Origin of the sequence: Brevundimonas sp. Leaf168, from assembly GCF_001423685.1 — a bacterium.
GTDB classification, from domain to species: Bacteria; Pseudomonadota; Alphaproteobacteria; order Caulobacterales; family Caulobacteraceae; genus Brevundimonas; species Brevundimonas vesicularis_C.
Genome location: NZ_LMOY01000007.1, coordinates 275,408 through 330,606, shown reverse-complemented (window position 1 = coordinate 330,606; position 55,199 = coordinate 275,408). Strand labels below are relative to the sequence as shown.

The window sequence follows — 55,199 nt, the reverse complement described above, 5'->3', positions numbered from 1 at the left end:
CTAGCCAAATGCGCGGCCCAGGCGGCCTGCGCGGCGCAGCATCCGGACCTTCAGGCGCGGTTCGAGGCCGAGGCGCGCAAATGGCTGGCCGGTCCGGTGACGGGCAAGGACGGGCGCACCTTCACCGTCGATGACCTGTCGGCGTTCTTGATGGACACGACCTATAGCGCGACGGGGGTGCGCAGCCTGCCGGTCGATCTGGACAAGATCATCGCCGGCGACCTGACGCCGGTCGCCGAGATCGCCGAGGACCGCACCTATTATTTCGAGGGTCAGCACATGGCCCATCTGTGCAAGGAAGAACTGCCGTTCGAGTCCAAGGCGCGGCTGGCGGCGGGGGCGGCGGGCGATCCGGTGGCCGAGGTGCTGGTCCCGTCGCTGTCGCGGCTGTTCGACGTCTGCGCGGCGGTGGGCGAGCGGCCCGCGCTGCCGATCGAGAACCTGCCGGTCCGGACCGACATCCCGACCCTGTTCGTCGCCGCCGAGATCGATCCCGGGTGCCCGCCGCCGCTGACCGAGGCCGCCGCCAAGGGCTATGCGAACAGCCAGGTGGTGATCGTCACCAACGCGACCCACGGCGTCATCAACGCCAGCCCCTGCACGCGCAAGATGGCGCGCGATTTCCTGCGTGATCCGTCAGAGCCGGTGGATCGGACCTGCCTGCCCGCCGCCGACACGCCGCTGGACTTCACCCTGGAAGCGCCCGCCGCATGAGGGTGATGCGCCATCGCAGCCCGCTTCAGCAGCGCCTGATAATCGCGGCGGCGCTGGTTCTGGCCCTGTGCGCGGTCGGCGTCTGGATGCTGATGCAGCCGTCGAATACCCCGTCGCCCGAGGCGGCCGATGCGCGGGTGATGCGCCAGATCCGCACCCAGGCGGGTCGCGGCGCCGAGCTGCGCTACGCCGAGAACGGCGAAAGGCGGTCGGTGTGCGGCTATGTCGGGCGCGTCGCCGGCGGGCCAGCGGTGGGCTTCGTCTCCATCCCCAACCGCATCCTTTTCAGCGACGACCCCCTGCCGACCGAGTTCCGCGAAATGCGCCAAAGCTACTGCCCTGGTTTCATGGCTGCGCCGAACCGCCGGCAGTGATCCGTCGTCGGTTGAATGGGCCAGCACTCGCCCTGATCGCACAGATCACGGCGACAGCGGCGATCAGCCTGCTGGCGATCCGGGCGGCCGGGGCAGGGACGGCGTCGGTCGCGGTCCAGGGCGTGGCGTTCCTGATCGGGGCTGTGGCGCTTTGGGCTGTGTCGCGGATGGCGCGGCCGGGCCGGGGCCCGAGGTTGATCTCGGCGGCGGCGATCCTGGTCGTCGCCGTCCTGATGCTGACGATGGGCGTGGAGATGCAGGGCGCGCATCGCTGGCTGGCGCTGGGGCCGGTTCTGATCCACCCCGCTTCGCTGCTGGGCGCCCCGCTGCTCTGGCTCGTGGCGCAGGATGCAGACGATATGTGGACGGCAGGCGTCGCGGCCCTGACGATCCTGACGTTCGGCCTCGGCTTCGACGGAGCCGTCAGTCTGGCCTTCGCGGTGGGAACGACCGGGCTGCTGACGGCGGCGAGAGGGTCGTGGAAGACGCTGGCGCCGCTGGCGGCCCTGTCCTGGATTTTGGGGCTCTGGAGCCTGACGCGTTCGCAGGCCCTGCCGCGCGTTCACTATGTCGAGGATGTCGTACCGACGGTCTGGGTTGTTTCGCCGATCCTCGGTGTGGCGGCGGGCCTGGCGTTGGTCGTGCTGTCGGCTCCGTTGTTTTGGATGGGATGGCGAGCGCGGGGCGTCGGAGCCGCCGCCGGTTTGGCCATGGCAGGGTTCTGGGTCGGTCTGTCGGCGGCCAATCTGCTGGGCGCCTATCCGGCGCCAGTAATGGGATATGGCGCTTCGCCCGTGATCGGATGGCTTGTCGCGATCGGACTGGCTATGGCGTCTGCACGACGCACGAGGTTTCAGTGACCGCAATCTCCGACCAACCCACCGCCGGCCGTTTCGAGGGGCGCGATCACCTGTTGCCGGTACGCGTCTATTATGAGGACACCGATTTCACCGGCCTTGTCTATCACGCCAACTATGTGCGCTATTTCGAGCGAGGGCGGTCCGATTTCCTGCGCGCCATCGGGGTGGGGCACGCCGATCTGCTGGAAGAGGCCGAGCCGCTGGCCTTCGTGGTGTCGGAGCTGAACATCAAATATCTCAAGCCCGCGCGGATCGACGACGCCCTGGTGGTGCGCACCGTCTACGAGCAGGTGAAGGGCGTGCGGCTGATCATCCGCCAGAGCGTGGAGCGAGCCGGCGAGGTGTTGTGCCGGGCCGAGGTGACGGCGGTGTGCATCCATCTGGACGGGCGGCCGCGACGGCCGTCGAAGGGTCTGGTCGAGAAGGTCACGCCGTGGCTGGCGGCCAGCGGGGCCGCCGACTAGGATCGCGCCAACGAGGGGGAAAACGTCATGGCCGCAGAAACCTACAAGATGTCCGCCAGCGCGGTGATCGTCACGATCCTGCTGTTCGTGCTGCTGATCGGCGGCGGGCTGGTGGGCTGTCCCTATTACAAGGTCTGGGAACGCAAGATGGCGGGCCAGGCCGAGCTGCAATACCAGCAGGGCGCGCGCCAGGCCCTGATCGCGCAGGCCGCTGCAGAAGACGAGGCGGCGATCAAGCGGGCCGAGGCGGCGACGCGCCGCGTCCTGGGCTGGACCGACGCGGCCAAGCGCGGCTGCGCCGAACTGGGCCGGGCGGGCGATCGCCAGTGCGAGGAGCAACTGCTGAAGGACGCCGCCACCTATTCCATCGCCAAGGAAGGCCACGAGGGCGTCATCATCAGCGTCGGCGCCCCGGTCTCTGTCGCGGTCGATCCGAACGCGCGGCGGACGGCGTCCGAGTAACCTGCTGTTAACCCTTATGACGCGCCTGTCAGATGACGGGCGGACGGGTCGGGGCTAAACGGGCCGGACGCCACACAATGGTCACGTCCGCTCGGTCGAAGAGAGGCGTGACGATCTCGATTCCGCCCGGAGCGCCTGAATGACCACGCCTGTCGACGCCGCGATGATGAACCCGGTCGAGCTGTTCATGACCGCCGACTGGGTGGTCAAGAGCGTGATGATCGGGCTGGCGGCGGCCTCGATCTGGTCGTGGACCATCATCATCGACAAGGCGGTTCGGTTCACGGCGCTGAACAAGCGCGCCGACGAGTTCGAAAAGTCGGTTCAGTCCGGCCGGTCGCTGGAAGAGGTGGCGTCCCAGGCCGGACCCGAGCCGGACCACGCCCTGCCGCGCATGCTGGTGATCGCCCTGTCGGACTGGCGCGAGGCGCGTCAGCGCGGGGCTTTGAACGAGCATCAGGGCGACCTGCTGCTGGTGCGGATCGACAAGGCGATGAACAGCCTGATCTCGCGCGAGGGCCAGCGGATCGAGAATGGCCTGGGCGTGCTGTCGGTGGTGGCCACGGCCTCGCCCTTCATCGGCCTGTTCGGCACCGTGTGGGGCATCATGAATGCGTTCGGGCGGATCGCGGCGGCGGGCAACACCAATCTGACGACGGTGGCGCCGGCTATTGCCGAAGCCTTGTTCGCCACGGCCATCGGCCTGGCGGCGGCCATCCCGGCCTATATCGCCTACAACAAATTCTCGATCGACGCGGGCAAGTTCGTCGGCCGGCTGGAGGCCTTCGCCGACGATCTGCAGGCCGCCGTGGCGCGCCGCCTGGGCAGCCCGTCGGCCCCGCCGCCTCCGCCCCCGCCGTCCAGCGACCTCAGCCTGAAGCGGGGCGTCTGAGCCATGGCCTTGGGCGGTGGTGCGAGCGGCGGCGGGCGTCGAGGGCGCAGGGGGCGTAAAGGGCCTCTGACCGAGATCAACGTCACGCCCCTGGTGGACGTGATGCTGGTGCTGCTGATCATCTTCATGATCTCGGCGCCCCTGCTGACGGTGGGCGTGCCGGTCGAACTGCCCAAGACCGAGGCCAGCGCGGTTGAGATCAAGTCCGAACCCCTGTCGGTCAGCATCGACCAGCAGGGCGCGATCTTCGTCGGCGACAGCGAGACGGCGTTCGACGCCCTGTCCACGCGCCTGTTGACGGAGGCTGGCGGCGCCGACAGGGCGGCCGAGCGGCCGGTGTTCGTGCGGGCCGACGGGCGCGCGCCCTATCAGGCGGTGGCGCGGGTGATGGCGCGGTTGAGCGCCTCGGGCTTCACCAAGCTGAACCTGATCACCGACACGGCGCCGGAGGCCTGAAGCCGTTGCGTCGGCCGAGCCCCGCCATTCTGGGATCTCTCGCCCTGCACGCCGGGGTGGTCGCGCTCGCCTTCGTGATGGTGTCGCACAAGACGGAGGAGGACGAGACGCCGCTGGTGGCCTCGGTGCCGGTGACCATCGTGTCGGAAGAGGTGATTCAGGCGGCGCCGGCGGACAATCCGCAGCCCGAACCCTCGCCCGACGACGCCGCGACCGCCCCGGTGCAGCAGCCCGACCCCGTGCCGCCGACGCCGGAACCGACGCCGCCGCAACCCCAGCCGCGCCCGACCCCGACGCCGCCGCGGCCCACGCCGCCGCGCCCGGCGCCGACGCCCACGCCCTCGCCGAAACCCACGCCGACCCCGACGCCGCCGCGTCCGACGCCTCGACCCCAGCCGCCGACGCCTGCGCCGCCGACCAAGGCCCAGCCGACCCCGCGCCCGGCGACGCCTGCGCCCGCCCGTCCGGCGCCCCAGCGCACAGAGCCGAGCCTGGATCTGGACGCCCTGGCCGGCCCGACGCGCCCGACCAACAATCGCGGCCGCCCAGCGACGGGGCAGCAGGGGGCGGGCGCGGCGTCCCAGGCCACAGGCCCGCAGATCACGGCCATCTTCAATCAGGTCTATCCGAACTGGATCCTGCCCTGCGACATCCCCGGCGCGGACCAGCTGCGCATTCAAATCGAACTGACCCTGTCTTCCGATGGACGGATCACGCGCGGGCCCAGCCTGATCAACGCCCAGTCGTCGAACGTCTATCGCGCCGCCGCCGACGGCGCCCTGCGCGCCCTGCGCCAGACCGCGCCCTTCGACGTGCCGCAGGGCTTCCCCGGCGGGGTCTATCGCCCGACCTTCAACACCGAACGGGCGTGCCGCAATCGCTAGGCGTCAGATGCTCGTTTGGAGACGGACGACGGCCAGTCCAATTCCTCACGAAGCGCGTTGACGTGTTCAGTCGTAATCGCCGGGCCGCCGCGATCAGGCAGCAGGGCCACGCCGTTGCGATAACTGATTTTTCGCGGTGTCTTTTCCAATGCGCTTCGCGCCAAATGGGAGACGACCTGACCCATCGTTTGACCCGTGCTGGCGGCGATGATCCTGACGGCGTCCAGCACGTCATCGTCCAGCGTGAGGGTGGTGCGCATGACGTCAGAATAACTCATCCGAAACAAACGCCAAGATGGTTCCCCGTCCCGAATGTCGCCCCATTCCCCGTGAAGCTGGCGAAAGTCGAACGACCCGGCGATAAGGGGCGGCGATCCTTCGAGACTTATGGGAGCATCTGATGCGTCTGAACCTTCTTCTGGCCACCGTGGCGGCTGTCGCGATGGCGGCTCCTCTGACGACGGCGGCGCAGACGCCTCAGCAGAACCAGCCGGTCGAGGTCGAGATCGATCAGGGCGTGCTGCGTCCCCTTCAGATCGCGGTCGTGCCGTTCGCCGGGACGCACGGGTCGGACATCTCCAATGTGGTCAGCGCCAATCTGAAGCGGTCGGGCTTCTTCGAGCCGCTGAACCCCTCCAGCTTCATCGAGACCGGCCTGACCCTGGCCAATGCGCCGAACTTTCCCCAATGGACCCAGATCGGCGCGCAGGCGGTGCTGTACGGCGGTGTGACGACGCGAGGCGACGGGCGGCTGGACGTGGGTTTCCGCCTGTATGACCCCTACCGCCAGTGCCAGCTGGTCAGCTATCAGTTCACCGCGACCCAGGAGCAGTGGCGCCGGATCGCGCACAAGATTTCCGACGTCATCTATCAGCGCATGACCGGCGAAGCCGGCTTCTTCGATTCCCGCGTGATCTTCGTGTCCGAGGAGGGCACGCAGCTTAACCGGATCAACCGCCTGACCATCGCCGATCAGGACGGGTTCAACCCGACCTATCTGACGCAGGGCGACGAGGTGATCATGTCGCCGCGCTTCTCGCTGTCGCAGCCGGACGAGATCACCTATGTGGCGCTGGGCAAGGATTACAGCCGCATCTACCTCTATAATCTGACGACCGGCCGGCGCGAGAGCCTGGGCGAGTTCGACGGCCAGGTGCTGGCGCCGCGCTTCTCCAATGACGGCAACAAGATCGCGTTTTCGATCATCCGGGGCGGCAACACCGACGTCTATGTGATGGACCTGCGCAGCCGCCAGATCACGCGCCTGACCAGCGACCCGGGCATCGACACCTCGCCGTCGTTCAGCCCGGACGGCAGCCAGATCGTATTCACCTCGGACCGTTCGGGTTCGGCGCGCCTGTATGTCATGCGGTCGGACGGATCGGGCCAGCGGCCGATCTCGCGCGGCGGCGGCATCTATACGGCCCCGTCGTGGAGCCCGACCGGCAATCTGATCGCCTTCACCAAACAGGGCGGCGGCCGGTTCTCGACCGGGGTGATGAACGCCGACGGTTCCGGCGAGCGTATCCTGTCCTCCAGCTATTTCGAGGAGGGGCCGAACTGGGCGCCGAACGGCCGATACGTGATGTTCGCGCGCCAGACGCCGGGCGGGGACACGCGGCTGTGGACCGTGGACCTGTCGGGGCGGGTGGTGTCGCAGGCGGGATACAACGGTCGCGGCACCGACCCGGCCTGGTCGCCGCTGCTGGACCGAGGCCCGAGCAATCTGGGCGTGAACCAGGGCGCCGACAGCTGCCCCGCCTAAACGCCGCACCGACACCGTCGGAGCCTTAAAGCTCAACTGTGCGTTATCGCCTCTAGCGTCGAAAAATCGGCCGAGGCAGACAGTAAAGCCAAGCTTGAGGCCCGCCCCTTGCCAGAAACGATACGTCAGGAGACGACCCCATGAAGACTTCCCGCATTTTCAAACTGGCGATGGTCGGCTGCGCCGTCGCCGCCATGGCCGCCTGCACTCGAAAGCCCCCGGTCGAGACCGGCGTGCCCGGTCCGAACGACGGCACGACGCAACCGACGGGACCGGCCTATCCGACCGCGCCCACCGGCCCGGTGACCGGCGGAAACATGGGTTCGGCCGCGCCGGGCACCGAACAGGACTTCGTCGTCAACGTGGGCGACCGCATCTATTTCGACCTGGATTCCTATGAGGTCCGTCCCGAGGCCATGCCACGCCTGGACGCCCAGGCCCAGTGGCTGCAGCGCTATCCGTCCGTGACGGTCCGCATCGAGGGCAACGCCGACGAACGCGGCACGCGTGAGTACAATCTGGCGCTGGGCGCCCGCCGTGCGGAATCGGTGCGCACCTATCTGATCAACCGGGGCATTCCGGCGGGCCGGATCGACACCATCAGCTTCGGCAAGGAGCGGCCGATTGCGGAAGGCTCGAACGAAGACGCCTTCGCCCGCAACCGCAACGCCCACACCGCCATCGTCTCGGGTGCGCCGCGCTAAAGTCCGGCTGATCGGCTGATCTGAAGGAGGCGCCGGCCGCAGGGTCGGCGCCTCTTTTCGTTTCGGCGCTTGTCCTGAGGCTGGGCTGGCGGCAGAACCGTCGTCACAGGGATCGGGGGATCAGCGAATGGATATCGAAGGGGCGGGCGCCGTCGTCACGGGCGGACTGGTCGCGGGCGCGATCGAAAAGCCGACGGGCAAGGCCGGCGAGGCCCACCCCCACGGTGTCTGTTCCGACTGCGGGGCCGAAACGAGCGGCAACTTCTGCGCAAATTGCGGCCAGCCCACCCATGTCCACCGCACCCTGCTGCACCTGGGTGAAGAGCTGCTGCACGGGGTCATGCATTTCGACGCCCGGATCTGGCGCACCCTGCCGCTGCTGGGGCTGAACCCCGGAAAGCTGACGCGCGAGTGGATCGAGGGCAAACGCACGCGCTACGTCTCGCCGCTGGCGATCTTCCTGTTCACCCTGTTCGTGATGTTCTTCGCGCTAAGCTTTGCGCCGCACCCGGAATCCAAGGCCGAGGGCGCCGAGATGGCCGAACGGATCGCGTCCCAGCGTGTCGGTCTGGCCGAGGCGGAAAAGGCCCTGGTCCAGATGCGGGCCGAAAGCGGCGCCCGGCCGGACCCGACGATGCAGATGGCGATCAACGCCGGACAAAAGCTGGTCGACGACCGCCGCGCGGCCCTGGTCCGGCTGGAGACCGAGCAGCGCGACGGTCGCGCCGACGGGCTGAAGCCCGGCAGCTGGCAGGCCGGGATCAAGGACATGGCGACCGAAGAGGCCGGCGAGACCAAGCTGAAGGTCATGGGCAAGGACGCCGAGAAGGAGGGGCACGGCATCGGCGCCACGGTGTTGAAGAAGCTGCAGAACCCGGACCTGGCGGTTTATAAGTTCCAGCAGACGGTGTACAAGTTCGCCTTCCTGCTGGTGCCCTTGTCGATCCCGTTCGTGGCCCTGCTGTTCCTGTGGAAGCGCAGCTTCACCCTGTACGACCACGGGGTGTTCGTTCTGTATTCGCTGACCTTCATGGCCATGCTGCTGATGCTGATGGTCATCGCCGGAACCTTCTGGGGGACATTCGGCCTGGTGGTGATCAATCTGGCGGCGCTATCGATCCCGGTGCACATGTTCGCCCAGATGAAGGGCGCCTATTCGCTGTCCTGGTTCTCAGCCCTGTGGCGGACGATCGCGCTGTTGGTGTTCTGCAACATCGTGGTCGGCCTGTTCATCGCGGCCATGGTCTATCTGGGGCTGGGCCATTAGCTCGGCCTTGCGGCGGCCCCAAATCGGTGAAAGCTAGACGCATGACCAAGCTCTCGATCACTCGCGTTCACCTGCTCGCCGCCGCCGCCCTTGGGGTCGTCCTGATAGGGGGCGGCGCCGTCGCCCAGCAGGCCCAGCCCAACATCATGGAGCGGACCGAGTGGGACAATCGCCGCCTGGACCAGCTGGACCGCAATGTGCGGCGGCTCGAGCGCGCCCTGACCCAGAGAAACGCCGCCGGCCAGCCGGTGCTGGTCGAGCCGGACCCCGAGGTGGTGACGCTGCAGGGGCAGTTCGCCCTGATGGACCGACGCCTGGGCGACCTGGAGGCGACGGTGCGCCGGATCAACGGCGACAACGAGCGTCTGACCTTCCAGCTGGACGAGGCCACCCGCGAGAACGAGACGCTGAAGACGCGTCTGGCGGACGCCGAGGGCCGGTTGCAGAAGCTGGAGACCCAGGCCGAGCTCAATGCGCCGATCGAGGCGACCTCGCCGACCGGCGATGCGACGCGGGATCTGGCGACGGCGGTGGCCCTTTTGGCGACCGACAAGCCGCGCGGCGAGCGGGCGCTGGAAACGGTGATCGCGGCCTGGCCCGATACGCCGCAGTCACGCGAGGCCAACTCGCGCCTGGGCGACCTGCGGGTCGCGGCGAACGACAAGGCGGGGGCGGTGCCCTATTACGCCGCCGCGCTGAAGGACTGGCCGCGCATCGGCTGGGCGGCGGACACGACGCTGAAACTGGCCGACGCCCTGTTCGCGACGCAGAGGAAGCCGCAAGGGTGCGCGGCCCTGGCTGAGTTCACGCGCCGTTATGCGCCCGCCGCCTCGGACCCGCAAAAGGCGCGGGCGGCACAGTTGAAGACCACGGGGTCCTGCGCCTGACGCCCAGCCCAGCGATTGGGGACGATCTGACGGCGCGAGCATTCGCGCGGCTGGATGCGCGACTGACGCGGGACACGGGCCGGCCGCTGGCGCTGGCCCTGTCGGGGGGCGGAGATTCCATCGCCCTGTTGCGGCTGACGACAGACTGGGCGCGGACGCGCGGGCGTTCGGTGCTGGCTCTGACCGTCGATCATCGGCTGAATGCGGACAGCGGCCGCTGGACCGACTTTGCGGCCGGGGCGGCGCGGGACGCCGGAGCCGACTGGCGCGGGTTGAGTTGGGGCGGAGACAAGCCCGCGACCGGGCTGACGGCGGCGGCGCGGGCGGCGCGGCATGCACTGATTGCGGATGCGGCGCGCGAGGCGGGGGCGTCGGTCGTCCTGTTCGCCCACACCGCCGACGACATCGCCGAGGCCGATCTGATGCGGGCCGGGGGTTCGACCCTGGGGCGGGTGCGCGAATGGTCGCCCTCGCCGGCCTGGCCCGAGGGTCGAGGCCTGATGCTGTTGCGGCCGCTGCTGGGCGAGCGGCGGGCGGGCTTGCGCGACTGGCTGGCGGGCGAGGGGGCCGACTGGATCGAGGACCCCGCCAACGCCGATCCCCGCTTCGGTCGCAGCCGGGCGCGGCAGGCGTTGGCGGGCGCGGCGCCTCGGTTGATCGATCAGGCGTCGGCGCAAACCGGGGTGCGGCCGACGATGGACGGCGAGGCCATGGCGCGTGTGGACCGCGACGTGAGCGCGCGGGCGCTGGCGGCGGCCCTGGTCTGCGTCGGCGGCGGATCGACGCCGCCTCGCGGCGCGCGGTTGGAAGCCCTGATAGCGCGGCTGAAGGCGGGTGAGGATTTTGCGGCGACCCTGTGCGGGACGCGCATCGAGGCTGTCGGCGCGAGGGTGCGGTTGATGCGCGAGGCCGGCGAGCTGCGCAGACGAGACATTTCGCCGCTGGCGCTGACGCCCGGCGTCGAGGCGGTGTGGGACGGGCGGTTCGTCTTCTGCGCCGATCGTCCCGGCTGGTCTGTGGTTCCGGCGAGGGGGCGGTTGGCCAGCCTGTCGGACGCCGACAGGGCCGAGATCAATCGGCTGCCGGCGGCGACGCGCGGGGCTTGGCCTGTGTTGATCAGGGACGACGCGGTGGCCCCGGTTCTTGCAGGCGAAGGGGTCGAACGGCGCGGCCTTGTCGTGGAACGGCTCAGGCTGGCGCTGGACGAAACGACGCACGAAGACGACCTGATTTCCGCCACCCGATAGCGTAACGCTGATTAAGCCCCTATTTTCCCAGACAGACACATCCAGACCGTCGATCCCACCGGGGTCGCGGACGACCGAGGACCTCAATGAACCTGCGTAATCTGGCGATCACCGGCGTGATCATTCTGGCGTTGCTGGCGGGCTATGCGGCGCTGTCGCAGGGCGGCGCCATGAACGGCGTGACGGGCCAGCCGGCCGGCAAGCCCGAGGCCATCAGCTATTCCCAGCTGGTGCAGCGCGTGAACGCGGGCGAGGTCAAACAGGTGACCATTCGCCTGGACAAGGTGAACGGCGAGCTGAAGAACGGCGAACGCTTCACCTCCACCACCGTCTATCCGAACGAACAGCTGGTGGCCCAGATGCTGCAGGCGGGCGTCGAGATCGACGCCAAGTCGGGCGGCCAGTCGATCTGGATGAGCCTGCTGCTGGGCATCCTGCCGATCGCGCTGCTGATCGGGGTGTGGATCTTCTTCATGCGTCAGATGCAGGGCGGGGCGAAGGGCGCCATGGGCTTCGGCAAGTCCAAGGCCAAGCTGCTGACCGAGCACAAGGGACGCAAGACCTTCGACGACGTCGCCGGCGTGGACGAGGCCAAGGACGAACTGCAGGAGGTGGTCGACTTCCTGAAGGATCCGGGCAAGTTCCAGCGTCTGGGCGGCAAGATTCCCAAGGGGGCCCTACTGGTCGGCCCTCCCGGCACCGGCAAGACGCTGCTGGCGCGCGCGGTCGCGGGCGAGGCGGGCGTGCCCTTCTTCTCGATCTCGGGTTCGGACTTCGTCGAGATGTTCGTCGGCGTCGGCGCCAGCCGCGTGCGCGACATGTTCGAACAGGCCAAGAAGAATGCGCCCTGCATCATCTTCATCGACGAAATCGACGCCGTCGGTCGCCACCGCGGCGCGGGTCTCGGCGGCGGCAATGACGAGCGCGAACAGACGCTGAACCAGCTGCTGGTCGAGATGGACGGCTTCGAGGCGTCCGAGAACATCATCCTGATCGCCGCGACCAACCGTCCCGACGTGCTGGACCCGGCCCTGCTGCGTCCCGGCCGGTTCGACCGTCAGGTGGTGGTGCCGAACCCCGACGTCTCGGGCCGCGAACGCATCCTGCGCGTCCACATGAAGGACGTGCCCCTGGCCGCCGACGTCAACGTCAAGACGATCGCGCGCGGCACGCCCGGCTTCTCGGGCGCCGACCTGGCCAACCTGGTCAACGAGGCGGCCCTGACGGCGGCGCGCAAGGACCGTCGCATGGTCACCCACCGCGACTTCGAAGACGCCAAGGACAAGGTGCTGATGGGCTCGGAACGTCGCTCCATGGCGATGAACGAGGAAGAAAAGCGTCTGACCGCCTATCACGAGGCCGGTCACGCCATCGTCGCCATGAACGCCAAGATGGCCGACCCGGTGCACAAGGCGACCATCGTCCCGCGCGGCCGGGCGCTGGGCATGGTGATGCAGTTGCCGGAAGGCGACCGCTATTCGATGAAATATCAGCAGATGATCGACCGGATCGCCATCATGGCGGGCGGCCGCGTCGCCGAGGAGCTGATCTTCGGGCCGGAGAACATCACCTCGGGCGCCAGCTCGGACATCGAACAGGCGACCAAGCTGGCCCGCGCCATGGTCACCCGCTGGGGCTTCTCGGACAAGCTGGGCACGGTGGCCTACGGCGAGAACCAGGAAGAGGTCTTCCTTGGCCACTCGGTCGCCCGCAGCCAGAACATCTCCGAAGAGACGGCGCGCACCATCGATGAGGAAGTCCGTCGCCTGGTGACCTCGGGCTGGGACGAGGCGCGCACCATCCTGACCACAAAGGCCGATGACCACGAGAAGCTGTCCCAGGCCCTGCTGGAATACGAGACCCTGTCGGGCGAGGAGATCAAGGACCTGCTGGAGAAGGGCGTCGCGCCGAACCGCGACGAGAACAACTTCCCCAACGCCGGGCCTTCGGTCTCGGTGCCGGTGACGCCGGTGTCGGACGGCACGGACATCGAGGTCCCGGTCGCCGCTCCGGCCGCGACCAGCGTGCCGACGGTTCACTGAGCCCAGGCCTGATCTGAAGACGAACCCGCCGGGAGAGCGATCTCCCGGCGGGTTTTTTCTTTGGGCGTCTGGCTGACCCACTGGCCCACTCAAAGCATCATAACGAACAAGTTTGCATTGCAAACCTGTCTGTGAGATATGGCGGTCTCGATCTTGGGAGGGACGTCATGGTGATATCGCAAGCAGAGCAGGTGGAGCGGCTGCACGGACTGGATGCGTTGCGCGCCGGGGCGCTGCTGCTGGGGGTGCTGCTTCATGCCAGCCTGTCCTTTTTTCCGCAGCAGATCTGGATCGTGGCGGACGACAGCCGGTCGATCGGCGCCGCCTGGCTATTCTTCGCCATTCATCTGTTTCGCATGACGGCCTTTTTCTTCATCGCGGGTCTGTTCGCCCATAGGATGCTGGCGCGGCGAGGCTGTGTCGCCTTCGCCAAGGATCGGGTGGTGCGGATCGCCGGGCCGCTGGCGGCCTTCTGGTTTCCGGTCATGGCGGGGATCGTTACGGCCCTGGTCTGGAACGCTCATGCCAATGGTCTGGTGACGCCCGGCGCGCCGCCGCCACCGCCACCGACGTATGACTGGACCAACTTTCCGCTGACCCACCTGTGGTTTCTGTGGGTGCTGACGCTCTTCTACGCCGTCGTCCTGATCGTGCGGGCCGTGCTCGGCATGCTGGATCGCGCGGGTCGAGCGGGTCCGGTCGTGGACAGGATCACCGGCGCGCTAATCGGCCCGTGGACGCCTGCCGTGCTTGCCGCCCCGCTCGCCCTGGCGCTGTGGCTGGATCCGAAGTGGATCGCCTTCTTCGCCGTGCCGACGCCGGACGCGGGCTTGATCCCTGACACCTCCGCCCTGATCGGATTCGGCCTCGCCTTTGGCCTGGGCTTCGTGCTGGACCGGCGGCGTGATCTGCTGGACCGTATCGCCAAATGGTCGCCGCTGTTCCTGTGCGTGGCGCTGGTTTCGGGTGTGACGGCCTATATCCTTGCGGGCGGCCCGAGCATCGCGCCGATGGGTGAGCCGACGGTCGGCAAGGCCTTGGCCGCCGCCGTCACGGCGGTCGCCGTCTATGCCTCGGCCCTGGCGGCAATGGGACTGTGCCTGCGGTTCGCCTCGGGCCACAGTCCGGTTCAGCGCTACCTCTCCGACGCCTCTTACTGGATCTACATCGTGCATCTGCCGCTGGTCATGCTGGCCCAGGTCTGGGTGCAGGATTGGGCTGGGCCGTGGTGGGTGAAGCTGATCGGCGTGTCGGCGGGCGTCTTCGCCGTGTGCCTGGCGTCCTACGAACTGCTGATCCGCCACAGCGTCATGGGGCGGTGGCTGAATGGCCGGCGCGTGCCGTGGCGCAACCGGCCTGCGCCCGCCTTGGTCCCCGCCGAATAATTTGCAAACCCTTCCGGCGGCGTCCATCCGAGGGACGCGCCCGTCGCACAGGAATCACACAGCGATGTCCGACAAGTCCCGCACCGGCCCCGAGGCCGACCTGGCCTTCATGAAGGCCATTGTTCAGGGCGGCAATAATCCCAGGGCGACCCTGACGCTGGGTGTCGCCTATCTGGCGGGCGGTCTGCTCTATGGTCTGCAATGCCTGTTCCATATCGGTCAGGTGTGGGGGATCGTGCGCTGGCCGCCGCTGGGAAATCTCGGCTTCGTGGTCGCCATCACGGTCGCCTTCCTTGTCGTTCTGACCTGGGCCGTGCGTGAGGACCGCAAGACGGGAACGGCCGGTCCCATCGTCACCCGCACCCTGAACGCGGCCTTCAGCGGCGTAGGCATGGCCAATCTGGCGATCATCATCGTGTTCGGCGTGGGCGCGCGCCGCGATCAGGACTTCGCTGTCTGGCTCTATTATCCGGCGATGATCTTCGCGCTTCAGTCGGCGGCCTGGTTCGTGGCCTACAGTCTGAAGAAGAAGCCATGGATGCTGGCGACATCGTTGGGCGGCTGGATCACGGCGGTCGCGCTCGGCGTGCTGGTGCGCGACGCGGTGATCTATCTCTACGTCTGCACCCTCGCCCTGTTCTTGCTGTTCGCAGGACCGGGCTGGGTCATGACGCGTGCGGCGCTGAAGGCCCGCGCCGTCGACGCGGACCTCGGCTGATCCATGAGGCTGGACGCGCTCGGCAAGATCGACGAGGTCATCCACGGCCGGATGCGGCTGGGGATCATGGTCTATCTGGCTGACGCCGAGGCCGCCGACTTCACCGAGCTGAAGACCGTGCTGGAGGCGACGCAGGGCAATCTGTCGGTCCATATCAAGAAGCTGGAGGAAGCGGGATACGTCGCCGTGGCCAAGAGCTTCGTGAAGAACAAGCCCCTGACCCGCGTGTCCATCACCCCCGCCGGCCGCAAGGCTTTCGCCGTCTATCTTGAGGCGCTGGGCGGTCTGATCGGGCGCTAGTCGCCGCCAAGGATTTCCGGATCCTCGACCATGACCGGCGTCAGGCTGCGCGCGGCGCCGGAGGGGTCGGTCCAGGCGATGGTGTGGCCCTCGACCAAACCGATCAGGCCCGCTCCGACGTGGGACAGGACCGAAACTTTGCCCGCATCGATGTCGGCGTCTGCGGGCAGGACGATCTGGATGCGGCGCGGATCAGACGCGCGGCCGTCGATATAGTGCAGCCAACGGTCCAGGGGCACGGCGCCCTTGGGAAGGTCGCCCGGTTCGCAGATGACGGCGCGCTCCAGTTCCTCCTGAAGCATTCCCGCCACGCCGTCGCCGGGCATGTCGCCGACCAGGCGCGACAGGGTATCGTGGTCCTGTGCGCTGAGAAAGATGTCGGGGCGGAGGGGCAGAGTGGATTTGGTCATGGCGGGCTCGCAGACGGCATGGGACGCCGCACGCGCGTGGCGTCGTGCGGCGACGAGAAGGATTGGGTTCAGATCGATGCCCGGAACGGGGCGAAGGGCGCGCGGCCGTTCCGGGTCAGTCGCCTGCGACGAGGCGTCCCGCGTGGGAAAGGCGTCGAGCCTGGCTGACGAAATGCGCGTTCACGGTTACAGGCTGGTCCCATGGCCCATGAAAGTCAAACCGCGCGGACGGCCGCCTTGTCGCAGGTGATGGGCATCGTCAATGTGACGCCCGACAGCTTCTCGGACGGGGGGCGGTGGGCCTCGACCGAAGGCGCGATCGATCAGGCCATGCGGCTGGTCGCGGACGGGGCCGATGTGCTGGACATCGGCGGGGAGAGCACCCGGCCGGGGGCCGAGCCGGTGGGCGAGGCCGAGGAGATCGAGCGGGTCGCGCCGGTCATCGCCGGCGTCCGCGCGCGCTGGGGCGGGGCGATCAGCATCGATACGATGAAGCCCGCCGTCGCGCGCGCCGCTGTCGCGGCCGGGGCGACGATGTGGAACGATGTGACGGCGCTGAGCCATGCGCCCGAGAGTGCGGCGGTCGCGGCCGAACTGGGGTGCGACGTCGTGCTGATGCACATGCGGGGCGAACCCCGCACGATGCAGGCGGACCCGCGCTATGACGACGTGGTGGGTGAAGTGCGCGACTATCTGCACGGGCGGGCCGAGGCGGCGATGGCGGCGGGCGTGGCGCGCGAGCGGATCTGGCTGGATCCCGGCATCGGGTTCGGCAAGACGCTGGCGCATAACATGGCGCTGACGGCGCGGTTGGACGCGCTGGTCGATCTGGGCTTTCCGGTGCTGTACGCCGCCAGTCGCAAGCGCACGATCGAGGCCATCGATGCGACGGCGGTCGCGGCGACGGACCGGCTGGGCGGGTCGCTGGCCCTGGCGCTGGAAGGCGCACGGCGCGGGGCGCAGATGGTGCGGGTCCACGACGTGCGCGAGACGGTGCAGGCGCTGAAGGTCCAGGCGGCGGTGACGGCGGCGGATTGAAGGCCCGCGACGGACGGTCGCAGCCGGTGTAGAGGGCAGGTCTGCAACAGCCCTGATCTGCCCATGCCCCTGACCGCCTACATCGCCCCCATCGTCATGTTGTGCCTGTCGAACGTCTTCATGACCTTCGCCTGGTACGGCCATCTGAAGTTCGATCACAAGCCGCTGTGGCTGCTGGTCATGGCCAGCTGGGGCATCGCCTTCTTCGAATACTGGCTGGCGGTGCCGGCCAACCGCATCGGCATCCAGGTCTATTCGCCGGCCGAGCTGAAGACGATGCAGGAGGTGATCACCCTGTTGGTCTTCGCCGGCTTTTCGGTCCTGTATCTGGGCGAGAAGCTGACGGTGAACCATCTGGTCGGGTTCGCCTTCATCGCGCTTGGGGCCTTCTTCATCTTCAAGGGACCGCTGGGCGGCTGATCGCGGCTTGCTCCGGACCGCGGCCTGTTCCATCTGGTCGCCATGTCCTGGGTGATGTCGATCAATCCGTGGGCGACGCTGGTCGTCGCCGGTCTGCTGGAGGTCCTGTGGGCCTCGGGCCTCAAGAATGTGGGCGTCAGCCGGCCGTGGACCTCGCTGGGGGTGCTGGTCGCGCTGGCGGGCAGCATGATCCTGTTGTGGGTCGCCACGCAGAAGCTGCCGATCGGCACGGCCTATGCGGTCTGGACCGGCATCGGGGCGGTGGGCGCGGCGGTGGTCGGCATCCTCGTTTATGGCGAGCCGGCGACGGCGGTCAGGGCCGTGTGCATCCTGCTGATCGTGGCGGGCATCGTCGGGCTGAAACTGTTTTCGGGAGCGGCGGCATGAGCGCGCTTCATCAAGGACGCGTCTTGATCCTGGCGGGGTCCGACAGCGGCGGCGGCGCGGGCATCCAGGCCGACATCAAGGCCGTGACGATGATGGGCGGGTTCGCCGCCACCGCCATCACGGCCATCACGGTGCAGAACACCCTGGGCGTCCACGGGGTCCATCCGCTGCCGCTCGATCTGATCGCAGCACAGGCGCGGGCGGTGCTGGAGGACATCGGGACCGATGCGGTCAAAACCGGCATGCTGGGCTCGGTCGAGGTGGTCGAGACGGTCGCGACCCTGCTGGACGAGGCGGACGCCCCGGCGGTAGTCGACCCGGTCATGGTGGCCAAGGGCGGGCACCCGCTGTTGCCCGATGCGGCGGTCGAGGCGGTGAAGCGCCTGATGATCCCGCGCGCGGCCCTGCTGACGCCCAATGCGCCCGAGGCCGAGGCCCTGACAGGCTTTGCGGTCCACGACCTGGACGGCCAGAGGCGGGCGGGCGAGGCGCTGCTGGCCATGGGGGCGCGGGCGGTGCTGATGAAGGGCGGTCACGTGTCGGGGCCGACGGTGATCGACCTGCTGATGACCGCAGACGGCGAGACGGTGCTGGAGGCCGAGCGGGTCGACACCCGCCACACCCACGGCACCGGCTGCACCCTGGCCAGCGCCTGTGCAGCCGGGCTGGCGATGGGGCGGCCGCTGGAGGTCGCGGTGGCCGAAGCCTGGGCCTATGTCGGCGAGGCGATCCGCCGGGCGCCGGGCCTGGGCGGCGGACACGGGCCGCTGGACCACGGCTGGCCGGTGCGGGGATGAGCGAGCTGGAGGCGGAACTGGCCGCCATCGTGCGCGCCGACGCTGGCCTGATGCACGTCCTGACGACCGTCCGGGCGCTGGACCTGCCCGACTGGCGGCTGGTGTCGGGGGCGGTCTATCAGGCCGTGTGGAACGCCAGAACGGGACGGCCGGCGGGCTATGGGGTCAAGGACTACGACCTGGCCTATTTCGATGGTTCGGACCTGTCCTACGAGGCCGAGGACGTCATCATCAAACGCGTCGCCGCCGCCTTCGACGAACCGTTCCGCAGCCAGGTCGAGGTCCGCAACCAGGCGCGGGTGCACCTGTGGTTCCAGAACCGGTTTGGCGAACGCTATGCGCCGTTGCATTCGACGGATGAGGCGCTGGGGCGGTTCGTGGCTCCGACCTTTGCGGTCGGAGTGCGGCTGGAGGCGGACGACAGCCTCAGCATCGCCGCGCCTTTCGGGCTGGACGACGTGTTCGCGATGACGATCCGGCCCAACCCGAACCGGCCGGTGGCCAAGGGCTGGGCCAAGGCCGTCGACAGCGCGCGGGCGCGCTGGCCCGAGCTGACGGTGATCGACCCCTAGAAAGGTCCGTGCTTGCCGTTCGAGGAGAACTCGGGCGGGGCGGCCTTGTGGACATATTGTTCGGCGACCAGCCAAGCCTTGAAGGGGCGCAGGCAGCCCAGGCACAGCGCGACCAGGATCGGCAGGGTCACGACCAGATGCACCCAGATCGGCGGGTGGACGGTGAAGTCGAACACCATCAGCAGGATCATCCCCACCACCCCGACGGCCGTCATGACGAAGAAGGCCGGGCCGTCCGCCGGATCGGCGAAGGCGTAGCTGAGACCGCATTCGGGACACTCCGTCTGAAGCGTCAGGTAGCCTTTGAACAGCGGACCCTTGCCGCAGCGGGGGCAGCGACAGGCCAGGCCGGTCTTCAGGGTGCTGAGGCGCGGATAATCGGTCATGGGACGACTATGGGCGCTTAAAACGGCGCTGTCGCGTGGACCGGTTGTCCTAACGCCATCCATCATCACGGTGAACGGCGGTTAACCGCGATTAAAGGCCTTGTGCGGCATGGGTCGGGAGATATGTCCGGGGCCTCGCCGACAAAGCGCATCCTGAAGACGACCGTGGCCGCCGCCACGGCCGGCGCCGTCGTGTTCGCGCCTATGGCGCCGCTGGCTCAGGAAGTCGGGCGCTCGCGCGATCCGCTGTCGATCAATATCGGCGCCAACGCCGAGTTCACGCGGGTCGAGTTCGGCGGCGTCATCGGGGTGCGCTCGCGCATCAGCCGCGAGGGCGACAAGGTCGTCGTTCGGCTGGGGACCACCGCCGCGCCCGACGTCTCGCGATTGAAAGTCGATCCGCCGGCGGGGGTGAAGTCGGTCGAGACGCGGCCGAGCCGGGGCGCGGGCGGCACGGACCTGATCCTGACGCTGGAAGAGGGCGCGGATGCGCGCTCGGGCGTCGCGGACGGGGCGGTGTGGCTGAACCTCTATGCGCCCGGCAAGGCGCCGGAGGGCGGGGACGCCGCCGCGCCGCAGACGACCAAGGCCGTGGTGCCGGTGCGGGCCGAGACGGCCGGCGGCAAGACCGTCCTGACCTTCGACTGGGGCACGCCGGTGGGGGCGGCCGTCTTCCGCCGTGGCGATGCAGTATGGGTCGTGTTCGACACGGCCGCCCGCGTGGATATGAGCGGCGCCAAGGCGCTGGGATCGGCCAAGAACGCCCAGTGGGCGGCCGGGCCGGGCTATACGGCCTTGAGGATCGCCGAACCCGAGGGGCTGGGCGTCTCGGCGCAGGGTCAGGGCGGGACCTGGACCGTGACGCTGGGCGGCCCAGACGGTGCGGCCGGCGGGGTCGAGATCGGCCGGTCCGACGACGGCGCGCCGGTGCTCGTGGCGCAGATGGCCGGGGCGACCAAGGCGGTCTGGCTGACCGATCCTCTGGTCGGGGACCGGTTCGCGGCGGTGACGGCCCTGGCGCCCGGCAAGGGATACGCCGGCGGACGGCGCACGGTCGATCTGAGCCTGATCCCAACGGCGCAGGGTCTGGCTGTGGAGACGGCGGCCGACGACCTGAAGATCGAGGCGGCGGGCGATCTGGTGACGCTGAGCCGGCCCAAGGGGCTGGCGCTGTCGTCGCCGGCGGCCGGACTGGAGACGGGCGACCACAATGCGGATGCGCCCAAACGGGCGGCCTATCCGGCCCTGATCGACGAGACCTGGGCCGCGACGGGCGAGGCGGGATTCTCGGACCGCTATCGCCGGCTGCAGGATGCGGCCGGGCTGGAGACCATCGCGGCGGCGGACAATCCGCGCGCGCCGATCGAGGCGCGGATGGCGCTGGCCCGGTTCCTGGTCGGGTCGGGCCTGAACTATGAGGCCATCGGGGTGCTGAACGCCCTGATCGCCAAGGCGCCCAACCTGCAAGGCGAGCCCGAAGTGCGCGGCCTGCGCGGCGTGGCGCGCGTCGGCGTCGGGCGGCTGGAGGAGGCCCAGGTCGATTTCGCGGGCGCCGCCCTGGCAAACGATCCGGCGACCAAGGTCTGGCTGGGCTATATCGCTTCGGAGATGGGCGACTGGGAGGGGGCGCGTCGCAACTTCGCCGCCGGCGCCCCGGCCATCGACAGCTTCCCCAAGGAATGGCGCGCCCGGTTCGGCGCGGCCCACGCCATGGCCGCGATCCAGTTGAACGATCTCGCCGCCGCCCAGCAGCTGTTGGCCTATGTGTTCAGCCAGGATGCGCCGGCGGTCGATCAACTGACCGCGCGGCTGGTGCAGGCCCGGATGTTCGAGCTGAACGGCGACAAGAACCGGGCGCTGGCGGTCTACAAGGCCGTGGCGCGCGCGCCGCTAGACGGGATCGCCACGCCGGCGAAACTGGGCGCCATCAGCCTGGAGCTGGACAAGGGCGCGATCACGCCGGATCAGGCGACGGCCCAGCTGGAACAACTGAAATGGCGCTGGCGCGGGGACGCGACCGAGATGGCGGTCGTGCGCAAACTGTCAGGCATCTATCTGCAACAGGGGAGATACCGCGAGGCGCTGGACGCCCTGCGCGGCGCGGGCAAGCGGATGGCCGGCGTGCCGGGCGCAGCCGAGGTGCAGGCGGATCAGGCGAACGCCTTCCGCGCCCTGTTCCTGGACGGCGCGGCGGACGGTTTGCAGCCGGTGCAGGCGCTGGCGCTGTTCTATGACTTCCGCGAACTGACCCCGATCGGGGCGGACGGCGACGAGATGGTGCGGCGTCTGTCGCGCCGGCTGATCGACGTGGACCTGCTGGATCAGGCCGCCGAACTGCTGAAGCACCAGGTGGACGAGCGTCTGGACGGGGTGGCCAAGGCCCAGGTCGCGACCAATCTGGCCACCGTCTATCTGATGGACCGCCAGCCGGAGAAGGCGTTGCAGGCCATCTGGGGCTCGCGCACCACCCTGCTGCCCAATGCGATGAACAGCGAGCGCCGGGCGCTGGAGGCGCGCGCCCTGATGGATCTGGGCCGGTTCGACCATGCGCTGGAGGTGCTGGACCGGGATCAGTCGAACTCGGCGCGCGAGGTGCGGGCCGACATCTTCTGGAAGCAGCAGAAGTGGGGCGAAGCGGCGCCGATCTATGAGGCGCGGCTGGGCGATCGCTACAAGACCGGGACCACGCCGCTGACGCCGGCCGAGGAAAGCTGGCTGATCCGGGCGGGCGTCGGCTATTCGCTGGCGGGCGATCGGGCCGCGTTGCAGCGGCTGAGCGGGCGCTTTGGGCCGATGGTTCCCGGCGCGCGGTCGGCGGCGGCGCTGCGGGTCGCGCTGGACGACAATCTGTCGGGCGTGGCGGGGACGGGCGACTTCGCCAATCTGTCCAGCCAGGCCGACACCTTCGTCGGCTGGGTCAACAGCGCCAAACAGGCGTTCAGAAAAGAAGCCGACGCGAAGAGCGCCGCCTGAAATTGAAGCGGGCGGAGATCGCATCGCGATCCCCGCCCGTCGAGCATTGCCGGTCCTGCATCGCAGGACCGAAAAGGCTTAGCCGTTGACGGCGTCCTTCAGCGGCTTGGAGACGCGGAAGCGCACGGCCTTGGAGGCGGCGATCTTGATGGTCGCGCCGGTAGCCGGGTTGCGGCCTTCGCGCTCAGCGCGGTCGGCGGTGTCGAAGACGCCCAGGTTCGAGATGCGGATGTCGCCGCCCGCCTTCAGGGTCGAGTGGATGTTTTCGACGATCGCGGTCAGCACCTTGCCGGCGTCGGCCTGCGAAACACCAGCGTCCTTGGCGACGGCGGCGATCAGTTCGGCTTGAGTGGTCATAAGAAGCGTTTCCAGTGTTAGTCGCCCGATTCCGAGCGAGGACCGGGGGATCAACACGGATTTCCGTACGCTTTGCAAGCGCCGATGACGCTTAAAGCCATATGGGGCGGGGGATTATCCGGTACCGGACGCCCGCTGGAAGCTCTCGACCAGGCTTCCGGCGACCAATCGCCAGCCGTCCACCAGCACGAAGAAGATCAACTTGAAGGGGAGGGAGACCACCACCGGAGGGAGCATCATCATGCCCATGGACATCAGCACGCTGGCCACCACCAGATCGATCACAAGGAACGGAACGAAAAGGAGAAATCCGATTTCGAAGGCCTTCTTCAGCTCGCTGATCATGAAGGCCGGGGTGACCACGCGCAGGGGCAGGTCCTGGACGTTCTGGGGCGGGTCGATCTTTGAGAGACGGGTGAACAGGGCGAGGTCCCCGCGGTCCACCTGGGCCAGCATGAAGGTTTTTACGGGTTCGGACGCCTGATCGAAGGCCTGGGGCAGTTCGATCTGCTGATCCATCAGGGGACGGATGCCCGAATCATAGGCGTCCTGCCAGGTCGGGGCCATGACGATGGCGCTGAGGAACAGCGACAGCGACACCAGGACGGCGTTCGGCGGCGACTGTTGCAGGCCCAGCGCCGTGCGCAGCAGCGACAGGACCACGATGATCCGCACGAAGCTGGTCGTCATGATGACGATCGACGGCGCCAAGGAGAGGACGGTCATCAGACCGACCAGCTGGACCACCCGCTGGGTCAGGCCGGCTCCGGTGCCCAGGTCGATGTTCAGCGCCGAGCCGCTTTGCGCCGCCTGCTGAGCCAGGGCCGCGACGGGCCAGGCCAGACAGACCAGGGTGGTGAACAGCGACAGCAGGGCCGCGCGTTTCAGCTCGGTGCCGGTCGGCTTGACGAAGACGGCTGGCTTCACAGGCCGCCTCCCATTTTGCCGAGAGGGGTCTGACGCGGCTCGATCAGTTCACGGCCTTCGCCCAGCAGGATCAGCCGTTCCTCGTCGTCGACGCGGACCAGAACGAGACGACGGGCGGGGTCCAGCACCAGGGTCTCGACGACCTGAAGCCGGCGCTCGCCGCGCTCCGCATTCAGCCGGGCCAGGATTTGTGGAGCATAGCGGCGCGCAGCCCAGGCCGCGATCCCGATCAGGCCGAGGGTGAAGGCCAGGCCGAAGACCGCCCGGGCGAGATCGAGGAAATTCATGACGCTGCAAAGGCCCCGCGCAGTCCGCGCTCAGGCCGCGAATGTTAACCACCACGGTTAACGACCCGTTGAGATAACCCCCTATTAACCATCCAGGCGGCATTTTCTGCCCATCGCGCGCATTCGCGTCGCACGGGAGACCGCCATGGGCGTCGCCGACATACCGCTGCTGGGGCAGATCAAGGGCCGGCTGGGCTGGCTGGACGCACGCCAGCGGGTCATCGCCGAGAACGTCGCCAACGCCGATACGCCGGGCTTCGTCGGGCGCGACCTCAAACAACCGACCGACTTCGCCGCCGCCATGCGCTCGGGCGGGGGGCTGCAGATGGTGCGCACCAACGCGGCCCATATCGCGCCGGCCGGTTCGCCGGTCCGGTTCGCCCCGACCAAGGCCCCCGATTCGGAGACCACGCTGGACGGCAATTCGGTGGTGGTCGAAGAGCAGATGCTGAAGATGGCCGAGAGCCGCATGGCGTATGACGCCGCCATCGGCTTCTACCAGAAATCCATGTCCATGATCCGCATGGCCGCCAAGCGGCCGGGCGCCTGAGCCGATGGCCGAGAAGGACTGACCCATGCCTGATCCCATCCCCCCTTCGAACAGCGCCATGGCGGTGGCGGCCTCGGCCCTGAAGGCGCAGCAGTCGCGCATGCGCGTGATCGCCGAGAACATCGCCAACGCCCAGTCGACGGCGCGCACGCCGGGCGGCGAGCCCTATCGCCGCCAGATCCCGGTCTTCCAGGCGCGCGAGGTCGATGGGGCGACCGGCGTCACCCTGGCCGAGGTCAGGCCCGACCAGGGCGACTTCAAGATGGACTATGACCCGTCGCACCCGGCCGCGAACGCGCAGGGCTATGTGATGCGGCCCAATGTCGACACCCTGGTCGAGGCGATGGACATGCGCGAGGCGCAGCGCGCCTATGAGGCCAATCTGAACGTCATCGAGACGGCGCGGTCGATGGACAGCCGCACCCTCGACATCATCAAACGCTGAGGACTAGGCCATGAATCCGATGATGGCCGCCAAGGCCTATGCCGCCGTCCAGGGCGGCGCCATGCCGACAGCAGCCCAGGCGCCCGGCGTCGGGGACGGCGGCTTCGCCGACCTGGTCAAGAACGCTATGACCGACATGACCCAGCAGTCGCGCGCGGCCGAAACCCAGATGACCCGCTCGGTCCAGGGCCAGGGCAATTTGATCGATGTGGTCACGGCGCTGAGTTCGGCCGAGGCTTCCCTGGAAACGGTGATCTCAGTCCGCGACCAGGTGATTTCCGCCTATAAGGAAATCATGGCCATGCCGATCTGACGGCGGGTCAGAAGTAGCGTTCGCCGATTCGCAGGGTGTCGCCGGGCGAAACACGCGCATCGGCGGTCAGCGGCTGGGCCTCTTCGACCTGTGATCCGGCGCGACGCACGAAGACGCGGCGCGTGTTGGCGCGATAGGTGAAGCCTTGCGCCGTCGCCACGGCGTTCAGCACCGTCAGTTCCGGCAGATAGGGGTATTCTCCCGGCCGATTGACCTCGCCCAGGATGTAGATCGGCCGATAGGTCAGGACCTGGGCGGTGACGCGCGGCTGGTTCAGATAGCCCTGGCTCAAGGCTTGAGCGACGGCGTCCTGAAGCTGGGCGCTCGTCAGACCCGCAACCTGGACCTCGCCGATCAGGGGCAGGGCGATCCGGCCGTTGGCGTCGATCACGAACTCGCCGCCCAGCGCCGCCTCGCCGAAGACGTCGATGCGCACCTTGTCGGCGGAGGCGAGGCGATAGTCCGATACGCTCTGAGGCGCAAAGGCCGTCAGGCCCAGCGACAGGATCGCGACCAGCAGGCCGATGCCTCTTCTTGCCTCCAATGTCATCGCCCCTGATCGCTTCAGGTGTGAAGGCTAAACGTGTCGGTTGTTCGGGTCTAGGGGCGGTCCGACAGAATACGGGCGGCGAGATCGCGGGCCTGGCCGCGCAGGTCGGGCACGGCCGTCATCTCCCAGAAGGCGCCGCGCGTCAGGGGGCCGATGGCGTGAAGGCCCCGCGCGGGGGCGCCCGCCCCGTCCAGCAGACCGCCCTCGTCATCGACCTGCAGGCCCAGGCCCAAGGGGTCGGGGCGTCCGTAACCCTTGTCGAGGATGTCGCGGATCATTGGTTCGGTGCTCTTTGAGATCACGCCCAGCGGCCCGGTGCAGTTCACGACCAGGTCGAACCGCTCCTTGATGGCGCGCTTCTTTCCGCGCGGACGCCACGAGACCTCGATGACGTCGGTCGCCTTCAGCTCGGTCAGCTTGCCGGCCAGGATCGTCAGCTCGCCGCCGGCCAGCATGGAATGAATGTCGCGCGCCGGGCCGGGCGACAGGCGGTGGCGATGCACATCCCACAGGGGGCGCAGATGGCGCAAGAAGCGGCCGCGCTCGACCCGCGACCAGCCGCGCCAAATGTCGCGCGCGGAATGGCGCAGGCGGTCGAACACGGCGCGCCAATCGGCCTCGGCTGTCGCGGCGCGGATCTGACGCAGGATTTCGGCGGGGCTGCCCGAAAACGCGCCGACATAGGGCGTGGGCGGGACAGTCGCGTGGGCGCGCGGCAAAAGCCCGTGACGCGACAGGGCGGTCAGGCGGCGTCCGGGCCGGCGCAGGGTGATGGCCGCATCCACCATCGTCAGCCCCGAACCGATCAGCAGGACATTGCGGGCGTCGCGCGCCGTCTGAGGATCGAACCGCCAGGGGTTTTCGACATAGGCAGGGGAGGCGCGCACCGCGTCCTCGACGCCGGGGGGCGAGGCGGGCTCCAGATTGCCCAGCGCCAGCACGACCTGATCGGCCGCGACCTCTCCGTCGCTGGTCAGGATACGCCAGCCGTCGCCCTGGCGATCGATGGACTGAGCCTCGGCGCCGATCAGGTTCAGTCGGTCGGGGGCGTCGTCCAGCGCCTCGTCCAGCAAGGCCTGAAGATAGTCGCCATAGACGCCGCGGGTGATGAAGCCGTCTTGGGCGCGCCACGACGGCTGTTCGGCCAACCAGTCGGCGAGGTGGCTGGGCTTGTCGGGAAAAGCGCTCATATTGTCCAGGCGGACGTTCAGCAGATGGCCGGGATTTCCGGTGTCATAGGCGGTGCCGGGACCGAAAACGCCGCGCCGTTCGATCAGGGTGACGCGCACATCGCGCGAGGCCTTCAGCAGATTGACGGCGGTCAGCAAGCCGCTGAAACCCGCGCCGACGATGGCGACATGCGGTCCATTCTGCTGCGGCACGCGCACCCCCGTTTTCCGTTTCCGTCGCTGTCGATAACACGCGGCGGTCCAGAGGGATCATGGCGATAAATATCTATCTGGCCAGTAGGAATAACGTGATCAGCGGCTGCGACCCCTGGCCTGGCCGATGTCGCGCAGGGCCAGCGGGAGCAGCGTCCAGGGCTCGACGCAGTAGCGGACGAACAGCCGTTTGGGATCGTGCAGCAGGCGATAGGCCCATTCGACGCCGGCGCGTCCCATCCAGCGCGGGGCCGCGCTTTGAACCCCCGCCTCATAGTCGAAGGCGGCGCCGACCGACAGGATGACGCAATCGGGCAGGCGCTCGAAGTTTTCGGCGATCCATAGCTCCTGGCGCGGCATCCCCATGCCGACGAACAGGATATGGGGCTGGAAGGCCGTGATCCGATCCAGGACGGCGGCGTTCTCGGACGACCCGGGCCGGGCGTCGAAGAAGCCGTGGTGGATGGCGATGTCGGCGTCCGGATAGCGGGCCTTCAGCCGGCGGGCCGCCTCGTCGCCGACGCCGGGCGCGCCGCCGACGGACAGGACGCGCCAGCCCTGACGGTTCGCCACACTCCAGAAATGGTCGCGCCAGTCCAGATAGGTGCAGCGGTGAAAGCCCCGGCTGTGCAGGCCCACGGCGCGCGAGAAGGCCAGCAGCGGCGTCGAATCGACCTCGATCAGATCCGCCTTGTCGTAGAAGGCGCCGAGTTCAGGCCGCTTCTGCATCAGATAAAGGCTGTGCAGATTGTGATTGGCGATCAGGCTCTTTGCCCCCTGTCGCACCGCCTGCTGAATGTGGTGCAGCACCTCTTCGGGCTTCACCAGATCCATCGGTTGACCCAAGATCGTGACCCGCTCGTGGGCGCGCCGGTTCTGGCGGAACGGCGCGCGCGGCCGGGCGCGGCGCTCCGTGGCGAAGCGCTCTGGCGCAGGGGGGCTGAGAGACGGGTCCGCCATCAGGCGCTTGTAGGCGACCTGGCCTCAAGACGGGGTTAGAAAACAGGCTTAGCGCCCATTAAGTCGTCGTCGAACGCGGATCGAAAATGATCTGCGGCCAGGCTTGCCGCGCCGCGTGCGCAAGAAATCTCGCAAAGGCGAAAAATCCTTGTTGACCCCGCCCGGAGCCTCCCTTAGAGGTCCGCGCCTTCCCGATGGAAACGCCGCAAGGCGCTGCCGACGGGGCCCAGATGGCGGAATTGGTAGACGCGCTGGCTTCAGGTGCCAGTGGCTTAACGGCCGTGGAGGTTCGAGTCCTCTTCTGGGCACCATCTTTCAGAAAGCGTCGCACCGAACGGTGCGGCGCTTTCTTTGTTTTGGCCTATCGGAATGCGCGCGGCGCATTCCTGCTTGAGGTCGTTTTGGGAATGCGGCGCGCGGCGCTCAGCATTGCTGTAGGCCGTTTCGCGCGCCGCGTTCGCCGTGTAAGAGCCTGAGCATGACCGTTTACCTGCATGAGGGCGACCTGCCCGACGATCTGGACCTGGGGTCCGAGGTCGCCATCGATTCCGAGACGATGGGCCTGCGTTTTCGCCGCGATCCGCTGTGCGTGGTGCAGCTGTCGTCGGGCGACGGAAACGCCCATGTCGTGCGGCTGAACCGGCCCGCCTATGACTGTCCGAACCTTAAGCGGGTGCTGACTGATCCGGCGGTGACCAAGATCTTCCATTTCGGCCGATTCGACATCGGCATGTTCCTGCTGCACCTCGACGTCGAGACGCGGCCGGTCTATTGCACCAAGATCGCCTCCAAGCTGGCGCGCACCTATACCGACCGGCACGGGCTGAAGGATGTGGTGCGCGAGACGGTGGGTGTGGACCTGTCCAAGGCGCAGCAGTCCTCGGACTGGGGCGCCGAGACGCTGAGCCAGGCGCAGCTGGACTATGCGGCGTCGGATGTCCTGTATCTTCACGCGGCGAAAGCCAAGCTGGATATGATGCTGGCGCGCGAAGGGCGAACCGAACTGGCTGCTGAATGTTTCGACTTCCTGCCGACGCGGTCGGCGCTCGACCTGGCCGGCTGGGACGAGACCGACATCTTCGCCCACAGCTGAGGCGCGCTTGACCGAACACGGCGAACAGTCCCGCATCGAGGCCGACGAGGCCAGGGTCGCCCTGGCCGGCGCCCGCTGGCGCGCGCGCTCGCGGCGGGTGAAGCTTTATCGCCGCGTCCTGCCGATCGTCATCCTGGTGCTGGCGGGCGGCGCCCTGACCTGGACCGTGTTCCGCACCGTCATGTCGGGCGTTGAGCGCAAGGCCAGCCAGAGCCAGGAGGTCCGCTTGGATGCGCCCCTGTTCCACGGTCAGGACGCGCAGGGGCGCGCCTTCACCGTCGGCGCGCAAGGCGCCGTGCGCGATCCCAAGACCGGCAAGTTCAAACTGATCGGCCCGGCGCTGAAGCTGAACCTGGGCGGGCGCAAGGTCACGGAACTGACCGCCGACGGCGGCATCTATGATGAGCAGGCGAAGACGGTGACGATCGGCCCGAACGTGCGCATTTCGGACGGCGGCACGGGCTTCGTCCTGACCACGCCCGAGGCGGTGGTCGACACCTCGACCGGAAACGTCACCGGTTCAAAGGGCGTTCAGGGTTCCGGCCCTATTGGAACCATCAACGCATCGTCCTATGCGATCTACGATCAGGGACAGCGCGTCGTGTTTGACGGCGCAGGCGATAACAAGGTGAAGGGCGTTCTGACGCCCAAGGGGTCAGGCGGATGATCGTGACGAAGATTTCGAAGACGCTGGCCGTCGTCGCGGCGGCCGCCGTCGTGGGCATGCCGGCCCTGGTCGATGCCCAAGCCCAGGCGACCAATCAGCCTGTCGCCTATGGCGCGGACTCGGTCGAATACGCCCCCAACCGCATCATCCTGCGCGGCCGGGCCGAGGCGACGCAGGGCGGCAACCGCTTTCGCGCCGACACCCTGACCCTGGTCAGCGGCGAAGGCGGCGATCTGCAACGCGCCGAGGCCAGCGGCACCGTCTATTTCGTGACGCCCGACCAGTCGATGCGCGGCGACCGCGCCGTCTACAACCTGGGCAACGGCGAGATCGTGGTGACGGGCAACGTCATCCTGACCCAGGGCAAGAACGTCCTGACCGGCTCGCGCCTTGTCTACAACATCAACACCGAAACTGCCCGCATGGACGGTGCGCCGCGCGGCGCCGCCGGAAGCCGCGTGCAGGGCGTCTTCTATCCCAACTCGAACTGAGGCCGTCTGGCCGTCACGGACCTGAGCATTTGGCGCGCAAGGAACTGTCAGCCCTGAACCTGGATGAGCGGCCGCAACCGGCCGCCGTGGCGGCCGCGCCTGCGGAAAAGGGCCTGCGGGTGATGAACCTGGCGCGGTCGTTCGGCCAGCGTCAGGTCGTGCGCGACGTGTCCCTGACGGTGCAGCGCGGCGAGGTCGCGGGCCTGCTGGGTCCCAACGGGGCCGGCAAGACGACCTGCTTTTACATGATCACCGGCCTGATCCCGCCGGATTCGGGCGCGATCTGGCTGGACGGCGAGAACATCACCGGCCAGCCGATGTATCAGCGCAGCCGCATGGGCCTGGGTTACTTGGCGCAGGAAGCCTCGATCTTTCGCGGCATGACGGTCGAGCAGAACGTCAAGGCGGTGGTCGAGCTGAACTATCCGCGCGACCAGATCCGCGCCGAGACCGACCGGCTGCTGAACGAACTGCACATCGACCATTTACGCCACGCGCGGGCCACGGCGCTCTCGGGCGGCGAGCGTCGGCGGGTGGAGATCGCGCGGGCGCTGGCCGGCCGTCCGTCCTTCATGCTGCTAGACGAACCCTTCGCCGGCATCGACCCCCTGGCCATCGCCGACATCCGCACCGTGATCCGCTATCTGGCCAGCCAGGGCATCGGCGTGCTGATCACCGACCACAATGTGCGCGAGACCCTGGACATCACCGACCGGGTGTCGATCATCTCGAACGGCGCGGTGCTGTTCGAAGGCACGTCCGACGAGGCGATCCACGACGCCGAAGTGCGCCGGGTGTATCTGGGCGAAAACTACATCTGATCCGCCTCGTCTCCTCCCCACTTGTGGGGAGGGGGACCGCGCGCAGCGTGGTGGAGGGGTTCTTTTGAGCCCCACGAGCGCTAGCGATGCGGTGAAGACCCCCTCCGTCACGGCGCTTGAAGGACGCGCCGCGCCACCTCCCCATGAAATGGGGAGGAGACAAAAAGCGCGTTCGTCTCGCGTTAACCGGTTCGGCGACATTCTGTCCCAGCAAGTTCCGGGCCACTCGGCGGCCGGGCGGGAAGATGTCGAACGTGATCGGGCAGCGATTAGAGGTCAGGCAGGGGCAGGGGCTGGTCATCACGCCCCAGCTGCAGCAGGCGATCAAGCTGCTGCAACTGTCGAACCTCGAGCTGGAGGACTTCGTCGAGGCCGAGCTGGAACGCAATCCGCTGCTGCAACGCGAGGAGCCGGAGGGGGATGCGCCCGAGCCGGTCGAGCGCGTCGAGGCGACGGCGGACGGTGAAATGTCGTTCGGCGACGGGGTCGGCCATGAGGCCGTGTCCGGCATGGATGCGGGTTCGGACGATGTCTATGGCGACGCCGCGCCGGGCGAGCGCACCAGCGACCGGATGACTGACGAAGCGCAGCCGGGCCTGTCGGACTGGTCCAGCGCCGGCAAGGGCGGCCAGATGTTCGAGGGCGAGGGCGAGCGGCCCGACGCGCACGAGCTGACCTTGTGGGAACATCTTCAGGCCCAGGCGTCGAGCGCGGGCCTGACGCCGGCCGACCACGGCATCGCCCTGACCCTGATCGATGCGACCGACGAGGGCGGCTATCTGCGCGGAGAACTGACCGAATTCGCCGACCGGCTGGGCGTGCCGCTGGAGCGGATCGAGGCGGTGCTGAGCGTTTGTCACGGCTTTGAGCCGACCGGGATCATGGCGCGGTCGGTGCCGGAATGCCTGAAACTGCAACTGATCGAGCGCAACCGGTTCGATCCGGCGATGGCGGCGCTGCTGGACAACCTGGACCTGCTGGCCAAGCGCGATCTGGCGGGCCTGCGCCGCGTCTGCGAGGTGGATGGCGAGGACCTGACCGACATGATCGCCGAACTGCGGGCGCTGACGCCGCGTCCGGGCGCCGGGTTCGGCGGCGAGCCGGCGCAGACGGTCGTGCCCGATGTGCATGTGAGGCCGGACCCCGCCGGCGGCTGGCGGGTCGAGCTGAACGCCGACACCCTGCCGCGCCTGTTGGTCGACAAGCGCTATCACGGCCTGGTTCAGGCCGGCGCGCGATCGGATACCGAAAAGACCTTCGTCGCCGACTGCGCCGCCCAGGCCAACTGGCTGGTCAAGTCGCTGGATCAGCGGGCCAAGACCATTCTGAAGGTCTCATCCGAGATCGTGCGCCAGCAGGACGCCTTCCTAGCGTTCGGCGTCGAGTTCCTGAGGCCGCTCAATCTGAAGACCGTCGCCGACGCCATCGGCATGCACGAATCCACGGTCAGCCGCGTCACCTCGAACAAATACATCGCCACGCCGCGGGGCGTGTTTGAGCTGAAATTCTTCTTCACCGCCGCCATCCAGTCGGTGGACGGCGCCTCAACCCATTCGGCCGAAGCCGTCCGTCACAAGATCAAATCCATGATCGACGGCGAGGGGCTGGAGGGCGACGTTTTGTCCGACGACAGGATCGTGGAAATCCTGAAGGAAACGGGCATCGACATCGCCCGCCGCACCGTGGCCAAATATCGGGAAGCCTTGAGGATTCCGTCCTCGGTCGAGCGCCGCCGGATGATGAAGACCGGCTGAAATCCACAGCCAAGCGTGACCACAAATCGGTGATCTGGATTGACACCAAATCGGGTCGGGCGCGTTCTATCGGCATGCAAGTCCAAGTCAGCGGCAAGCAAGTGGATGTCGGCGAAGCGTTAGGCTCGCGCATCTCCCAGGAACTCGAAGACGGGGTCGGAAAATACTTCGCCCGAGGCGGTGAAGACGCCGAGGTCGTGGTGTCCAAGGACGGCCACAACTTCAAGGTGGACTGTTGGGTCCGCCTCGCGTCGGGCCAGACCCTGGTGACGACCGGAATGGGCGGCGACGCCCACTCGGCCTTCACCGAGGCGCTGGATCGGCTCGAAAAGCGGGTTCGCCGCTACAAGCGCCGGCTCAAGGACCACCACATCGGACCCAAGGGTCTGTCGCCCGAGAAGACCGAAAACGCCGCCCGCGAAGTCGCACGCAGCATCGTGCTGCGTGATCCCGACAGCGTGGAAGACGACGTCTTCGGCGAAACCGGCGAGAACGACGGCCCGCCGCCGGTGGGCATGGTCATCGCCGAGACCGAGCACGAAATCCGCACCATCACAGTCGGACGGGCTGTGCTGGAGCTGGACATGACGGGCTATCCGGTCGTGCTGTTCCGCAATGCGGCCCACGGTGGTCTAGCGGTCGTCTATCGTCGTCCGGACGGCAATGTGGGATGGATCGATCCCGAACGGACGGCCAAGTCCAACGGTTCGGTGAACTAAGCCTCAGTTTGACTTCGGCGCGGTTGTCTCTAAACGGGCGGCCGCGCCGTTGTCTGCTGCGTGTATCGAGGTTGTGTAATGGACATCGGTGATCTGCTCGCGCCCAAGGGCGTGGTGCTGCGCAGCGGCGCGTCGTCCAAGCGACAGGCGCTTCATGCCCTGGCCGAGGCGGCGTCGCATGCGCTGGGCCTCGACGAAGCCCGCATCTTCGACGCCTTGATGGAACGCGAGACGCTGGGATCGACCGGGCTGGGATCCGGGGTCGCGGTGCCGCACGCGCGTCTCACCGAGGTCGAGAAGGTGACGACGGTGTTCGTGCGGCTGGATACGCCTGTGGCCTATGATGCGGTGGACGACCGGCCGGTCGATCTGATCGTCGGCCTGTTCGCCCCGCCCAAGGCGGGCGCGGAGCATCTGCGCGCATTGGCGGCGGTGTCGCGCGCGCTGCGGTCGCCCGAACTGCGTGAGCAACTGAGACAGGCGCGCACGACCGATGCGATCCGCGCCCTGTTCGTCAAGGACGGCACGGCCGCGACGGCGGCCTGAACGGCGGCGCCTGCGCGCCGCCATCCATCAGATCAATGAACGGAAACCGGCTCCAGCTCGTGCGCCACGGCGGCGGCGAAGGCGGTGTCGCGGTCGATCATGACCGCCAGACGCTCGCCGTCGGCGCTGTGTACGGCATAGAGCATCTGGCCGGGGTTCAGATCCACGTCCTTGATCTCGACCGCTTCTTCAAGCAGGTCCGAGGCCTTGATTTCGCGCACATACACCAGGTCGGGGGCGCCCAGTCCTGCGAAGTCTTCCTTGGTCATCGTCATCGGCGTCATTAGGACCGCCTCCTTCAGTTTTGACAACGCCCGGATCGCCGGGCGGTTCGAATGGCTGTGGTTTTCACCCAGCCGTGATCGGAATGCGCCGCACCTGGCGCTCGGCCTCGGGCCGGATCAGATCGACGTGGAGCAGGCCGTGCTCCAGCCGGGCGCCCTCGACCTCCAGCCCGTCGGCCAGGACGAAGTTGCGAACGAAGCCACGCGCCGCGATGCCGCGGTGCAGAAAGGCCTGTTCACCCCTGCCGGCGTCGTCGCGCTTGCCGGCGATGGTCAGCTGGCGGCCGTCCAGGGTGATAGCCAGTTCGTCCGGCGCGAACCCGGCGACGGCCAGGCTGATGCGGACGCCCGCATCGCCGATCTGTTCGACATTGTAGGGCGGATAGCTTTCGGCCGCGGCCTTGGCGGCGCGGTCGATCAGGGCGCGGGTGTGGTCGAAGCCCAACAGAAAGGGGCTGTCGAACAGGAGGGTGCGCGTCGTCGTCATCTGGGGTCCTTGCGTCAGCGACCGAGCGGTCGGTCTCCCGCAATCGGCAAGACCGTCCGTCACAGATGAAGATGGGGGCTGGCGTGGGCGGGATCAACCGGCAGCCCCTGTGGGGTCAGTGGATGGCCTCGCCGTGCTGGGTATAGTCCAGCCCCTCGACCTCTTCATCCTTGGTGACGCGCAGGCCCGTGGTGAACTTGCAGATCATCAGGACGACGAAGGTGCCCGCCGCGCTCCAGGCGATGACGCCGACCAGGCCGACGGCCTGTTTCCACACGGTCGCCCCCTCCGACAGGGCGTTGACGGTCGTGGTGGCGAAGACGCCGGTCAGCAGGGCGCCAACGATGCCGCCCACACCGTGAACCCCGAAGGCGTCCAGGCTGTCATCGTATTTCAGCGCGTGCTTCAGCCAGACCGCGCCCGCATAACAGGCCGGGCCGCCGATCAGGCCGATGAAGAAGGCCCCCTTGGGATCGACGAAGCCGGCGGCGGGGGTGATGGCGACCAGACCGCCGACGACGCCCGACAGCAGGCCAAGCAGGGTCGGGCGCTTGCGGTCGAACCATTCGACGGTCATCCAGCCAAGGGCGGCGCTGCCGGCGGCCAAGATGGTGTTGAAGGCGGCCGTGGCGGCCAGCGCATCCGCCGCGCCTGCTGACCCCGCATTGAAGCCGAGCCAGCCGACCAGCAGCAGGCCTGTGCCGATGGCGCTATAGACCAGGTTGGCGGGGGCCATGTTGTCGCGCCCGAAGCCGTGACGCGGCCCCAGCACCAGGGCGCAGACCAGGCCGGCTATACCGGCGTTGACGTGGACGACCGCGCCGCCTGCGAAGTCGAGCACGCCCAGCCCGCCCAGATAGCCGCCGCCCCAGACCTGATGACAGATCGGCGCATAGACGATCAGGTGCCACAGGCCAAAGAACAGCAGGCTGGCCGAGAACTTCATCCGCTCGGCGAAGGCGCCGGCGATCAGGGCCGGGGTGATGATGGCGAAGGTCATCTGGAAGGCGACGAACAGCAGTTCGGGCAGGCCGGGCAGCAGGCTGTGGGCCGTCTGGGCCGTCACGCCGTTGAGGAAGGCCGCCTGCACCCCGCCGATGAAGCCGTTGATCGCGTCCGGCCCCTTGCCGAACGACAGGCTGTAGCCGACCAGGAACCACAGGACCGAGACGATGGCGAAGGCGGCTGCCGACTGGGCGACCACGCTGATGATGTTCTTCTTCCTGACCATGCCGCCGTAGAACAGGGCCAGACCCGGCAGGGTCATCAGCAGCACCAGCGCCGTCGAGGTCAGGATCCAGGCGGTCGCCGCCGTATCGATGACCAGCGGCGACTGATGCGCCAGCAGGGCCGGGGCCGCCAGGGCCGGTGAGGCGAAGGCCGCCGCCCCGGCGACGAGCGTGACGGCGAGGGCGGCGGGTCGGGTCATGGCGTCTTTCTGAGGCGGACGGCGGAGATCAGGCGGAGGTCTTGAGGCGTTCCGTGCGGGCGACGATGTCGGTCAGGGGCACGATGCGGACGAAGCGGTTCAGACTGTTGTCCCAATCCGCCAGCAGACGCCGCGCCAGGGGTGAAGCTGTCGCCGCCAGATGGGCCTCGATCAGGCCCTTCAGTCGATCGGCCGCCTCTGCGTCGATGTCGGTCACGCCCGCCAGGTCGCCGTTCAAAGCGCGCTCGGCATGGCCGGGTTGGTCCAGCACGAACAGCTCGCCGCCGCTCATGCCCGCCGCCAGGTTCCAGCCGACCGAACCCAGGACGACCACGCGCCCGCCGGTCATATATTCGCAGCCGTGCGCGCCCAGGCCCTCGACCACGGCCTCGGCGCCCGAGTTCCTGACCGCAAACCGCTCGCCCGCCGCGCCGGCGACGAACAGCCGGCCGGAGGTCGCGCCATACAGGGTGGTGTTGCCGCAGATCAGCTGATCCTCGCGCCATTCCGGCGTACGGATCGAGATTTCGGCCCCCGACAGCCCCTTGCCGACATAGTCGTTGGCTTCGCCCGTCAGGTGCAGTTCCAGACCCTTGGCCGCAAAGGCGCCGAAGCTCTGACCTGCGATGCCTTCCAGCCGCAGCTTCAGCCGGCCCGCCGGGCCTTGCGCGCCGAAGCGGCGCACGATGGCCGAGGACAGGGCCGCGCCGACCGTGCGCTGGGTGTTGTTCAGCGGATAGGACAGCTCCAGCGTCTGGCCACGATCCAGGAAGCGGACGGCGTCCTTCAGCACGGCGGCGTCCAGGCTGTCGGCGATGGGCTTGCGCGTCGTCTTGTCGGCCCATTTGCCGGCCGCGCCCTCGTCCACCTGAACCAGCAGGGGGTTCAGGTCCAGGTCGTCCAAGTGCGAGCCGCCGCGACGGACCTGACGCAGCAGGTCGGTGCGGCCGATGATCTCGTCCATCGTGCGCGCGCCGATGGAGGCCAGGATCTCGCGCGTCTCCTCGGCGATGAAGGTGAACAGGTTCACGACCTTGTCGGGCGTGCCGGTGAACTTCTCGCGCAGCCGCTCGTCCTGAGAGCAGACGCCGACGGGACAGGTGTTGGAATGGCATTGCCGCACCATCAGACAGCCCATGGCGATCAGGGCGGCGGTGCCGACACCGTATTCCTCGGCACCCAGCATGGCGGCGATGACCACGTCGCGGCCGGTGCGGACGCCCCCGTCGGTCCTCAGCGTGACCGAGCCGCGCAGATTGTTCAGCGTCAGCACCTGATGAGCCTCGGCCAGGCCGATCTCCCACGGCAGGCCGGCGTGTTTGATCGAGGTCTGGGGCGAGGCGCCGGTGCCGCCGTTGTGGCCGGCGATCAGGATGGCGTCGGCGTTGGCCTTGGCCACGCCCGAGGCGATGGCGCCGATGCCCGAGGCGGACACCAGTTTCACCGTCACCCGCGCATCGGGGTTGATGGCCTTCAGGTCATAGATGAGCTGGGCCAGGTCCTCGATCGAATAGATGTCGTGGTGCGGGGGCGGACTGATCAGGGTCGTTCCGGGCACGGCGTGGCGCATCCGGGCGATGAACTCGGTGACCTTGAAGCCGGGCAGTTGCCCGCCCTCGCCGGGCTTGGCGCCCTGGGCGACTTTGATCTCGATCTCGCGGCACTGGTTCAGATATTCGGCCGTGACGCCGAACCGGCCAGAGGCCACCTGTTTCACCGCCGAGTTGGCGTCGTCGCCATTAGGACGCGGGTGATAGCGTTCGGGATCCTCACCGCCCTCGCCCGAGACCGAGCGGGCGCCGATGCGGTTCATGGCGATGTTCAGCGTCTCATGCGCCTCGGGGCCAAGTGCGCCCAGCGACATGGCCTGGGTCAGGAAGCGCCGGCGGATGTCCGACACGCTCTCGACCTGGTCCAGCGGAATGGGCGCGCCTTCGCGGAAGTCCAGCAGGTCGCGCAGGGACAGGTCGGCCTGGGCGCGGACGACCTCGGAGAACTGCTTGAAGCGGCGATAGTCGCCCCGGTTGCAGGCGTCCTGCAGCAAGTGGATGGTCCTGGCCTCGTGGGCGTGGGCCTCGCCGCCCGAACGGATCTTGAAGAAGCCGCCGATGGCGGGCGAGGGCACGGCCTCGCCCCAGGCGATGCGGTGCCGCTTCATCGCCGCCTGCTCCAGACCGGCCAGGCCGATGCCGGAGATGCGCGACGGGGCGCCGGGGAAGAACTCGGCGGTCAGGGCGCGCGACAGGCCCAGCACCTCGAACTCGCAGCCGCCGCGATAGGCGGAGATGACGCTGATCCCCTTGCGGGCCAGGGTCTTCAGCAGGCCCGCCTCGATGCCGGCCTTGTAGTTCAGGCAGGCGTCGCGCAGCGTCAGGCCGGGATACAGGCCCCGGTCCAGACGCTCCTGGAACAGGTCCTGGGCCAGCCAGGCGTTGACGGTGGTGGCGCCGACCCCGACCAGGACGGCGAAACCGTGCGGGTCCAGCGTCTCGGCGGTGCGGACCACGATCGAGCAGTAGGAGCGCAGGCCGGCCTTGGTCAGGCGGCCGTGGACCCCGGCCGTGGCCAGGATCATCGGCGCGGCCAGACGATCCGCCGAGCCGGCCTGGTCGGTCAGCACGATCAAGGCGGCGCCGTCGCGGGCGGCGGCCTCGGCCTCGTCCATGATGCGGTCCAGCGCGGCGCGCAGGCCGGCGCCCGGACGGGCCTCGTCCGAGGGAACGTCATAGCTGCAGTCGATGACCACGGTGGAGCCGGCGCCGACCGTGTCGATCATCCGCTCGTACATGCCGTTGGTCAGGACGGGACTGTCCAGCACGAAGACATCGGTCTGGGCCTCTTCCTCGGCCAGGATGTTGCCCAGGTTCTTGAACCGGGTCTTCAGGCTCATGGCGCCCGCTTCACGCAGGGGGTCGATGGGCGGATTGGTGACCTGGCTGAAGTTCTGGCGGAAGTAATGCGACAGCGGGCGGGGCAGGGCCGACAGCACGGCAGGCGGGGCGTCGTCGCCCATGGAGCCGACAGCCTCCTTGCCGTCACGCACCAGGGCGTCCAGCAGCAGGTCGAGGTCCTCGCGGCTGTATCCGGCGGCGATCTGACGACGGGTCAGGGCCTCGCCCGAGGCCGAGCGCGGCTCGGGTCCGGGGCCGATGATCGGCTCCAGATCCACCATATTGTCCAGCCACTCGGTATAGGGGTGGGCGGCGGACAGGGCGTCGATGGCCTCATGCTCGTCATAGACGCGGCCGTGCTTCATATCGACGGCGATCAGCTTGCCGGGGCCGATGTGCAGGCGGCGCTTCACCCGGCTTTCGGGGATGGGCACCAGGCCCGCTTCGGAGCCCGCCATTAGCAGACCATCGACCGTCTCGACGGCGCGCAGGGGACGCAGGCCGTTGCGGTCCTTGCCCGCCACGATCCATCGGCCGTCGGCGGCGCAGATGGCGGCCGGGCCGTCCCACGGCTCCATCACCGCGTTGCAATAGGCGTAGAAGGCCCGGTGTTCGGCGGGCATGACCACGTCGTCCTTGGCCCAGGCCTCGGGGATCAGCAGGGCCTTGGCCATCGGCGCAGGGCGACCGGCGTGGACCAGCACCTCCATGACATTGTCCAGGGCCGCCGAGTCCGACCCGCCCGGCTGAACCACCGGCTTCACCTCGCGGTCGCGGTCGCCGAAGGCCTGTGCGGCCATGCGGATTTCGTGCGACTTCATCCAGTTGAGGTTGCCCTTCAGCGTGTTGATCTCGCCGTTGTGGGCCATCATGCGGAAGGGCTGGGCCAGCTTCCATTCGGGGAAGGTATTGGTCGAATAACGCTGGTGGAAGACCGCGTAGGCCGAGACGAAGCGCGGGTCTTCCAGGTCGGGATACAGGTCGCCCAGCAACTCGGCCCGCACCATGCCCTTGTAGGCGATGGAGCGCGCGGACAGGGTGCAGATATAAACGCCGGCCAGGTTCTCGGTCTTGACCGTCTTTTCGATGCGGCGGCGGCACAGATACAGTTCGCGCTCCAGCGCCTCGCCGTCTAGCGGTTGGCCCGCGTCGTCCAGCGGCGGGGCCAGCATGATCTGTTCGATCTCGGGCCGGGTGGCGCCGGCCTTGGTCCCGACGACCGACAGGTCGATCGGCGTCTGACGCCAGCCGTAGATCCAGAAGCCGGCGCGCAGGGCCTCGGTTTCGACGATGGCGCGGGCGCGGTCCTGGGCGCCGAGATCGGTGCGCGGCAGGAAGACCTGGCCGACGCAGATCGGGCCGGGACGCAGGGACTGACCGATCGAGGCCACCTGTTCGGCGAAGAAGCCTTGCGGCAGCTCGGCCATGATGCCGGCGCCGTCGCCCGACAGGCCGTCGGGATCGACCGCGCCGCGGTGGGCCACGGCCTTCAGGCTGCGGATCGCATATTCGACCACGTCGCGGCGCGGCGTGCCGTCGATGGAGCAGACCAGGCCCACGCCGCAGGCGTCCCGCTCGGAGGCGCGGTCATAGGCGTTCCCGGCTTCCAGCCGGTCGCGGGTGTCGTTGTACTTGTCTAACCAGGTCATGCCGCGACCTCCTCGGTGCGGGTCTTGAAGTAGCGGTCGATCTCGGCGGCGGCGTCCTGGCCTTCGCGGACGGCCCAGACGACGAGCGAGGCGCCGCGCACGGCGTCGCCGGCGGCGAAGACGCCGGGCAGGCTGGTGGCGAAGCTGACCGAACCCACCTTGATGGTGCCGTCGTCGCGTAGGCGCAAATTGGCCTCATGCGCCGCGAACGGCTCGGGCGAGAAGCCTAGGGCCTCTATGACGATGTCGGCCGGCACGTCGAAGTCGGCGCCGGGAACCGGCACGATGTCGCGACGCTGGCCGGGCAGGCCTTCCGTCAACTGCATACGCGCAGCGCGTACGCCCGTGACCTGGTCGCCTTGCGACAGCAGGGCCTTTGGTGCGGCCAGCCATTCGAAGACGACGCCTTCTTCCTCGGCGTTGACGACTTCGCGGGCCGAGCCCGGCATGTTCTCGCGATCACGACGATACAGGCAGGTGACGCTGGCTGCGCCTTGCCGGACGGCGGTGCGGACGCAGTCCATCGCGGTGTCGCCGCCGCCGATGACGACGACCCGCTTGCCGCGCGCCTCGTGCCATCCGTCCTGTTCGGCGTCGCCCAGGTCGCGCCGGTTCTGATGGGTCAGATAGGACAGGGCGGCGACGGTCGAATCCGGCCCGCGACCGGGCGCGGACAGGATGCGCGGCTGATAGACGCCCATGGCCAGCAGGACGACGTCGTGGCGGTCGCGCAGCTCCGTCAGGGTCACGTCCTTGCCGACCTCGCAGCCCAGCACGAACTGGACGCCGCCGTCGATCAATCGGTCCACGCGGCGCTGCACGACATGCTTTTCCAGCTTGAAGCCGGGGATGCCGTAGATCAGCAGCCCGCCGGCGCGGTCGTGACGGTCATAGACCGTGACCTGATAGCCCTCGCAGCGCAGGCGGTCGGCGGCGGCCAGACCGGCCGGGCCCGCGCCGACGATGCCGATCGTTTCGCCGCGTTCGGCCGCCGGGCGAATGGGTTCGACCCAGCCGTTGGCGAAGGCCTGGTCGCCCAGCCAGGCCTCGACCGAGCCGATGGTCACAGCGTCCCAGCCGGACTGGTTCAATGTGCACGACCCCTCGCACAGTCGGTCCTGCGGGCAGATGCGGCCGCAGATTTCGGGCATGGTCGAGGTCAGGGACGCGACGCGCCAGGCCTCGCGCGGCTCGTTCTCGGCCGACAGGCGCAGCCAGTCGGGGATGTTGTTCTGAAGCGGGCAGGCGTTCTGGCAGAAGGGCACGCCGCAGTCGGTGCAGCGCGACGCCTGTTTCTCGGCCGTCTCGGTGGAGGGCGGAATCGTGATCTCGCCGAAACCGCGTGCGCGCAGTTCGGCCGAGGCCTTGGACAGACGGCGGGGTTCGACGACGAATGTCCCGCCTTGCTTCAGGGTCTTATGCATATCTCGCATATGCCGCAAACGACGCATTAGAGGCAAATATTATTGCCGCGAGGCGTTCTCAGCGAAACAAAAAGAATAAATCATCCAATCGGACGCGTTTCGTCGTCAAAAGTTGCTGATGGTAGCCGTTTGCGCCGCAACAGGATTTTGTTCCAGGGGTGCGACAATAGGAACCGGCGCGGCCTCGAGGCGTTCGAAAGACTGATTTCAGCAGACCACAGAGAGTGCGCCCATGCCCCGATGGACAACCCCGACCGGCCTTGGGGGATGGCTGACGTTGCTGCTCGGGGTCCTGCTGGCCGTGATCGGTCTGGTTCTGACGGTCGGCGGCGTTCAGCTCGCGATGCTGGGCGGCTCCTGGTATTATCTGATCGCGGGACTGGCGCTGATCGTATCGGGCCTTCTGCTGGTCTATCGCGACGTGCGCGGGGCCTGGCTCTATGGCGCGGTCTTTGTCGCCACGTTGATCTGGGCGCTGTGGGAGAAGGGCCTGAACGGCTGGGCCATGATCCCGCGCCTGGTCGGGCCGCTGGTGCTGATGTTCCTGGTGCTGGCGACGCTGCCTGTGCTGCGGTCGCGCGGCGGCGGCAAGACGGCGGGCCTCGGCGCGCTCGGGCTGGCGGCCCTGACGGTCGTGTTCGGCCTGGTGGTCGGCCAGATCAATGCCCCCGGCGTCGACAGCCCGGTGCCCGGCGCGCGCGGACCGTTCGGCGACCCCGCCCTGATCAAGGCCGGCATGGACTGGCCCGCCTATGGCGGATCGGACGCGGCCCAGCGCTATTCGCCGCTGAATCAGATCAACAAGACCAACGTCGGGCAGCTGGAGCGCGCCTGGACCTTCCGCACCGGCGATCTGCCCGGCGAGCGCTTCGGCGCCGAGACCACGCCGCTGAAGATCGCCGACACCGTCTATCTCTGCTCGGGTCGCAACAAGATGTTCGCCCTGGACGCCAACACAGGTCGGCAGAAGTGGGCCTATGATCCCAAGGTGGCGGACGAGCAGATCCCCTACACCGCCGCCTGCCGGGGCGTGACCTATTACGCCACACCCAACGTCGATCAGGCCCAGCCCTGCGCGACGCGCATCATCGAAGGCACGCTGGACGGCCGCATCATCGCGGTCGATGCGCGCACCGGCGTGCCTTGCCCCGCCTTCGGAACCAACGGCGCCGTCAGCATCAAGGAAGGAATGGGCAATCCCTATCCCGGCATGGTGTCGATCACCTCGCCGCCTGTCGTCGTGCGCGGCGTCATCGTCACGGGCCATCAGGTTCTGGACGGTCAGAAACGCTGGAACGCCTCGGGCGTCATCCAGGGCTATGACGTCGTCACGGGTCAGCTGCGCTTCGCCTGGGACATGATGCGTCCCGACATCACCACCGCTCCGCCGGCCGGTCAGACCTATACGCCGGGCACACCGAACATGTGGACGACGGCGACGGGCGACGAAGCTTTGGGCCTGGTCTATCTGCCCATGGGCAACTCGGCCGCCGACTACTATTCGTCGCTGCGTCGGCCCCAGGAGAACCAGTATTCCAGCGCCCTGGTCGCGCTGGATGTCACGACCGGCAAGCCGCGCTGGCGCTATCAGACCGTCCGCCGCGACGTCTGGGACTATGACCTGGGTTCGCAGGTTACGCTGGTCGACATGCCGACCGCAGGGGGCGTGACGCCTGCGGTAATCCTGCCATCCAAGCGCGGCGAAATCTTCGTGCTGGATCGCCGCACGGGCCAGCCCTTGCACGGCGTTCAGGATCGTCCGGCGCCGCGCGGCGGCGTCGAACCGGCCCAGCGCTCGGCGACCCAGCCCTATTCGCTGTTCAACACCCTGGCCAAGCCTGACCTGCGCGAAGTCGACATGTGGGGCATGTCGCCGATCGATCAGATGATCTGCCGCATCCAGTTCAAGAAGGCGTCGTATCAGGGCCAGTTCACGCCCCCGACCGCCGACCGTCGCTTCATCGAATATCCGGGCTACAACGGCGGTTCGGATTGGGGCAGCGTGGCGCTGGATCCGCGTCGCGGCGTGATCATCGCCAACTATAACGACATGCCCAACTACAATCGTCTGGTGCCGCGCGCCGAGGCGAACAAGCTGGGCTGGTTCCCCCGTGACGACCCTCGCTATCAGGCCGAGACGAATGGCGAGGGCGCCAAGGCCGAGGGCGCGGGCGATCCGCAGATGGGCGTGCCCTATGCGATCGACGTCAACGCCGGCTGGCGGATGCCCTTCACCGGCCTGCTGTGCAAGGAGCCTCCGTACGGCGGCATCCGCGCCATCGACGTGCAAAGCGGCAAGACCCTGTGGGATCGTCCGTTCGGTACGGCGCGCAAGAACGGCCCGTTCGGCATCCCTTCGATGCTGCCGCTGGAAATCGGCACGCCGAACAACGGCGGTTCGGTGGTCACGGCGGGCGGCCTGATCTTCATCGCCGCAGCGACCGACGACCTGATCCGCGCCATCGATATCGAGACGGGCAAGACCGTCTGGTCCGATGTCCTGCCCGCCGGCGGCCAGGCCAACCCGATGATCTACGAGCAGAACGGCCGCCAGTATCTGGTGATCGTGGCGGCGGGCCATCACTTCATGGAAACCCCGGAGGGCGATTACGTGGTCGCCTATGCTTTGCCGCAACGGGGGTAAGCCCGCTGACAAATCTCCCTCCCCAGAGGGGGAGGGTGGTCGCGCAGCGACCAGGTGGGGGCGGCTTGGCAACAAGCCATCTTTTCCTCACATCAGGGCCTGATCTGCCCTTGGCCGCGCACCACATATTTGTAGGTGGTCAGCTGCTCGGCACCGACGGGCCCACGGGCGTGCAGACGGTTGGTGGAGATGCCGATTTCGCCGCCGAAGCCGAACTCGCCGCCGTCGGCGAACTGGGTCGAGGCGTTGATCAGGACGATGGCGCTGTCGACCTTGGCGGCGAACCGTTCGGCGGCGTGGGCGTCTGTGGTGACGATGGCCTCTGTGTGGCCCGAGCCGTAGCGGGCGATGTGATCGGTGGCGGCATCCAGATCGTCCACGACGCGGACGGCGAGGATCGGGGCCAGATATTCGGTGGTCCAGTCGGCCTCGGTCGCGGGCGTCATGGCGGGGACCAGGGCGCGGGCGTGGGCGTCGCCGCGCAGTTCGCAGCCGGCGGCGATCAGGTCGGCGGCGACGGGCGGCAGCAGGAGCTGGGCCGCCGCCCGGTCCACCAGCAGGGTCTCGGTAGCGCCGCAGACCGAGACGCGGCGCATCTTGGCGTTCAGGACGATGGCGCGGGCGGTCTCAAGATCGGCGGCCTCATGCAGATAGGTGTGGTTCAGGCCTTCCAGGTGGCTGAGCACGGCCGTTCGCGCCTCGGCCTGGACGCGGGCGACCAGGCTCTTGCCGCCGCGCGGCACGATGACGTCGATGGCGCCGTTCAGCCCGGTCAGCATCAGGCCCACGGCTTCGCGATCGGGGGTGTCGACCAATTGCACCGCATCGGCGGGCAGGCCGGCTTCGGCGAGGGCTTCCGCGATCAGGGCGGCGATGGCCAGGGAGGACTGAAGGCAGTCCGAGCCACAGCGCAGGATGGCGGCATTGCCCGAGCGGATGCATAGGGCGGCGGCGTCGGCGGTGACGTTGGGGCGGCTCTCGTAGATGACGCCCAGCACGCCGATCGGGGTGCGGACGCGGGCGATGTTCAGACCGTTGGCGGGGGTCCAGCGTTCGGTCTCGACGCCCAGCGGATCGGGCACGGCGGCGATGGTCGCCACCGCCTCGGCCATGCCGGCGATGCGGGCGGGGCTCAGCGACAGCCGGTCGATCAGGGCCTCGGTCATGCCGTTGGCGCGGGCGGCCTCCACATCGCGCGCGTTGGCGGCGAGCAGGGCGGGTTCGGCCGCCTTCAGCTTTGCGGACAGGCTTTCCAACGCGTGGGTGCGGGCGGCGGCCGGGGCTTCGCGCAAGGCGGCGGCTGCGGCGCGGGCGCGCTGGCCCAGGTCGAGCATTCGGGTCTTCAGATCGGTCATCGGTCGTCCAGCACCATGTCGTCGCGGTGGATCAGGACCGAGGCCCCGCGATAGCCCAGCAGGGTCTCGATCTCGTCCGAGCGGCGGCCGCGAAGGCGCGCGGCCTCGTCGGCGGCATAGGCGGCCAGGCCCACCCCGACGGCGCGACCGTCCGGGTCGATCAGGCGTACGCAGTCGCCCTTTTCGAAGCCGCCGGACACGCCCGTGACCCCGGCGGGCAGCAGGCTCTTGCCCGCCTTCAGCGCCGTGACCGCCCCGGGGTCCAGCATCAGGGTTCCAGTTGGTGACAGGCTGCCGGCGATCCACTGTTTATAGGCGGCCATCGGCCCGTCGGGGGCGGCGATCAGGGTGGCGCGCGCGCCGTCGCGGATAGCGCTGAGCGGCGACAGCGTCTGGCCCGAGGCGATGATGGTGGCGCAACCCGCCGAGCGCGCGATCTGGGCCGCCGCCAGCTTGGTCGCCATGCCGCCTGTTCCGACGCCCGCATCCGCATTTGCGCCCCCGCCCATGGCCACGATGTCGGGGCTCAGCGCCTCGATCAGGGGTAGATGGGCGGCGTTCGGATCGCGGCGCGGATCGGCGGTGTAGAGCCCGTCCACGTCCGACAGCAGGATCAGCAGATCCGCCCGCGCCAGCTGGGCCGTGCGCGCCGCCAGCCGGTCGTTGTCGCCGTAACGGATTTCCTCGGTCGCCACCGTGTCGTTCTCGTTGACGATGGGGATGACGCGGTGGGTCAACAGGGCCTCGACGGTCGCGCGGGCGTTCAGCCACCGCCGACGGCGTTCGGTGTCGTCACGCGTCAGCAGCACCTGGCCCGCGATCAGGCCGTGCGGCGCCAGGGCCTCGGACCAGGCGGCCATCAGCAGCGACTGTCCGACCGAAGCCGCCGCCTGCTTGTCCTCCAGTCGTGCGCCCAGCGCGGGCAGCCGGCCACGGCCCAGGGCGATCGAGCCGGACGAGACGACGATGACCTCGCGCCCCTCGGCCTTTAGCGCCGCCAGGTCCGAGGCGACGGCCGCCAGCCAGTCGCGCGTCGGCTGGCGCGTGGCCGCGTCGATCAGCAGGGAGGATCCGATCTTGACCACGACCCGCCGGGCGGCGCCCAGCGCCGACGCAGCGTTCGGGCCGACGGGGAGGGTGGCGCGCTGGGACATGAAGCTTTCTCTAACGTCACGGTTCGGGCTTGTCTCTTGCCGTGTCTCGCCGCAATGCAGACGAATGATGGAATCCCTTTCCCCCATCGCCGCCGGCGGTCTGGGCAGTCTGGCGGCGGGCATGATGACGGCGGTGGGCGCCGTGCCGCTGCTGTTCTTCCGCAAGGCGGGGGTGCAGACCCAGAGCGCCCTGCTCGGTTTCGCTGCCGGGGTCATGCTGGCGGCCTCCTTCTTCTCGCTGATCATTCCGGGCGTGGACGTGTTGCAGGCGGGTGGGGCCAGCCAGGCGGCGGCGGCCGGCGTCATGGGGGCGGCGGTGCTGATCGGGGCGACGGTGATCGGCCTGATGAACCGGTTCGCGCCGGTGGACATGCTGGCCATCGGACCGGCGGGATCGCGCGACCTGTCGCGGCGCATCTGGCTGTTCATCATCGCCATCACCCTGCACAACTTCCCCGAGGGGGCGGCGGTGGGCGTCAGCTTCGGCGGCGGCGACATGCATCAAGGGCTGTCCACGGCGCTCGGCATCGGCATCCAGAACATGCCGGAGGGGCTGGCCGTGTCGGCGGCGATGGCGACCCTGGGATACGGCCGCTGGCCGGCCTTTGCGGCAGCCTTGGCTTCGGGCCTGGTCGAGCCGGTCGGCGGGCTGATTGGCGCCAGCGTGGTCGATCTCTTGCCCGGCGCCCTGCCGTGGGGGCTGGGCCTGGCGGCGGGCGCGATGATCTATGTCGTCACCGCCGAGATCATTCCCGAGACCCGCGAGAAGCCCAAGGGGGAGGGGTCGATGATCGGCCTGATGATCGGCCTGGTCGGTATGATGTTCCTGGACATCGCCCTGGGATGACGGCGGCGAAACGCGGCGTGACCGCGCAGGGGGCGTTACATCGATTTACATGGCAGGCGGGGGTTGAAGCCGTCGGGGCCGAGAGGCTAGGCCTCTCGCTTCGCTGCTCGATTGTCCCCCGAAAGGAGCGCCAGCCTAAATGACGCGACCTCTCAAGCCTGCGGCTTCCCGTAGAAATTTCTTGTCTGGCCTGGGGCTTTTGGCCCTGATGGGCGCCGGAGTGTTCCCCATGCCTGTTTCCGCCCAAGCGTCCCGCACCGTCGCCCGTCACCGCCAGAAGATCGAGGATCTGATCGCGGCCATGACGGTCGAGGAGAAGGCGGGCCAGCTGAACCTGCTGGCCGATCCGTTCCGCTGGATGCCGACGGCGGTGAACCCGCTGGACGGCACGGGCGATCCCGCGCGCGTCACGGCCCTGATCCGCGAAGGCAAGGTCGGGTCGCTGTTCAACGGCATCGGCGCCGAGGCGGGCCGTCGCATCCAGCGCGTGGCGATGGAGGAGAGCCGGCTGAAGATCCCGCTGCTGTTCGCGGCGGACGTGATCCACGGCCTGTCGACCATCTTCCCGGTGCCTCTGGCCGAGGCGGCGGCCTTCGACACCGAACTGGCGCGTCGCACGGCGCGGGCGGCGGCGATCGAGACGGCGGCGTCGGCCGTTCACCAGACCTACGCCCCCATGGTGGACGTGGCGCGCGACCAGCGCTGGGGCCGCAACGTCGAGGGCGCGGGCGAGGACGTACTGCTGAACAACCTGCTGGCCGCCGCGCGCGTGCGCGGCTTCCAGGGCGAAAAGGGTCTGGACGACCGTGACGCGGTCCTGGCTACCGCCAAACATATGGCCGCCTATTCCGCCGCCGTGGGCGGGGTCGAATACAACACCACCGACATGAGCGAGCAGACGCTGCGCGGGGTCTTCCTGCCCCCGTTCAAGGCCTCCGTGGACGCCGGCGCCCTGTCGATCATGAGCGCGTTCAACGACGTCAATGGCGTGCCGGCGTCGGGCAGCCGCAAGCTGCTGACCGACATTCTGCGCGGCGAATGGGGTTTTGAGGGCTTCGTCGTTTCCGACTACACCTCCGAGCAGGAGCTGGTGGCCCACGGCTTCGCCGAGGACGGCCGCGACGCCGCCCGCCTGGCCTTCAACGCCGGGGTCGATGTGTCGATGGTCTCGGGCCTGTATCTGGAACATCTGCCTAGTCTGGTCGCCTCGGGCGAAGTGTCGATGGCGCGTCTGGACGAGGCGGTGCGCCGCGTCCTGAACACCAAGGCGGCGCTGGGCCTGTTCGACGACCCCTATCGCGGCACCGATCCGATGCGTGAAAAGGCGGTGGTCGGGTCGCGCGAGCACGTCGAGCTGTCGCGCGAGGCGGGCCGCAAGTCGGTCGTGCTGCTGAAGAACGACAACGGCCTGCTGCCGCTGAAGAAAAGCCAGAAGATCGCCCTGGTCGGCCCGTTCGCCGACGACGTGGACAATGTCTGGGGGCCGTGGACCATCTGGGGCGCGCCCGAGCGCCGCGTTTCGCTGGAAGCCGGCTTCCGCGCGGCCATGAGCGATCCGCGGAACCTGACCCTCGCACGCGGCTCGGGCGTCGAGACGCCGCTGGACGGCGGGATCGAGCAGGCCGTCGCCGCCGCCCGCGACGCCGAGGTCATCGTCCTGGCCATCGGCGAGGCGACCAACATGTCGGGCGAGGCCCAGTCGCGCACCGAGATCGTGGTGCCCGCGCCGCAGGTCGCCCTGGTCGACGCTATGGCGGCGCTGGGCAAGCCCATGGTCATCCTGCTCAGGAACGGCCGGGCGCTTGCGCTGGAAGGCAATGTGAAGAACGCCCAGGCCATCGTCGTGACCTGGTTCCTGGGCGAACAGATGGGCCATGCCGTCGCCGACGTCCTGTTCGGCGATCACGGCCCGTCGGCGCGCCTGCCGGTCAGCTTCCCGCACAAGTCGGGCCAGCAGCCCTATTCCTACGACCGCAAGACCACCGGCCGCCCGGCCAATCCCGATCTGGCGAGCGAGGAATACAAGGCCCGCTATCGCGAGACGACCAATACGGCGCTGTATCCCTTCGGCTATGGCCTGACCTATGGCGCGATCAGCTATGGGCCGGTCGAGATGGAGAGCGACAAGTTGGCCTGGGCCGGCGCGCTGGACCTGGCCGTGACCGTGACCAACACCGGGCCGCATCCGGCCGAGGAGCTGGTGCAGCTTTATATCCACGACCGGGTCGCCAGCCTGACCCAGCCTGGCCGTTTGCTCAAGGACTTCAAGCGCGTGTCGCTGAAGCCGGGCCAAAGCACAAAGGTGACCTTCACCCTGAACGCCCGCCAGCTGGGCTTCATCGGCGCGGACGAGACCTGGCGCATCGAGCCCGGCCTGTTCGACGTCTGGCTGGCGCCGCACGCCCAGGGCGGGGCGAAGGCGACGTTCCAGCTGATCGGTCCGGCGTCGATCACCGACGGTCGGTGACGCGCGCCACGTTGACGGGGCAGGCGGCAGGGCTTAACGACGCCGCCGTTTGCCTTCGGCCTTCGTATCGGCCGGATTCGATTTTAGGAGCGCGCCCATGACGACGAAGATTCTTCCGGGCGCCACCGGCGTTCTCGCGCTCGCAGACGGCACCATCCTGCAGGGCATCGGCGTGGGCGCCGTGGGCTCGGCCTTGGGCGAGGTGGTCTTCAACACCGCCATGACCGGCTATCAGGAAATCCTGACCGACCCGTCCTACATGAGCCAGATCCTGGCCTTCACCTTCCCGCACGTCGGCAATGTGGGGACCAATGTCGAAGACATCGAGCAGATGGGCGGCGGGTCCGACACCTCGGCGCGGGGCGCCATCTTCCGCGACGTGCCGACCGATCCGGCCAACTATCGCTCGGACGCCAGTTTCGACGACTGGATGAAGCGGCGCGGCGTCGTGGGTCTGGCCGGGGTCGACACCCGCGCCCTGACCAAGATCATCCGCGACAAGGGCGCGCCTCACGCCGTCATCGCGCACGACCCGGACGGAAACTTCGACCTGGAGGCCCTGGTGGCTCAGGCCAAGGGCTGGACCGGGCTGGTCGGTCTGGACCTGGCCAAGCCCGCCTCGACTCTGCAGGCGTTCGAATGGAACGAGGGTCTGTGGGACTGGCCGGAAGGTCACCCCAAGACCGAAGGCCGCAAGGACGTGGTCGTCATCGACTACGGCGTGAAGCGCAACATCCTGCGCGCCCTGGCCTCGACCGGCGCGCGCATCACCGTGGTCCCGGCGACGACGACGGCGGAAGAGGTTCTGGCCCGCAATCCCGACGGCGTGGTCCTGTCGAATGGTCCGGGCGATCCGGCCGCCACGGGCGAATACGCCGTGCCTGAAATCCAGAAGCTGGTCGCCAGCGGCAAACCGTTGATGGGCATCTGCCTGGGCCACCAGATGCTGGCCCTGGCCTTGGGCGCCAAGACGGTGAAGATGGATCAGGGCCACCACGGCGCCAACCATCCGGTCAAGGATCTGACTACCGGCAAGGTCGAGATCGTGTCGATGAACCACGGCTTCACCGTCGATCGCGACAGCCTGCCCGACGCCGTGACCGAGACCCACGTCAGTCTGTTCGACGGCACCAACTGCGGCATCGCGGTCAAGGACAAGCCGATCTTCAGCGTCCAGCACCACCCCGAGGCCTCGCCCGGGCCGACCGACAGCCTGTATCTGTTCGACCGGTTCGCCGATCTGATGGGCGCGCGCTGAGGCCATGAAGCAGGGGGCGGTTCGGTCGGACTATCTGGACTGGCTGGCCGAGGCGTTCGACGTCGGTCGCCGGTTTACGCCCCTGCCGGACGGCGATGTCGTGGTCGGTTATGCGACGGGATACGACGCGGCCGACATCGCGCCCTTCGTCCTGTCGCTGCGGGCTGTGTTCGAGGGCCCTGTGGCCCTCGTGGTCGACGCCGAACCGGATTTGCGCGCCTTTCTGGCCCAGCATCGGGTGACCGCCGTCGATGCGCCGGTCTGGCGCGGATGGGCGCCGCATCCGGTGATGCAGCGGTTCGTGGCCTTCGCGGGATTGCTGGGCGATCGATCAGGCGTCACCCTGGCCTGCGACGTGCGCGATGTGATCTTCCAAGCGCCGCTCTTCGATCCGGCGCCTGAGGGGCTTGAGGCCTATGTCGAGGCCGAGACGCCGCTGGGCGATCACGCCTTCAACATGAAGTATCTACGCGCCCTGTTCGGCGACGCCCAGGCGCGGCAACTGGCCGACAAGGCCTGTCTGTGCGTCGGCACCATCGTCGGGCCGCGCGCCGAGGTCTCGCGCCTGTCGCGACTGATTCTATCGCTGGCGGCGACGCCGCGATCCGAGATCGGCGGGGCGTTCGGCGCCGATCAGGCGGCCTTCAACATGGCGATCCATCAGGGTCTGACGGCGATGAGCGTGCGCCCCAACTATGAACGCGTGGCGACCTTGGGCCTGACGCCCGGCGAGACCCTGAGGTTCGAAGGCGGCAAGGTCGTCAATCCCGACGCCAGCGTCAGCCCCATCGTCCATCAGCATGATCGCCATCCGCATCTTGAAGCGCCGGTCCATGCGCTGTGGGGTGGCGGGCTGGAGCTGCGGCGGCGGGTAAGGCCCAAGTCGGCGGGGCAGAAGTTCGAAAAGCTGAAAGCCTCGCTGCGCCGCCGGATGCCCGAACTGCGCTGACCCGGCTGTGCCAAGCCCAGGCGCTGGCGACGATGGAAGGCAGGTCCGACTGGCGTGGCGCAAAGCCCAGCGCCTGACGCGCCAGAGTGATGTCCGACACCAGGTGCGGCGGGTCGCCCGCGCGACGTGCTCCGGCTGCGTCGGGCAGTCGAAGGCCGCTGTGTGCCATGATTGCCTCAAGAACCTGCCGCACCGAATGGCCGTGGCCGGCGCCCAGATTATAGGCGAAGAAGCCGCGTCGGTCGCCGAGCAACTGGGTCAGGGCGGCAAGGTGGCCCTGAGCCAGGTCGCACACGTGGACATAGTCGCGCACCGCCGTGCCGTCGGGCGTCGGATAGTCGGTCCCATGAACGGCGAAATCGTCGATCTGGCCGCGTAGGGCCATCATGGCGCGCGGGATCAGATGGGTCTCGACCGGCCGATCTTCGCCGATCAGGCCTGACGTCGAGGCGCCGCTGGCGTTGAAATAACGCAGCGCGATCACATTCAGCCCGTGCGCGGCGCTGGCGTCCGACAGCATCTGTTCGCAGCCCAGTTTGGAACGGCCATAGGGGGTGACGGGGGCCAGCGGCGTCGCCTCGGTGATCGGATCGTCGCCGGGATCGCCATAGACGGCGCAGGTGCTGGAAAAGACCAGTCGGTTCACGCCCGCTTCCCGCATCCCGCCCAGCAGCCCCAACAGACCACCGACATTGTTGCGGTAGTAGTCCAGCGGCGCGCGCACCGATTCAGGGACCACGGACGAGCCGGCGAAATGCATGACGGCGCTGATGTCGTGGGCGATCAGGGTGTGGCGCACCTTGTCCGCGTCCCAGACATCGCCCTCGACCAGCGGTCCCCAGCGCACGAATCGGCGCCGGCCGGTCGACAGGTTGTCATAGGTAACGGGTCGATAGCCGGCGGCCGCCAGAGCCTCGCACACATGGGCGCCGATATAGCCCGCGCCGCCCGTGACCAGAATCGCCTTCGCAAATGTCAGCGCCGATCCGACTTCGCCCATCCGCTCTTGTCGGATACCAAGGGTCGGTAAATCAACCCCAAATCACCAGCACGTGTATCCAGAGGTGTGCGGCGACTTTCAGGGGATCGGCGAGAAACTGCGCTCTTCGCGCAGAGCGCTGGCTTTCCGGACGGCGATCGGTGCGGCATGCAGCCAGTAGTCGGCGTCTTCGAGACGCTGCTCCCTGCGGCGCTCCAGTCCGCGCAGGCGGCGCAGGGCGGCGTTCTGGAGAAGGCGCGCATGCAGGGCGCGGGGCGACAGTTCGGCGATGGCGGGAGAGCCGGGGACGGCGACGGCGTCGGGGCCTTTGGGCTCCACCGCCGGGCGGGCGATGGCGATAAACATGAGGATCTCGGTGCAGGAGGGAGAGGCGCTTCTGCGCCGAGCTAACGATGGGTTAACCACAGTCCCTGTGGATAGTTCCTGACTGCGTCCGAAAAAAGTCCGTGAATCGAAAGACTTACTGCCCGTTTCCGGACAAAATCGTTACCGAAATCTTAATCCGGGGTCGGAGCGTTCGCTCAACGATGTCCGGTAAGGGCGCTGAAAAGGCGCCGCCGGTGGCAGTCCCTAGGGGAGTCGAACCCCTCTTTTCAGGTTGAAAACCTGACGTCCTAACCGATAGACGAAGGGACCGCGGCCGGGGCGGCGCATTTGCCCCGGTTCGGCCGTTCCTGCAAGCAAAAAGTTACGCCGCTTCCGCCTTCGCCGGGACGAGGGCGTCCAGCGCCGGGAACAGGTCGGCGATCAGATCCTCGACATGCTCCAGACCCACCGACAGGCGCACCAGGCCGTCGCCGATGCCGGCCGTCGCGCGCTGTTCCGGCGTCATGGCGGCGTGGGTCATGGTGGCGGGGTGGGCGATCAGGCTTTCCACTCCGCCCAGCGATTCCGCCAGGGTGAAGATCTCCAGCGTCTCGACCAGATCGCGCACGGCGTCCGTGCCGCCTTGCAGCTCAAAGCTGAGCATGGCGCCGGGGCCGGCCTGCTGGGCCGCGACCAGGGCGTGGTTGGGGTGCGACTTCAGGCCCGGATAGTGGACGGCCTTGACCGCCGGGTGGGCGGCCAGCTTTTCGGCGATCTTGCCGGCTGTGG

General features: G+C 68.2%; 56 protein-coding genes, 2 tRNA genes and 1 pseudogene (2 of these 59 running past the window's edge). 39 read left to right on the top strand and 20 right to left on the bottom strand.

Annotation, left to right across the window (positions count from 1 at the left end; translation table 11 throughout):
• The 8 genes from ASF81_RS06510 to ASF81_RS15250 all read left to right on the top strand — a co-directional run.
• Nucleotides 1-714, top strand: the 3' portion of a protein-coding gene (locus tag ASF81_RS06510) for an alpha/beta hydrolase (protein WP_055806486.1). The gene continues 753 nt to the left of window position 1, outside the view; the window shows 714 of its 1,467 coding nt (coding positions 754-1,467); the start codon falls outside the window, past its left edge; it ends in the stop codon at nt 712-714.
• A gap of 5 nt (nt 715-719) precedes the next feature.
• Complete coding sequence (locus tag ASF81_RS06505) at nt 720-1,088, top strand: hypothetical protein (protein WP_055806482.1); 369 nt, start codon at nt 720-722, stop codon at nt 1,086-1,088.
• The gene (locus ASF81_RS06500) at nt 1,085-1,948 is read left to right on the top strand and encodes a hypothetical protein (RefSeq protein WP_055806478.1); all 864 of its coding nucleotides are present in this window, start codon (nt 1,085-1,087) and stop codon (nt 1,946-1,948) included. The genes ASF81_RS06505 and ASF81_RS06500 overlap by 4 nt, the downstream gene beginning before the upstream one ends.
• Before the next feature lie 5 nt (nt 1,949-1,953).
• Entirely contained in the window at nt 1,954-2,412 is a 459-nt protein-coding gene (ybgC, locus tag ASF81_RS06495; RefSeq protein WP_055806993.1) for a tol-pal system-associated acyl-CoA thioesterase, read from the top strand.
• Between the two features lie 27 nt (nt 2,413-2,439).
• Nucleotides 2,440-2,874 carry a hypothetical protein gene (locus ASF81_RS06490; protein WP_045809702.1) on the top strand — a complete coding sequence of 145 codons (435 nt, stop codon included), beginning with the start codon at nt 2,440-2,442 and terminating at the stop codon, nt 2,872-2,874.
• 139 nt (nt 2,875-3,013) lie between these two features.
• Nucleotides 3,014-3,766, top strand: a complete 753-nt coding sequence (gene tolQ, locus ASF81_RS06485) for a protein TolQ (RefSeq protein WP_055753946.1) — start codon at nt 3,014-3,016, stop codon at nt 3,764-3,766.
• 3 nt (nt 3,767-3,769) lie between these two features.
• Nucleotides 3,770-4,222, top strand: a complete 453-nt coding sequence (locus ASF81_RS06480) for an ExbD/TolR family protein (protein ID WP_055806475.1) — start codon at nt 3,770-3,772, stop codon at nt 4,220-4,222.
• Between the two features lie 5 nt (nt 4,223-4,227).
• Complete coding sequence (locus tag ASF81_RS15250; protein ID WP_200932896.1) at nt 4,228-5,106, top strand: cell envelope integrity protein TolA; 879 nt, start codon at nt 4,228-4,230, stop codon at nt 5,104-5,106.
• On the opposite strand, the gene ASF81_RS06470 is transcribed toward ASF81_RS15250, so the two are convergent.
• Complete coding sequence (locus tag ASF81_RS06470; protein WP_055806989.1) at nt 5,103-5,366, bottom strand: hypothetical protein; 264 nt, start codon at nt 5,364-5,366, stop codon at nt 5,103-5,105. The two genes, ASF81_RS15250 and ASF81_RS06470, sit on opposite strands and share 4 nt — an antisense overlap.
• 140 nt (nt 5,367-5,506) lie before the next feature.
• On the opposite strand from ASF81_RS06470, the gene tolB reads away from it, so the two are divergent.
• The 9 genes from tolB to ASF81_RS06425 all read left to right on the top strand — a co-directional run bounded on the left by tolB (nt 5,507) and on the right by ASF81_RS06425 (nt 15,421).
• Nucleotides 5,507-6,871: a Tol-Pal system beta propeller repeat protein TolB gene (tolB, locus tag ASF81_RS06465; RefSeq protein ID WP_055806469.1), complete on the top strand. Its 1,365-nt coding sequence runs from the start codon at nt 5,507-5,509 to the stop codon at nt 6,869-6,871.
• Between the two features lie 140 nt (nt 6,872-7,011).
• Nucleotides 7,012-7,575 (top strand): peptidoglycan-associated lipoprotein Pal, encoded by a 564-nt coding sequence (gene pal, locus ASF81_RS06460; protein WP_055806466.1) that lies wholly within the window; start codon nt 7,012-7,014, stop codon nt 7,573-7,575.
• 127 nt (nt 7,576-7,702) lie between these two features.
• The gene (locus tag ASF81_RS06455; protein ID WP_055806463.1) at nt 7,703-8,842 is read left to right on the top strand and encodes a DUF3667 domain-containing protein; all 1,140 of its coding nucleotides are present in this window, start codon (nt 7,703-7,705) and stop codon (nt 8,840-8,842) included.
• Between the two features lie 41 nt (nt 8,843-8,883).
• A complete protein-coding gene (locus ASF81_RS06450; RefSeq protein WP_055806460.1) occupies nt 8,884-9,729 on the top strand; it encodes a tol-pal system YbgF family protein in 846 nt (281 codons plus the stop codon).
• Nucleotides 9,720-10,976: a tRNA lysidine(34) synthetase TilS gene (gene tilS / locus ASF81_RS06445; protein ID WP_200932911.1), complete on the top strand. Its 1,257-nt coding sequence runs from the start codon at nt 9,720-9,722 to the stop codon at nt 10,974-10,976. Before ASF81_RS06450 ends, tilS begins: the two co-directional genes overlap by 10 nt.
• A gap of 86 nt (nt 10,977-11,062) precedes the next feature.
• Complete coding sequence (ftsH, locus tag ASF81_RS06440) at nt 11,063-13,018, top strand: ATP-dependent zinc metalloprotease FtsH (RefSeq protein ID WP_055806453.1); 1,956 nt, start codon at nt 11,063-11,065, stop codon at nt 13,016-13,018.
• A gap of 167 nt (nt 13,019-13,185) precedes the next feature.
• Nucleotides 13,186-14,403 (top strand): acyltransferase family protein, encoded by a 1,218-nt coding sequence (locus ASF81_RS06435; protein WP_055806450.1) that lies wholly within the window; start codon nt 13,186-13,188, stop codon nt 14,401-14,403.
• A gap of 64 nt (nt 14,404-14,467) precedes the next feature.
• Nucleotides 14,468-15,121, top strand: coding sequence for a hypothetical protein (locus tag ASF81_RS06430; RefSeq protein ID WP_055806446.1), 654 nt, complete (start codon nt 14,468-14,470; stop codon nt 15,119-15,121).
• A 3-nt stretch (nt 15,122-15,124) separates the two neighbouring features.
• The gene (locus ASF81_RS06425) at nt 15,125-15,421 is read left to right on the top strand and encodes a transcriptional regulator (protein WP_055806442.1); all 297 of its coding nucleotides are present in this window, start codon (nt 15,125-15,127) and stop codon (nt 15,419-15,421) included.
• Here ASF81_RS06425 and ASF81_RS06420 read toward each other — a convergent pair.
• Nucleotides 15,418-15,831: a GreA/GreB family elongation factor gene (locus ASF81_RS06420; protein ID WP_055806439.1), complete on the bottom strand. Its 414-nt coding sequence runs from the start codon at nt 15,829-15,831 to the stop codon at nt 15,418-15,420. The genes ASF81_RS06425 and ASF81_RS06420 overlap by 4 nt on opposite strands.
• A gap of 201 nt (nt 15,832-16,032) precedes the next feature.
• Here ASF81_RS06420 and folP point away from each other — a divergent pair, with 201 nt between their 5' ends.
• From folP to ASF81_RS06395, 5 genes are all read left to right on the top strand, one after another.
• Nucleotides 16,033-16,869 carry a dihydropteroate synthase gene (folP, locus tag ASF81_RS06415; RefSeq protein ID WP_055806436.1) on the top strand — a complete coding sequence of 279 codons (837 nt, stop codon included), beginning with the start codon at nt 16,033-16,035 and terminating at the stop codon, nt 16,867-16,869.
• A 63-nt stretch (nt 16,870-16,932) separates the two neighbouring features.
• The gene (locus ASF81_RS06410) at nt 16,933-17,289 is read left to right on the top strand and encodes a DMT family protein (RefSeq protein WP_055806433.1); all 357 of its coding nucleotides are present in this window, start codon (nt 16,933-16,935) and stop codon (nt 17,287-17,289) included.
• A 42-nt stretch (nt 17,290-17,331) separates the two neighbouring features.
• Nucleotides 17,332-17,676 carry a multidrug efflux SMR transporter gene (locus ASF81_RS06405; protein ID WP_055806430.1) on the top strand — a complete coding sequence of 115 codons (345 nt, stop codon included), beginning with the start codon at nt 17,332-17,334 and terminating at the stop codon, nt 17,674-17,676.
• A complete protein-coding gene (gene thiD / locus ASF81_RS06400; RefSeq protein WP_055806427.1) occupies nt 17,673-18,473 on the top strand; it encodes a bifunctional hydroxymethylpyrimidine kinase/phosphomethylpyrimidine kinase in 801 nt (266 codons plus the stop codon). Before ASF81_RS06405 ends, thiD begins: the two co-directional genes overlap by 4 nt.
• Nucleotides 18,470-19,045, top strand: a complete 576-nt coding sequence (locus ASF81_RS06395; protein WP_055806424.1) for a nucleotidyltransferase family protein — start codon at nt 18,470-18,472, stop codon at nt 19,043-19,045. Before thiD ends, ASF81_RS06395 begins: the two co-directional genes overlap by 4 nt.
• Here the strand turns inward: ASF81_RS06395 and ASF81_RS06390 are convergent.
• A complete protein-coding gene (locus tag ASF81_RS06390; protein WP_055753964.1) occupies nt 19,042-19,431 on the bottom strand; it encodes a DUF983 domain-containing protein in 390 nt (129 codons plus the stop codon). The genes ASF81_RS06395 and ASF81_RS06390 overlap by 4 nt on opposite strands.
• Before the next feature lie 123 nt (nt 19,432-19,554).
• Between ASF81_RS06390 and ASF81_RS06385 the strand changes: the two genes are divergently transcribed.
• Entirely contained in the window at nt 19,555-22,404 is a 2,850-nt protein-coding gene (locus tag ASF81_RS06385) for a lipopolysaccharide assembly protein LapB (protein WP_055806420.1), read from the top strand.
• A gap of 78 nt (nt 22,405-22,482) precedes the next feature.
• Here ASF81_RS06385 and ASF81_RS06380 read toward each other — a convergent pair whose 3' ends face one another.
• The 3 genes from ASF81_RS06380 to ASF81_RS06370 form a co-directional block, all read right to left on the bottom strand.
• On the bottom strand, nt 22,483-22,761 hold the full coding sequence (locus ASF81_RS06380) for an HU family DNA-binding protein (protein ID WP_055806417.1): 279 nt from the start codon (nt 22,759-22,761) through the stop codon (nt 22,483-22,485).
• A gap of 114 nt (nt 22,762-22,875) precedes the next feature.
• Entirely contained in the window at nt 22,876-23,688 is an 813-nt protein-coding gene (gene fliP / locus ASF81_RS06375; protein WP_055806414.1) for a flagellar type III secretion system pore protein FliP, read from the bottom strand.
• Complete coding sequence (locus ASF81_RS06370) at nt 23,685-23,975, bottom strand: flagellar biosynthetic protein FliO (protein WP_055806411.1); 291 nt, start codon at nt 23,973-23,975, stop codon at nt 23,685-23,687. Before ASF81_RS06370 ends, fliP begins: the two co-directional genes overlap by 4 nt.
• A gap of 145 nt (nt 23,976-24,120) precedes the next feature.
• Here ASF81_RS06370 and flgB point away from each other — a divergent pair, with 145 nt between their 5' ends.
• From flgB to ASF81_RS06355, 3 genes are read left to right on the top strand one after another with little or no spacing between them, the layout of a single operon-like run.
• On the top strand, nt 24,121-24,525 hold the full coding sequence (gene flgB, locus ASF81_RS06365) for a flagellar basal body rod protein FlgB (protein ID WP_017506835.1): 405 nt from the start codon (nt 24,121-24,123) through the stop codon (nt 24,523-24,525).
• Nucleotides 24,526-24,550: 25 nt separating this feature from the next.
• Nucleotides 24,551-24,970, top strand: a complete 420-nt coding sequence (gene flgC, locus ASF81_RS06360; RefSeq protein WP_369796239.1) for a flagellar basal body rod protein FlgC — start codon at nt 24,551-24,553, stop codon at nt 24,968-24,970.
• Nucleotides 24,971-24,980: 10 nt separating this feature from the next.
• Complete coding sequence (locus ASF81_RS06355; RefSeq protein ID WP_045809720.1) at nt 24,981-25,283, top strand: flagellar hook-basal body complex protein FliE; 303 nt, start codon at nt 24,981-24,983, stop codon at nt 25,281-25,283.
• 7 nt (nt 25,284-25,290) lie between these two features.
• Here the strand turns inward: ASF81_RS06355 and ASF81_RS14790 are convergent, their stop codons facing one another.
• The 3 genes from ASF81_RS14790 to ASF81_RS06340 form a co-directional block, all read right to left on the bottom strand.
• Nucleotides 25,291-25,833: a polysaccharide biosynthesis/export family protein gene (locus tag ASF81_RS14790; RefSeq protein WP_200932895.1), complete on the bottom strand. Its 543-nt coding sequence runs from the start codon at nt 25,831-25,833 to the stop codon at nt 25,291-25,293.
• A 50-nt stretch (nt 25,834-25,883) separates the two neighbouring features.
• Entirely contained in the window at nt 25,884-27,221 is a 1,338-nt protein-coding gene (locus ASF81_RS06345) for an FAD/NAD(P)-binding protein (protein WP_055806407.1), read from the bottom strand.
• 93 nt (nt 27,222-27,314) lie between these two features.
• A complete protein-coding gene (locus ASF81_RS06340; protein WP_055806404.1) occupies nt 27,315-28,175 on the bottom strand; it encodes a WecB/TagA/CpsF family glycosyltransferase in 861 nt (286 codons plus the stop codon).
• Nucleotides 28,176-28,399: 224 nt separating this feature from the next.
• Between ASF81_RS06340 and ASF81_RS06335 the strand changes: the two genes are divergently transcribed.
• The 8 genes from ASF81_RS06335 (at nt 28,400) to ptsN (ending at nt 34,266) form a co-directional block, all read left to right on the top strand.
• Nucleotides 28,400-28,486, top strand: a tRNA-Leu gene (locus ASF81_RS06335).
• Between the two features lie 167 nt (nt 28,487-28,653).
• Entirely contained in the window at nt 28,654-29,268 is a 615-nt protein-coding gene (locus ASF81_RS06330) for a ribonuclease D (RefSeq protein WP_055806400.1), read from the top strand.
• 7 nt (nt 29,269-29,275) lie between these two features.
• Nucleotides 29,276-29,935: an LPS export ABC transporter periplasmic protein LptC gene (lptC, locus tag ASF81_RS06325; protein ID WP_055806398.1), complete on the top strand. Its 660-nt coding sequence runs from the start codon at nt 29,276-29,278 to the stop codon at nt 29,933-29,935.
• Nucleotides 29,932-30,426 carry an LptA/OstA family protein gene (locus ASF81_RS06320; RefSeq protein ID WP_045809724.1) on the top strand — a complete coding sequence of 165 codons (495 nt, stop codon included), beginning with the start codon at nt 29,932-29,934 and terminating at the stop codon, nt 30,424-30,426. The genes lptC and ASF81_RS06320 overlap by 4 nt, the downstream gene beginning before the upstream one ends.
• 29 nt (nt 30,427-30,455) lie before the next feature.
• Complete coding sequence (gene lptB / locus ASF81_RS06315) at nt 30,456-31,247, top strand: LPS export ABC transporter ATP-binding protein (protein ID WP_055806395.1); 792 nt, start codon at nt 30,456-30,458, stop codon at nt 31,245-31,247.
• Nucleotides 31,248-31,492: 245 nt separating this feature from the next.
• Complete coding sequence (rpoN, locus tag ASF81_RS06310) at nt 31,493-33,001, top strand: RNA polymerase factor sigma-54 (RefSeq protein WP_055806392.1); 1,509 nt, start codon at nt 31,493-31,495, stop codon at nt 32,999-33,001.
• A gap of 74 nt (nt 33,002-33,075) precedes the next feature.
• Entirely contained in the window at nt 33,076-33,720 is a 645-nt protein-coding gene (hpf, locus tag ASF81_RS06305) for a ribosome hibernation-promoting factor, HPF/YfiA family (RefSeq protein ID WP_055806388.1), read from the top strand.
• Between the two features lie 78 nt (nt 33,721-33,798).
• On the top strand, nt 33,799-34,266 hold the full coding sequence (ptsN, locus tag ASF81_RS06300; protein ID WP_055806384.1) for a PTS IIA-like nitrogen regulatory protein PtsN: 468 nt from the start codon (nt 33,799-33,801) through the stop codon (nt 34,264-34,266).
• Between the two features lie 32 nt (nt 34,267-34,298).
• Here ptsN and ASF81_RS06295 read toward each other — a convergent pair whose 3' ends face one another.
• The 5 genes from ASF81_RS06295 to ASF81_RS06275 all read right to left on the bottom strand — a co-directional run bounded on the left by ASF81_RS06295 (nt 34,299) and on the right by ASF81_RS06275 (nt 42,430).
• Nucleotides 34,299-34,550, bottom strand: coding sequence for a DUF1150 domain-containing protein (locus ASF81_RS06295; RefSeq protein WP_017506777.1), 252 nt, complete (start codon nt 34,548-34,550; stop codon nt 34,299-34,301).
• A 64-nt stretch (nt 34,551-34,614) separates the two neighbouring features.
• Nucleotides 34,615-35,037 carry an Hsp20 family protein gene (locus tag ASF81_RS06290; protein WP_039244752.1) on the bottom strand — a complete coding sequence of 141 codons (423 nt, stop codon included), beginning with the start codon at nt 35,035-35,037 and terminating at the stop codon, nt 34,615-34,617.
• Nucleotides 35,038-35,152: 115 nt separating this feature from the next.
• Nucleotides 35,153-36,466: an ammonium transporter gene (locus ASF81_RS06285; RefSeq protein WP_055806382.1), complete on the bottom strand. Its 1,314-nt coding sequence runs from the start codon at nt 36,464-36,466 to the stop codon at nt 35,153-35,155.
• 28 nt (nt 36,467-36,494) lie between these two features.
• Complete coding sequence (gene gltB, locus ASF81_RS06280; RefSeq protein ID WP_055806379.1) at nt 36,495-41,006, bottom strand: glutamate synthase large subunit; 4,512 nt, start codon at nt 41,004-41,006, stop codon at nt 36,495-36,497.
• Complete coding sequence (locus tag ASF81_RS06275; protein WP_055806376.1) at nt 41,003-42,430, bottom strand: NAD(P)-dependent oxidoreductase; 1,428 nt, start codon at nt 42,428-42,430, stop codon at nt 41,003-41,005. Before ASF81_RS06275 ends, gltB begins: the two co-directional genes overlap by 4 nt.
• A gap of 232 nt (nt 42,431-42,662) precedes the next feature.
• On the opposite strand from ASF81_RS06275, the gene ASF81_RS06270 reads away from it, so the two are divergent.
• Entirely contained in the window at nt 42,663-45,074 is a 2,412-nt protein-coding gene (locus ASF81_RS06270; protein WP_055806373.1) for a membrane-bound PQQ-dependent dehydrogenase, glucose/quinate/shikimate family, read from the top strand.
• A gap of 92 nt (nt 45,075-45,166) precedes the next feature.
• Here the strand turns inward: ASF81_RS06270 and ASF81_RS06265 are convergent, their stop codons facing one another.
• The gene (locus ASF81_RS06265; protein ID WP_055806370.1) at nt 45,167-46,429 is read right to left on the bottom strand and encodes a glutamate-5-semialdehyde dehydrogenase; all 1,263 of its coding nucleotides are present in this window, start codon (nt 46,427-46,429) and stop codon (nt 45,167-45,169) included.
• Nucleotides 46,426-47,583: a glutamate 5-kinase gene (gene proB / locus ASF81_RS06260; protein WP_055806366.1), complete on the bottom strand. Its 1,158-nt coding sequence runs from the start codon at nt 47,581-47,583 to the stop codon at nt 46,426-46,428. The genes ASF81_RS06265 and proB overlap by 4 nt, the downstream gene beginning before the upstream one ends.
• Nucleotides 47,584-47,650: 67 nt before the next feature.
• Between proB and ASF81_RS06255 the strand changes: the two genes are divergently transcribed.
• The 4 genes from ASF81_RS06255 to ASF81_RS15400 all read left to right on the top strand — a co-directional run bounded on the left by ASF81_RS06255 (nt 47,651) and on the right by ASF81_RS15400 (nt 53,104).
• On the top strand, nt 47,651-48,430 hold the full coding sequence (locus ASF81_RS06255; RefSeq protein ID WP_055806981.1) for a ZIP family metal transporter: 780 nt from the start codon (nt 47,651-47,653) through the stop codon (nt 48,428-48,430).
• A 229-nt stretch (nt 48,431-48,659) separates the two neighbouring features.
• Entirely contained in the window at nt 48,660-50,897 is a 2,238-nt protein-coding gene (locus ASF81_RS06250; RefSeq protein ID WP_055806976.1) for a glycoside hydrolase family 3 N-terminal domain-containing protein, read from the top strand.
• Nucleotides 50,898-50,994: 97 nt separating this feature from the next.
• Nucleotides 50,995-52,155: a glutamine-hydrolyzing carbamoyl-phosphate synthase small subunit gene (carA, locus tag ASF81_RS06245; RefSeq protein WP_055806363.1), complete on the top strand. Its 1,161-nt coding sequence runs from the start codon at nt 50,995-50,997 to the stop codon at nt 52,153-52,155.
• 4 nt (nt 52,156-52,159) lie between these two features.
• On the top strand, nt 52,160-53,104 hold the full coding sequence (locus ASF81_RS15400) for a hypothetical protein (RefSeq protein ID WP_235559253.1): 945 nt from the start codon (nt 52,160-52,162) through the stop codon (nt 53,102-53,104).
• Between the two features lie 55 nt (nt 53,105-53,159).
• Here the strand turns inward: ASF81_RS15400 and galE are convergent.
• The 4 genes and pseudogenes from galE to metB form a co-directional block, all read right to left on the bottom strand.
• Nucleotides 53,160-54,104, bottom strand: a pseudogene (gene galE, locus ASF81_RS06240) (UDP-glucose 4-epimerase GalE); the annotation flags it as partial.
• Between the two features lie 78 nt (nt 54,105-54,182).
• A complete protein-coding gene (locus ASF81_RS06235; protein ID WP_039244738.1) occupies nt 54,183-54,449 on the bottom strand; it encodes a hypothetical protein in 267 nt (88 codons plus the stop codon).
• A gap of 216 nt (nt 54,450-54,665) precedes the next feature.
• Nucleotides 54,666-54,740, bottom strand: a tRNA-Glu gene (locus ASF81_RS06230).
• Between the two features lie 52 nt (nt 54,741-54,792).
• On the bottom strand, nt 54,793-55,199 hold the final stretch of the coding sequence (gene metB, locus ASF81_RS06225; protein WP_055806356.1) for a cystathionine gamma-synthase. Its footprint extends 775 nt past the window's final position; 407 of the gene's 1,182 nt are visible here — the last part of the coding sequence; its start codon lies off the right edge, out of view; the stop codon is at nt 54,793-54,795.

Coding starts and splice junctions, on each gene's coding strand:
- folP (WP_055806436.1), top strand. CDS start 16,033: ATGGCCCATGAAAGTCAAACCGCGCGGACGGCCGCCTTGTCGCAGGTG.
- ASF81_RS06490 (WP_045809702.1), top strand. CDS start 2,440: ATGGCCGCAGAAACCTACAAGATGTCCGCCAGCGCGGTGATCGTCACG.
- ASF81_RS06320 (WP_045809724.1), top strand. CDS start 29,932: ATGATCGTGACGAAGATTTCGAAGACGCTGGCCGTCGTCGCGGCGGCC.
- hpf (WP_055806388.1), top strand. CDS start 33,076: ATGCAAGTCCAAGTCAGCGGCAAGCAAGTGGATGTCGGCGAAGCGTTA.
- flgB (WP_017506835.1), top strand. CDS start 24,121: ATGGGCGTCGCCGACATACCGCTGCTGGGGCAGATCAAGGGCCGGCTG.
- ASF81_RS06470 (WP_055806989.1), bottom strand. CDS start 5,366: ATGCGCACCACCCTCACGCTGGACGATGACGTGCTGGACGCCGTCAGG.
- ASF81_RS06420 (WP_055806439.1), bottom strand. CDS start 15,831: ATGACCAAATCCACTCTGCCCCTCCGCCCCGACATCTTTCTCAGCGCA.
- gltB (WP_055806379.1), bottom strand. CDS start 41,006: ATGACCTGGTTAGACAAGTACAACGACACCCGCGACCGGCTGGAAGCC.
- ASF81_RS06390 (WP_055753964.1), bottom strand. CDS start 19,431: ATGACCGATTATCCGCGCCTCAGCACCCTGAAGACCGGCCTGGCCTGT.
- ASF81_RS06450 (WP_055806460.1), top strand. CDS start 8,884: ATGACCAAGCTCTCGATCACTCGCGTTCACCTGCTCGCCGCCGCCGCC.
- ASF81_RS06265 (WP_055806370.1), bottom strand. CDS start 46,429: ATGACCGATCTGAAGACCCGAATGCTCGACCTGGGCCAGCGCGCCCGC.
- ASF81_RS06295 (WP_017506777.1), bottom strand. CDS start 34,550: ATGACGCCGATGACGATGACCAAGGAAGACTTCGCAGGACTGGGCGCC.
- ASF81_RS06505 (WP_055806482.1), top strand. CDS start 720: ATGCGCCATCGCAGCCCGCTTCAGCAGCGCCTGATAATCGCGGCGGCG.
- ASF81_RS06405 (WP_055806430.1), top strand. CDS start 17,332: ATGTCCTGGGTGATGTCGATCAATCCGTGGGCGACGCTGGTCGTCGCC.
- ASF81_RS06330 (WP_055806400.1), top strand. CDS start 28,654: ATGACCGTTTACCTGCATGAGGGCGACCTGCCCGACGATCTGGACCTG.
- carA (WP_055806363.1), top strand. CDS start 50,995: ATGACGACGAAGATTCTTCCGGGCGCCACCGGCGTTCTCGCGCTCGCA.
- ftsH (WP_055806453.1), top strand. CDS start 11,063: ATGAACCTGCGTAATCTGGCGATCACCGGCGTGATCATTCTGGCGTTG.
- ASF81_RS06385 (WP_055806420.1), top strand. CDS start 19,555: ATGTCCGGGGCCTCGCCGACAAAGCGCATCCTGAAGACGACCGTGGCC.
- proB (WP_055806366.1), bottom strand. CDS start 47,583: ATGTCCCAGCGCGCCACCCTCCCCGTCGGCCCGAACGCTGCGTCGGCG.
- ASF81_RS06270 (WP_055806373.1), top strand. CDS start 42,663: ATGCCCCGATGGACAACCCCGACCGGCCTTGGGGGATGGCTGACGTTG.
- ASF81_RS15400 (WP_235559253.1), top strand. CDS start 52,160: ATGAAGCAGGGGGCGGTTCGGTCGGACTATCTGGACTGGCTGGCCGAG.
- ASF81_RS06340 (WP_055806404.1), bottom strand. CDS start 28,175: ATGGCGGACCCGTCTCTCAGCCCCCCTGCGCCAGAGCGCTTCGCCACG.
- ASF81_RS06380 (WP_055806417.1), bottom strand. CDS start 22,761: ATGACCACTCAAGCCGAACTGATCGCCGCCGTCGCCAAGGACGCTGGT.
- ASF81_RS14790 (WP_200932895.1), bottom strand. CDS start 25,833: ATGACATTGGAGGCAAGAAGAGGCATCGGCCTGCTGGTCGCGATCCTG.
- ASF81_RS06410 (WP_055806433.1), top strand. CDS start 16,933: ATGCCCCTGACCGCCTACATCGCCCCCATCGTCATGTTGTGCCTGTCG.
- ASF81_RS06425 (WP_055806442.1), top strand. CDS start 15,125: ATGAGGCTGGACGCGCTCGGCAAGATCGACGAGGTCATCCACGGCCGG.
- ASF81_RS06355 (WP_045809720.1), top strand. CDS start 24,981: ATGAATCCGATGATGGCCGCCAAGGCCTATGCCGCCGTCCAGGGCGGC.
- rpoN (WP_055806392.1), top strand. CDS start 31,493: ATGTCGAACGTGATCGGGCAGCGATTAGAGGTCAGGCAGGGGCAGGGG.
- ASF81_RS06255 (WP_055806981.1), top strand. CDS start 47,651: ATGGAATCCCTTTCCCCCATCGCCGCCGGCGGTCTGGGCAGTCTGGCG.
- ASF81_RS06455 (WP_055806463.1), top strand. CDS start 7,703: ATGGATATCGAAGGGGCGGGCGCCGTCGTCACGGGCGGACTGGTCGCG.
- ptsN (WP_055806384.1), top strand. CDS start 33,799: ATGGACATCGGTGATCTGCTCGCGCCCAAGGGCGTGGTGCTGCGCAGC.
- ASF81_RS06395 (WP_055806424.1), top strand. CDS start 18,470: ATGAGCGAGCTGGAGGCGGAACTGGCCGCCATCGTGCGCGCCGACGCT.
- ASF81_RS06285 (WP_055806382.1), bottom strand. CDS start 36,466: ATGACCCGACCCGCCGCCCTCGCCGTCACGCTCGTCGCCGGGGCGGCG.
- ASF81_RS06435 (WP_055806450.1), top strand. CDS start 13,186: ATGGTGATATCGCAAGCAGAGCAGGTGGAGCGGCTGCACGGACTGGAT.
- ASF81_RS06290 (WP_039244752.1), bottom strand. CDS start 35,037: ATGACGACGACGCGCACCCTCCTGTTCGACAGCCCCTTTCTGTTGGGC.
- ASF81_RS06370 (WP_055806411.1), bottom strand. CDS start 23,975: ATGAATTTCCTCGATCTCGCCCGGGCGGTCTTCGGCCTGGCCTTCACC.
- ASF81_RS06250 (WP_055806976.1), top strand. CDS start 48,660: ATGCCTGTTTCCGCCCAAGCGTCCCGCACCGTCGCCCGTCACCGCCAG.
- flgC (WP_369796239.1), top strand. CDS start 24,551: ATGCCTGATCCCATCCCCCCTTCGAACAGCGCCATGGCGGTGGCGGCC.
- tolQ (WP_055753946.1), top strand. CDS start 3,014: ATGACCACGCCTGTCGACGCCGCGATGATGAACCCGGTCGAGCTGTTC.
- thiD (WP_055806427.1), top strand. CDS start 17,673: ATGAGCGCGCTTCATCAAGGACGCGTCTTGATCCTGGCGGGGTCCGAC.
- ASF81_RS06275 (WP_055806376.1), bottom strand. CDS start 42,430: ATGCATAAGACCCTGAAGCAAGGCGGGACATTCGTCGTCGAACCCCGC.
- pal (WP_055806466.1), top strand. CDS start 7,012: ATGAAGACTTCCCGCATTTTCAAACTGGCGATGGTCGGCTGCGCCGTC.
- ASF81_RS06430 (WP_055806446.1), top strand. CDS start 14,468: ATGTCCGACAAGTCCCGCACCGGCCCCGAGGCCGACCTGGCCTTCATG.
- tolB (WP_055806469.1), top strand. CDS start 5,507: ATGCGTCTGAACCTTCTTCTGGCCACCGTGGCGGCTGTCGCGATGGCG.
- ASF81_RS06235 (WP_039244738.1), bottom strand. CDS start 54,449: ATGTTTATCGCCATCGCCCGCCCGGCGGTGGAGCCCAAAGGCCCCGAC.
- ASF81_RS06480 (WP_055806475.1), top strand. CDS start 3,770: ATGGCCTTGGGCGGTGGTGCGAGCGGCGGCGGGCGTCGAGGGCGCAGG.